This window comes from Amycolatopsis pithecellobii (genome assembly GCF_009707865.1).
GTDB classification, from domain to species: Bacteria; Actinomycetota; Actinomycetes; order Mycobacteriales; family Pseudonocardiaceae; genus Amycolatopsis_E; species Amycolatopsis_E pithecellobii.
Genome location: NZ_WMBA01000009.1, coordinates 1 through 57,061 on the forward strand (window position 1 = coordinate 1; position 57,061 = coordinate 57,061).

A 57,061-nucleotide genomic window follows, 5' to 3' on the forward strand; every position below is an offset into this window, starting at 1 on the left:
GCAGGGACATCTGCAGGACCGGAATTCCGCCGTAGGGGTACATGGTCTTCAACGGCACCCACGCCCCGTGGTCCAGACCTCGACTGACGTGCTGGTAGACCGGTTCGCTGTCGGGCATCGTGGCCGCGACCCGGGACGCCAGCCGGCTGGCATCCGGTGTTTCATATGTCATCTGGAAGTACCGTCGGGCGAAGCCCCCGAAGTCGTAGACCAACGGCGTGTTCGGCCCCGACGCCGACAGGCTGAGCGGGGCGGATTCCCAGTGCGCGCTGACGATCAGGATCGCTGTCGGTTTGGGCAGCGACTGCGACCAGCCGAACAGCTCGCTCATCCACAACGCGTCCTCGAACAGAGCCGGCGAGCCATGGCTGACGTAGAGCGCGGGCATCGGGCCATCCGCCGGCGTCCAGCGGCGCTGATCACGACTCTTAGGGGCCTGCTCGCGCATGAACAGGTCGTAGACATCCGCGGGATCGGCAGCGGCATTCATGGTTGACCTCACAAGGTAGGTGCGCTCCGCGGCGGGGATTACCAGCCGCGGAGCGCGACGATCGGCCTTACGTTCCGGAAGGAGACAGCTCGAAACGACTCAGAGGGTGATCACGATCTTGCCGCGAGCGCCGCCCGAGGCAAGCGTCGCGAGACCTTCGGCGGCTTGGTCGAGTTCGAGGACCTGGGCAACGCCGGCCAGCATGGAGCCGTCCGCGATCTTCGCCGCGATCGGGGCCGTGACCTCGCGGGTGGCGTGGGCCATCACCTTGTGGCCGACCAGGCCGAAGCTGTTGAGGGTGTCCTCGTCGGGTCCCATGGTGGTGAAGGTGACCACGCCGTTCTTCTTCACCGCGCCGAGGGGGATCTGCTCCGCGGTGTTACCGGCGAGGTTGACCAGGGCGTCGACGCCGTCGGCGTACTGCGCGAGCACCTGGTCGGTAACCGATCCGGCGTTGAAGTCGATGGTGGTCGTGGCGCCGAGGTCGCGCAGGCGCTCGGCGTCGGCAGCCGTGCCGGTGGCGACGACCTTGATCTGCTTGGCGGCCAGCAGCTGCACCACGTAGGACCCGACGCCACCCGACGCGCCGTTCACCAGGACCACGCTGCCGGCACCGACCTCGTCGCCGAGGGCGTCGACCGCAGCCGAGGCCGCGGCGGAGGCGAGCGGGATCGCCGCGGCGGTGACGAAGTCCAGGCCCTCGGGCAGGACCTCGACGCCGGCCGCGGGCAGCACGGCGTACTCGGCCACCGTGCCGGCCTGGATCGGCGGAGCCAGCAGGACGTGGCCGTAGACGTGGTCGCCGACCTCGACATGGTCGACTCCGGCGCCGACGCTCTCGACGACGCCGGCGGCATCGCGGCCCACGACGAGCGGGTACTCGTGCGGGATCATGCCGGACATGGCGCCGGCGGCCAGGATGTTGTCGATCGGGTTGAGCGCTGCTGCCTTGACGCGAATGAGGACGGCGCCCTCGCCGGCCACCGGGGCCGGGATGTCGCCGAGAGTGGGCTGGTCGCCGGCGTTGGGGACGTGCAATGCGCGCATAGTTGTTTTCTCCGGTTGTTGTGAGGTCGATCGGGCGGTGCGCTTCGTCCAGGCGACGAGTCGTCGCCACCTGGCATCATTCACGTGTGAAGCTTCACGCATGAACTAAAGGTAGCCCGGAACAGTTCATGACGCAAAGCGTTTTGGTTCACACGTGAAGGAGCTGGGGTAGCTTGGACGCATGGCGAGTGCAGAACCGAACTGGCTGAATCAGCAGGAGAAGGACGCGTGGACGGCCCTGACGAGCGTGCTGACCCGCCTGCAGCCCTCCCTCAACTCGCAGATCATGCGTGACTCGAACATCACGCACTTCGAGTACATCGTGATGTCCGGGCTCTCTGATGCCCCCGACCGCACGATGCGAATGAGTGATCTCGCCGCTGCCGCGGGCGCGGGGCTACCCCGGCTGTCCCAGGTCATCAGCCGGTTGGCGAAGCGAGGCTGGGTGACCCGCCACGCCGACCCCGGGGACGCCCGGTGCGTGCTGGCCACCCTGACCGAGGCGGGATGGGACAAAGTGGTGGCAACCGCGCCCGGACACGTCAACGAGGTGCGGCGCCTGGTGTTCGACCACCTCACCAAGGCGCAGGTCGCGCAGTTGGCCACGATCGGTCACCGGATCGCCGCCGCACACGACGGCAAATGATCCGCATGCAGGGGCGCGCCCGCGGCTCACTTTGAAATCTGAACAATATTTCGATCAAGGTCGGATGGCCGCGTTGCGCGCCTCCGGCCAGGCGACCGGTGTCGCGCGGCGCGATTCGTGCCGAGGCGGCGGCGGTGGTGGTCGCACCGCCAGGGTGCGGGAGCGTTCGGGATAGCTGTAGTTGCGCCACCCGAAGCAAATGTTCGACCGAGAAATAAAGCTTCGAAAGCGTATGGACATTTCGAGCGTCTCTTGGTTACGGTGGTCAGCACCATCACCCAGCGTCGAGGAGATGAGGGCGCTCGTGCACCCATTTCGGCTCATGGCGTACCAGGCCACGCCGCGGCGAGCCGGCCGCCCGTGGAGTTCGCCGAAGCACCTGGCGCTCGGGTGTCGGTCAGCACGCGCTCCGTGAATGCACAGGGACGACCCCCATCATCGTGCGCGGGAATCGTGTCGACGAAGCCGGCGACCGCCCGTTCAGCCCGATCCGTTGCAGGCCCTGGCCGCCGATGCCGAATTGTTCGAGCGGGGAACCTGGGTGCGCGCGGGGCCGGGCACCACACGGCCGTCTCCGGAGGATCCATCGCCTATCGAACATACGTGCGGAATGCTGATGCTCCAGTCCGGCGACCCAGTTACAGACAAAGGAGTAATCGTGAGACTCACCCTGCGCGCAGGCGCCGCCGCGAGTGCGGCGCTGCTGGCCGTCGCCGCCCTTGCCGGGTGCGGATCGAGTTCCCGGGATTCACCGGCCGCTGTCGGCTCGGATGGAAAGTGCACGAGTCCGGCGACGTTGAAGACGAACCTGGTGCCGCTCTACCCGTTGGTCAAAATCGGCAACGATGCGGGCATCTTCCAGAAGCACTGTCTGGTGGTTCAGGACACCCCGGCGCAGTCTCCGGTCGCGGCGATCCCGGCGATCGTGGGCGGGTCGCAGGACCTGACGCTGCTGCCGGCGGCCAACCTGATCAGCACGCTGAATCAGAAGGTTCCGCTCAAGATCGTCGCACCGGGCGCCAAGATTCCCGACGACGCGGACAGCTTGCCGCCGGCGAAGGTCGACGCGGCGGGTGTGTTCCTGCCGAAGGGCTCGACGATCAAGAGCCCGAAGGAGCTGGAGGGTAAATCGGTGGCGGTGCCGGGTCTGGGGACCTCGATCCAGTTCGGGGTGATGGCCGCGGTGGCCAACGCCGGCGGGGACCCGTCCAAGATCAAGTTTGTGCAGCTCGACTCGCAGACCGAGGTGCAGCAGCTGCGGGCCGGTAAGGTCGACGCCGCGGCCATCGCCACCCCGTTCTCGACTCAAGTCGAAAAAGACGGCTACACCCGAATCGCATCGCCGACCACGGCTCTCTACGGCGCCGGGCTCGCCCACACCCCCTGGGTGACCAGCCAGAAGGCACTGTCGGCCAAGCCCGACGCGTTCAAGCGTTTCCGCGAGGCGATCCTCGAGGTGCAGGCCTACTCGATGGCCCACCCGGACGAGTACTACCAGGCCATGGCCGACCAGTCCAAGATCCCGCTCGACGCGATCAAAGCGGGCCCCGGATTCTGGTTCGCCACTCAAATGGACGTCAACGCGCTGAAAGCCTTCGCGAACAAATTGAAGTCCCTCGGCATCGTCACGCAGGTTCCGGAGCTCGACAATGTCATTGCTACGTCCTAATACCGCTGCCGCGCGTCCGGGCGAGATGATTCGCGAACCGCGGAACATCACGCGCCGGATCGCGTCGGCGGTCCTCCCGATCGCGGGAATTCTGATCGCCTTCGTCGCCTGGCAGTGGCTCGCGACGGGGCCCTTGCAGCGCAGCGGCCTCCCTCGTGTTCCCGCGACTTTCGATGCCCTCGGCGGGATCCTCGGGCAGTCCGCATTCTGGAGCTCCGTCGGCGGCACGTTGCTGCAGGCGCTGGTTGGCTTCGCGCTTTCCGTCGCGATCGCGCTGCCGATCGGTCTCTACGTCGGCACGAGCTTGCTGGCGTACCACGCGACCAAGCTCGTGATCGAGATCCTCAAACCGATACCGGCGATCGTCATCCTCCCGCTCGCCGTGCTGCAATTGGGCACGACGGGAGCGCTGTCGATCTTCCTCGTCATGTTCTCGCTCATCCCGCTGCTGATCATCACGGTCGCGGCCGGTGCGCGGGACACCGACCCGGTCAGGCTGGACGCGGCCCGCTCGTACGGACTCGGCAGCATCGCGCGGACCTGGCGGATCGTGGTGCCGAGCGCCCTGCCGTTCGTCGCGACCGGCCTGCGGGTCAGTGCGGCCTTCGCCTTGATCATCGCCGTTCTCGCCGGCCTCTACGGCGGCGCTCCCGGTATGGGCCATGACCTCGATGTCTACCGGCAAGCCGGGGTGCTGGAGACGTCGTTCGCGTACGTCGTCGTCCTGGGTGTGCTCGGACTCGCGCTGAACATCCTGCTCACCGCGGGCGAGCGGAAAGTTCTCTTCTGGCACGAATCCGTCCGGAAGAACGTCGGCCGGAACGACGGTGCGGCGGGGGACACCAGCCGGTTTTCCGCGGAGCGGCGGCGACTGTGGGCGGTCCAGGACAGTGCCGGGCGATTCGTGCACCGCGTAACCGCCGTCCCGGTCGTACGAGTCGTCGGCCGGGCGCTGCGGCCACGCCGGATTCCGGTGTCCGAGCCGGCGTGGCGGTGGACGCTACGAGGTGTGCTGATCCTCGTGCCGGTCGCCCTCCTTGCGGTGTGGTGGGTCGAATCGGCGAGCTCGGAGAACCCGTTCTTCCCGCCGTTGTCGGATACGGTCAGCCGTTTCGGCGCCATTTGGTTGAACCCCGCCGCTTTCGACAACGCATTCCCGAGCCTGCGGAATCTCGTTGTCGGATTCGCCCTGGGATCGGCCGCCGGCGTTCTGGCGGGGGCCGTCATCGGTCAGGTCCGGTGGTTGTTCACCATGCTCAACCCGCCGATCTCCTTCTTCAGGGCAATTCCGAGCATCGCCTATCTCCCCATCCTCATCGCGGTCATCGGGTTCACCGCTCCGATGCGGATCACGGCGATCACCCTCGCGTCGTTCTTTCCCGTTCTGATCGCCGCGATCGACGGAGTCCGCAGCATCGACGAAACTGTCGTCGATGTGACCAGGAGCTATCGGATCCCCCGGTTGATCACGCTGTTCTCCGTCCGGCTTCCCGCGGCGACCCCGCGGATCTTCGCCGGCGCGGAGATCGGACTCGTGGCCGCACTCATCGTCATGGTCGCCTCCGAGCTCATCGGGACGTCCCAGGGCATCGGCGCTCAGGTGCTGCTCGCCCAGCAGACTTTCCAATTCTCGGACATGTGGGCCGGGATCGTTCTTCTCGCGGCGATCGGCATCCTGTCCAACCTCGTCTTCCGCTTCGTCCGGGGCCGGATCCTGGCCTGGTACGACGGCGCGCGAGCTGCCAGCAAGGCCCAGTGAACCCCGGCTCGCACATTCCATCGCACCTGAAATGAGGACTACGTGACCAACAGCATCGAGGAGCGAATCACATCGCCGGGTGATCTCGCCCCCATTGAATCGCGGCTCTCGATCAGGAGCCTGCACAAGTCCTATGGCGCCAAGCCGGTCATCGGCGACCTGTCGTTCGAGGTGGCACCAGGAGAGTTCGTCTGTGTCGTGGGCCCGTCGGGGGTCGGGAAGACGACACTGCTGAAATGTCTCTCCGGGCTCATCCCGCCGTCCGGTGGCGACGCGCTGCTCGACGGACGCCGTATCGACGGCCCGCCCCGTGAGATGGCGCTCGTGTTCCAGGACTACACGCGGTCGCTCATGCCCTGGCTGACAGTGGAGCGAAACGTCCTGCTTCCCCTGCGCGGTTCGGATCTGCCCCGTGCCGAGCGGCGCGAGCGTGTCGTGCGCGCGCTCGCCGAAGTCGGTCTGTCGGAGGCGGTTGCGAAGTACCCTTGGCAGCTCTCGGGCGGGATGCAGCAGCGCGTCGCCATCGCGCGCGCGATCGCGTATCAGCCGGAGATCATGCTCATGGACGAGCCCTTCGCGTCCCTCGACGCGCAGACCCGGTTCGACCTCGAGGATCTCCTGCTGCGTGTCCGTGACGACCTCGGTGTCACGATCCTGTTCGTCACGCACGACATCGACGAAGCCGTCTACCTGGCGGACCGGGTCATCGTCCTGGGGGAGTCCCCGTGCCGGGTCCTGGAGATCGTGGATGTCGACCTGCCCCGGCCGCGGGATCAGATCACGACGCGCTCGCTGCCCGCGTTCGCTTCACTCCGCACGCGCGTCCTGACGCTCATCCGGCACTGATCAGCCGCCCGATTTCGCAACGCCGCGCTCGTCCGGCCCCGCGACCGGCTTTGCCTCGTCCGCTTGAGTATCGGTGCTTTTCAGGTGATCGAGGAGGATGTCGGCGGTCTTCCGCAGATGCGCTCTGAGCAGACCGCTGGCCAGTGCGGCATCTCGTGCCAGCGCCGCATCTTTGATGGCGACGTGCTCAGCTGCGAAGTCGCGACGATCGCGGTCCAGGGTGACACCGCTCGACCAGCTCCAGTAGATCTGGTTGGCGTCGCGGAGCGCGGCGGCAATATCAATCAGCCGTCGAGAGGGGCAGCCCGAGATCAGCGCGACGTGGAATGCGGTGTGCTGCGCCGACCATTCGGGGCTGACGACCCGTGCGGTTTCGTCTTTCCAGACCGGAGTTCGTTCGAGTGCATAGTGACTGGCTACCACCCCTGTCTCCCACTCAAGGCCGGCACGGGCGACCGACTGCTCCAACGCGGCGCACTCGACCTCGCACCGGGCCACAGTCAGGTCGAGCAAGTCCTCGGCCGAGATGAACGGGACCCGGTAGCCGACTTGGGGTTCCGAGACCACCAAGCCGAGTTCGCCGAGCCGGGAAAGTGCCTCGCGGGTGACCCCCACACTCGCCGCGTAGCGATCGCTCAAGGACGAGAAGGCGAGTTTTGTCCCAGGCGGTAGGGCGCCGGAGAGGATATCGGCGCGCAAGCGGGCGAAGACCCCGGCAGCCCGGGTGCGCTCTGGCGGCATGGTCACGCCAAGCATTCTAGCGTATTCGAACGTGTCGGCCGCGACCCCGAGGTCCGTCCACAGTTCAACTCCGACTACTTCTTCAGATTACTGACACAATATTCGAAAACTATTCAGAGGAGTGTGCGAGTTGTCCGGAACGGCACATGAGGTGTCACGCGTCATCGCGGTGGAGGAGCACGTGTGGAGCCCTGAGCTTCGCGGGGCACTGCTCGAGCTCGGCGGTGATGACACCGTGGACGCCTTCAGTAACGACGCCACGACCAATCGCCTGCTCCTCGACGCCGGCGAGGAGCGGCTGGCCCGGATGGACGCCGCGGGCGTGGACTTCCAGGTGCTGTCCATAACCTCCCCGGGTACCCAGCAGCTGCCGGCGGCACAAGCGGTATCCGTTGCGCGGATCTCCAACGACTTCCTCGCCGACGCGGTACGGCGCCATCCCGGCCGATTCGCCGCGTTCGCCACGCTGCCCACGCCCGACCCCGCGGCAGCCGCCGACGAATTGCACCGGTGCGTCACCGAGCTCGGTTTCGTCGGAGCGATGCTGTTTCCGCGCACGGGCCCGGACTACCTCGACCACAAAAGTCATCGGCCGATCTTCGACGCCGCCGCGGAGCTCGACGTTCCCGTGTACATCCACCCCGGCGTCCCACCGGAGGCGGTGCGCGAAGCCCTGTACGGCGGCTTCGACTTCGCCACGAACCTGATGTTGTCCACGGGAGGATGGGGGTGGCACGCGGATGCGGGGTTGGCCGCGCTGCGGCTCATTCTCGCCGGCACCTTCGACCGGCATCCGGATCTCCAGATCATCCTCGGTCACTGGGGGGAGATGCTCGTGTCGTTCGCCGACCGGGCCGACGGGCTCTCGCGGGCCAGTGCCCATCTCGAACGCCGGATTCTCGACTACATCACGGGCAACGTCTATGCCACCGCCGGTGGGATTTTCAGCCACCGTATGCTGCGCCAGGTCCTCGATGTCGTGGGTCCTGATCGCATCATGTTCGCCGTGGACGACCCTTACACGGCCACGATCGGGAGCGAGAGCAAAGCCTCTCCCGGCTTCGCCCGCGCCTTCATCGAGACGGCACCCATCGGCGCGGAGGACAAGGCCAAGCTGGCGCATCGCAACGCCGAGCGGTTCCTCCTGAAGCGCGGCTAGCGACTGTTTCGAAAGTGGTTTGCGTAGCGGTGCGGGTAGCGGAACCTCAGTCCCGCCCGCCAGCCCGACCGCCACCCCTGGCGGACGCGCTTCGCGCGGCAGCGCTTCTGCACCACGTCGGCGCTGTCCTCGCGAGGAACCACCTGAGAATTCGGCAGCAGCGTGTCAGTTGACGGCCCACCGCAAGCGGCTCCGCCGCTTATGAAACACGACCTGGGCGTCACTATCCACAATGGACAATGGGTGCACGGTGGACATCGGCCGATGTCCACCGTGCACCCAAGATCAGATCCAGCCGCCGGTCGATCCGCCGTCGGCGAGCAACACCGAGCCGTTCACGGCTTCGCCGGCAGGGCCCAGTAGCTCGGCGATCAGGTGCGCGAGAGAGCCCGGGCTCAGCGGCTTTTGCCGGTACGTGGAACCGGCGATCGCGGCCTCGGCCTGCTCCACGGTCGACTGATTCTGCTCGGCCGTGGTCCGGATCAGCGTGGCCAGGCGTTCGGTCTTGGTCGGGCCCGGATTGACGCCGAACACCCGCGCCCCCTCCGGGCACCACTGCTGAGCCAGCCCACGGGTCAGGTGAACCAGCGCGGCACCAAGGCAGCCCATGGCATAGTCGGCGGTCGCGACGCTGGCGGATGCGCCGATGACATTGACCAGCGCGCCGCCCCGTGCCGCAAGCCCCGGCAAGCAGGTGCGGCAAACCCGGATATAGCCCAGCAATTTCGTCTCGATCGCGGCTGACCAGGCGTCGTCGGTCAGGGTCATGATGGAGCCGCCGGCCGAGGCGCTCGCGCAGTTGACGACCGCGTCGAGCGGCATCCGTTCGAGGATCCGGTCGTGGGTGCGGACGACGTCTGCGGAGTCACGGGTATCCACGCCGGCGAGCCACCTGCGATCGTCGACCTGCTTCACTTGCGGGCCTTCCCGGCCGCTGATGACGACCGTCCAGCCGCGCTGCCACAGTTCGTCGGCGACCGCCTGGCCGATTCCCCTTGTGCCGCCGACGATCCACGCGTTCCCGGCCTGCTCCGAGCTCACCTGGCGAGACCCAGCTGCCCGGCCCGCTGCTTGCGGTAGTCGGCGATATCGCAGAACCCCGGCTCGCCGGCGAACGCGGCGCGAGTGGTGGCCTCGATCTCTTCGTTCGAAAGGGTCAGGTCGAGCGGCTTCACCTGAGGCTGCTGCACGTGCCACGGCGTCTCGATGAAGACCTCGACGCCGTTGCCCTCCGGATCCGCGAAGTACACCGACCACGTGTTGCCGTGCGTCTTCGGCTCGATCTCGGTCACCCGCTCATCGGCCCGTAGCATCTCGTACAGGGCCCGGAGATCGTCAAGCGTGCCGGACGACACGTACGCGGTGTGGTCGATCGTGTTCGACTTCCCGACCGAATCCCGGCCGGGCACGAAGGCCAGCTGGTGATGACTGACGCCCTGGGAGATGAACACGACCTCCGGCGAGCCATCGGTCACTTCGAAACCAAGCACTTCGGTGTAGAACCGCACCATTTCGTCGAGATCGCGCACGAAGACAACGGTGTGCGACGGTGTGAGCCCCAGCTTCAATGACGGCGGCATTCTTCCTCCATGTGGTGTCCGGGAGCGATCACGTCGGCGGCATTCAACGCGTACCTCCGAGCTGATTCTGCTCCTGCTCCGCTCGGCGGGTTCTGATTTCGAGGACCTCGTTGATCGCGTGTGGATTAGTGATGGATCCGAGGCTCACCGATTCTTCCGGCGTCCTGCCCGCCAGCATTCGTTTGATCGGGACTTCGAGCCGTTTGCCGGTGAGTGTGCGGGGGAGGGCGTTGACGAACCAGATCTCGTCCGGGATGTGCCGGGGTGACAACTGGGTTTTGATCAGGGTGCGGATGGACTTTCGTAACGCGCTCTGGTCTGCCGTCGACGCGCTCGTGGCGATGATGAGCAGTAAGTGGCCGGTCGTGTCGTGGCCGCCTTCGAGGTGGACGATCACGCTGTCGGTGATGTCGGGGATCGGGTCGAGGACCCGGTAGAACTCGGCTGTGCCGAGTCGGATGCCGCCGCGGTTGAGTGTGGCGTCGGATCGTCCGGTGAGCTGGAAGGTGCCGCGGGAGGTGATGGTCAGCCAGTCTCCGTGGCGCCAGATGCCGGGGTAGGTGGCGAAGTAGGTTTCCCGGTAGAGCTTTTTGTCGCTCGTATCTCCCCACAAGAAGACCGGCATCGAGGGCATCGGTTTCGTGACGACGAGTTCGCCGGGTGTGTCCCGGACCGGTGTGCCGTTCTCGTCGAAGGAGTCGATGGCCACCCCGAGTTGGGCGCAGGCGATCTCGCCGGCGACGACGGGCAGTGCCAGGCAGGAGCCGATGAAGGAGGTGCACACATCGGTTCCGCCCGAGCCCGACCGGAGTTGCAGCGTGGTCGATACGTGCTCGTAGACCCACTGGAAGACGTCGGCGGTCAGCGTCGATCCGGTCGCGCTGATCACTCGCACCGCGGAGAGGTCGAACTTTTCGCCCGGCCGTATTCCGGCGGCCATCGATTTGCTGATCAGTGCGGCGCCGACGATGACGTTCGTTGCTTTCCAGCGCGCGATTTCCGCCCACCAGGTGTGGTCGTCGGGCCAGGTCGGGTCTCCGTCGAAGCAGACGAGCGTGGCCCCGCGGAGCAGGGTGGAGACGGCCAGGTTCCAGACGACCCAGCTGGTGGTGGCGTAGGCGAACATCACGTCGCCGGGCCCGACCTCGTGGTGCAGGGAAAGCGCTTTCTGGTGTTCGACCACGATGCGCCCGTGGCCGTGCACAATCGCTTTCGGCACTCCGGTCGTCCCGGAGGAGAACAAGATGAAAAGCGGATGGTCGGCATCGACCTGCTCGAAGCTGGGTTCTCCGCCCGGTTGGGCGGCCAGTAGCTCGTCCCACGCCAAGTGGCCGGGACGCCGGGCCGACCCGAGGTAGCCGATCACGACGATGTGGCGCACGGAGGGCAGCGCGTCGGCGAGGTGCCGCAGGTCGTCGCCGCGGTCGATATCCGTGCCCCGGAACCGGTATCCGTCGACTCCGACGAGCACCGCCGGCTCGATCTGACGCAGCCGGTCCAGTATCGCCTGAGGTCCGAACTCCGGCGCACACGAGCAGAAGACCGCACCCAGACTCGCGGCGGCGAGGAACAGGATCACGGCTTCCGGAATGTTCGGGACGACCGCTGCCACCCGGTCGCTGCGTTCGACGCCAAGGCCTGCCAGCGCGCGCTGAGCCCGGGCGACGGCGTCGCGGAGTTCCGCGTACGTCAGCGTGCTGTCCGGGCGGGTCTGGGACGACCCGCGCAAGGCGACGGCGTCGTCCTCGCCTTGCAGGGCGTTTTCCGCGTAGTTGAGCAACGCTCCGGTGAACCAGCGGGTGTCCGGCATCGGATCGTCCGATATGGACAGTTCGTAACCGCGAGAGTGCTTGACATCGAAATACTCCCACACCGACGCCCAGAACGTGCCCGGGTCGTCCACCGACCATCGCCAGAGCTCCTGGTAGTCGGCGAAGCGACGGCCCAGGCGCTGCTCCAGCCACGACCAGTACCGGCCGATGTGCGAGTTCGCCCGGACATCGGCGGGCGGCTGCCACAGCACCTGGCGGCCGCCGTCATCGGCCAGGTTCGTCACGTTGCCTCCGTCTCTGCCGGCACTTCCCTGGTGTACCACGTCGATCCGAATATGGGCAAGAAAGTTGAAAATCTTGACGAAGCTCGATCGCGGTGGCTACCGTGGCTCCATGTTCGCGGCAAGGGAACGGGCGGCACGGCCCACCTTCACGACGCCGGCGGAAGAACGCCGATACCGGAAACAGCGGTTGGCGGCGGCATTCCGGTTGTTCGGCCACTTCGGTTTCGACGAAGGCGTCGCCGGGCACATCACGGCCCGGGACCCGGAGTACACCGATCATTTCTGGGTCAATCCATTCGGGATGAGTTTCAAGCAGATCCGGGTCGGTGACCTGATTCTGGTGAACAGCCACGGTGAGGTGGTGGAAGGATCGTGGCCGGTCAACCGGGCGGCGTTCTGTATCCACTCCGCCGTGCACGACGCCCGTCCCGATGTGGTCGCCGCGGCCCACAGTCATTCGGTGTATGGCAAGACATTGTCGGCGCTCGGCGTCGAGCTGTTGCCGCTCACGCAGGATGCCTGCGCCTTCTATGAGGACCATGCGGTGTTCGCCGACTACACCGGAGTCGTCCTTGACACCGAAGAGGGACGCCGTATCGCGGAGGCGCTCGGGTCGCGTAAGGCGGTGATCCTGCGGAACCATGGGTTGCTCACGGTCGGCAGGACGGTGGACGAAGCGGCGTGGTGGTTCATCACGCTTGAGCGCAGCTGTCAGGTTCAGGTGCTGGCGATGGCCGCGGGCGGATATCGCCTGATCGAAGACAAGATGGCGCAAGTGACTTCGGAACAGGTGGGGAGCGAGAAAATGGGCTGGCGATCCTTCCAACCCTTATATGACTGGATTGTGTCGGTGCAGCCGGAGCTCCTCGATGAATAGCGGTCACGGCGACGGGCAACCCCGCACCCATTTCACGTCGATCCATGACTCGACCGCTGAGGACTGGTCGATCATCATGCGTCAGTTCGACATCACCCAAAGCCTGGTGGCGGACAACGTCCTGGCTCAGCTTCGCTTGCTGGCTCACGATGACGGTGGTTTTCCGGTGAATCGGCTGGAACACTCGCTGCAGACGGCAACGCGGGCCGAGCGTGACGGGCGGGACGAGGAATACATCCTGTGTGCTCTCTTGCACGATATCGGGGACAACCTCGCACCCCTGAATCATCCGGCCATCGCCGCGGGAATTCTCAAACCGTTCGTGTCGAAGGCCAACCACTGGATGGTCAGCCACCACGGTATTTTCCAGGGCTATTACTTCTGGCAGCACATCGGGCTCGATCCCCATCACCGCGAGCGGTTCCGGGATTCTCCGTACTTCGAGTACACCGAAGAGTTCTGCGCCAAGTACGACGATCCGTCTTTCGACGGCGACTACCGCAGCTCGCCGCTGGAGCATTTCGAGCCGCTGGTCCGATCGCTGCTCGCGCCGCTCCCTTCGCGAAATTCCCGACCATAGGAGCACGGTGGATTTCCAGCTCGATGACGACCAGCGTCTGGTCCGCGACGGTGCACGAAAACTCGCGCGCAGTTTCAGCGACGAGTACTGGGCCGAGTGTGACGACAAGCATCAGTTTCCCTGGGATTTCTACAATGCGTTCGCCCGAGGTGGCTGGCTGGGGATCGCGATCCCGGAAAAGTACGGCGGGGGCGGGCAGGGCATCTTCGAAGCGGCGTTGCTGCTGCAGGAGGTCGCCGCCTCCGGCGCCGGTATGAACGGGTGCTCGACGATGCACCTGACGATCTTCGGGCTCAACACGATCGTCAAACACGGCAGCGAGCAATTGCGCGAGGAAGTCCTGCCCGCCGCCGCGGACGGGTCGCTGCATGTTTGTTTCGGCGTCACCGAACCGGACGCGGGAACGGACACCACGCGAGTGTCCACTTTTGCCCGCCGCACCACGGGTGGCTACGTCATCAGCGGGCGGAAGGTGTGGATCACCAAGGCCGGTGACTCCCAGAAGATGGTGCTCATCGCCAGGACAACGCGGCGAGAGGAAGTCGCCAGGCCGACCGATGGCATGTCGTTGTTCCTGATCGACATCGATCCCGACCATGTTCAGCTGCAGGCGATTCCGAAGATGGGCCGTAACGCGGTCGCCTCCTACGAGGTTTTCATCGACGACTATTTCGTTCCGGAGTCGGCTCGTATCGGCGAGGAGGGCGAGGGTTTCCGGTATCTGCTCGACGGCCTGAATCCGGAGCGGATCCTGCTCGCCCACGAGGCGCTGGGAATCGGCCGGGCGGCGATCGAGCGAGCCGTCCGGTACGCGAAGGAGCGCGTCGTGTTCGATCGTCCGATCGGTCAGAACCAGGGCATCGCCTTCCCGCTGGCCGAGGCGGCCACCCGCCTGGACGCGGCCGAACTGATGGCCCGCAAAGCCGCCTGGTGTTACGACAACGGCCTCTCCTGTGGCCGCGAGGCCAACATGGCGAAGTGGTTGTGTGCCGACGCGGGGTTCGCGGCTGCCGACCGGGCGATCCAAACCCTCGGCGGCATGGGCTACGCCAAGGAATATCACGTCGAACGCTACTTCCGGGAAGCCCGCATCCTGCGGCTCGCCCCGGTCAGCCAGGAGATGGTGCTCAACTTCGTCTCCACCCACGTTCTCGGCCTGCCGAAGTCCTACTGAGTCGGCCTGCAATTTCGAAAATTCTTGTGTAATTCGACATCGATGGGTTAGTGTCCTTGTGGGCCGGTGGTTCTGGGCACCCGTGCCGGGGACAACGAAATGGAGAGCCATGCGTTTGGTCAATCTCAACAACCGGTTCGGAATCGCCGTCGAGGACGGGATTGTCGACGTGGCCGAGGCCAGCGGTGGCCGCTTCGGTCCCGACCCGCTCGGAGTCCTGTCGCAGTGGCACGAGTTCCGGGAATGGGCCGCCTCCGCCGAGCTCGGAGCGGGGAAGCCATGGACGGCGCAGGACCTGGGGTCTCCCGTGCCCAACCCCCGGCAGGTGTTCGCCATTGGCCTGAACTATCGCGCGCACGCGGCTGAAGCCGAAACCGCCGCGCCCGAGCTGCCGGCGGTGTTCACGAAGTTTCCCGCCTCCATCGCCGGGCCGGATATCACGGTGACTCTGCCGCCGGAGGGCAATGTGGACTGGGAAGTCGAACTGGTGGTCGTCATCGGCGCCGCGGCACGGCATGTCGCGCCCGAGGATGCGTGGAAGTACGTCGCCGGGTTCACGGTCGGCCAGGACATTTCAGAGCGCAAGCGGCAGTTGGTCGGCCCGGTCGCACAGTTCAGTCTCGGAAAATCGTACGAAGGTTTCTCGCCGATGGGGCCTTACCTGGTCACCCTCGACGAGGTGGCCGACCCGGCGGATCTGGCCTTGTCGTGCACCATCAACGGCGAGGAGGTCCAGTCGGGCCGCACCTCCCAGATGATCTTCGACGTGCCGGCTCTCATCGCGCATCTGTCATCGGTACTGACCCTGCATCCGGGCGACGTCATCTTCACCGGAACACCGTCGGGTGTCGGAATCGCGCGGAATCCGCCGCGCTTCATCGCGGCCGGCGACGTGCTGGAGAGCTCGGTCGAAGGGCTCGGCACCATCCGCCAGCGTTTCAAGCAGGCCTGATCGGGCGGACCGAAATCGCATCATCGATACCGGCAAAGGAGCAGGGAATCGTGACCTCGGAAGTCAGGGCGGCGCATGCCTCGGATGAACTGTCGGCGCGGTACCCCGGCAGGGACCTCACCGACGAGCAGAAGAATGCCGTCCGCGACGCGACGGCATCGATCGAGCAGCTTGTCGAGACCGAAGGACTGCTCACCTTCGCGGTCGGTGAAGCGCTCAGCTCGTTCGTGACCGGCATCCTCGAGTCGGTGGCCGAAATCGCCGGCGAGGAGGCGGCGATCGCCGCCGCGGTCCAGGTTGGGCATCGGTACGGGCGCGAGAATTACTCGAAGTATCTGCGCAACCGGGGGCTGACCTCCAGCCCGGAAGTGTTCTGTGCCTATCAGGACTACATGCACGCTGTTCGCGGACCCAGGCACGCGACCGCGCTGTGGGCGACCTACGGAGACGACTCGGTCACGGTCGAGCGTTCGGACTGCCTGTACTTCAGTGGCGAGCGCGGCACGCCGAACCGCATCGTCGCCGCGATGGAAGCGAGCATCGTCGAGGGCTACCAGCAGGTCGATCCCCAGCTGCGGATGGAGAATCCGCGCTGCCTGACCAAGGGAAATCCCGAGGGATGCCTTCACCTGTTCCGCTTCAGCCAGCCGGCGGAATGAGAGCCGATCGTGCCCGAAGCATTCATCGTCGACGCTGTCCGGAGCCCCGTCGGACGGCGTAACGGCATACTGTCCGAGGTCCACCCGGCGGACTTGTCGGGGTACGTCCTGCAGGCGCTGATCGAGCGCGTAGGTGTCGATCCGGGCGAGATCGACGACGTCGTGTGGGGCTGTGTCAACCAGTCGGGCGACCAGGCCGCGCAGATCGGCCGGTACGCCGTGCTCGCGGCCGGCTGGCCCGAATCGGTTCCCGGCACCACGGTCAACCGGGCGTGCGGTTCGAGCCAGCAAGCGATCGACTTCGCCGCCGGCATGGTCAAGGCCGGACTCTACGATCTCATTGTCGCCGGTGGTGTCGAGTCGATGTCACGGGTTCCCTTGGGCGCCAGTGCGCAGGGGGGACGGCCGTACGGTGACCGTGCCCGGCGCCGTTACGCCGAACAGCTGGCGGAGGCGGAATTCCCGGCCGGTGACTTCAACCAGGGGTTCGGGGCGGAGCTGATCGCGCGACGCTGGGGATTCGACCGCGCGCAGCTGGACGAGCTGGCGAGTGAGTCCCATGCGCGAATGGCCGCGGCCGTCGATACGGGGGCCTTCGACGGTCAGATCGTGCCGATCCCCGAGGCGCCCGGTGCTCTGGTCGACGAAGGACTGCGCCGCGGCACGTCACCGGACACGCTGAGCAAGCTCAGGCCGTCCTTCCGTGCCGACGGGGTGATCCATGCCGGCAACGCGTCGCAGATATCGGACGGCTCCGCGGCCGTGCTGATCGCGTCGGGGGAGAAGGCACGATCCCTGGGCCTGCGGCCGATCGCCCGCTACGTCGCAGGCGCCGTGGCCGGGTCGGATCCGGTCATGATGCTCACCGGACCCATCCCGGCAACGCGGAAGCTGCTGACGAGGGCCGGCGTTGCCCTCGACGAGATCGGCACGTTCGAGGTGAACGAAGCGTTCGCGCCCGTCCCGATGGCATGGATGGCCGAACTGGGCGTGGATGACAAACGGGTCAATCCGCAGGGCGGCGCGATCGCCATGGGGCATCCGCTTGGCGGGTCCGGTGCGATCCTGCTGACCAAGATGCTGCACCGCATGCGGGATCAGGGAATCCGGTATGGACTGCAGACGATGTGCGAGGGCGGTGGCACCGCCAACGCGACGCTCGTCGAATTGGCCGAGGGGGTGTTGTGAGCGATATCGATTCCCGGCCCGAGCCGGCCGGGCAGTACGACGTACTGATCGTCGGTGGCGGTGCCAGTGGCTTGCTGAGCGCGATCGAGCTGGGTCGCTGGGGCCTGCGCTGCCTGGTGATCGACGACAAGCAAGGTCCCGCCACTCATCCGCAGGCCAACGCCAATGCTTCGCGCACCATGGAGCACTACCGGCGCCTCGGCTTCGCCGCCGAGTTCCGCGAGACCGGGCTCCCGGCGGATTACCCGACCGACGTCACGTACTTCACCACGTTCGGCGGGTCCGAGATCGCCCGGTTCCGGCAACCGAGCCGAGCCGAGGCCGTGGCCATCGCCGACTCGCACGAAAGCCTTCGGTCCTGGCACACGCCCGAACTTCCGCATCGGGCCTCGCAGCTGTTCCTGGAGCCCATCCTCGCCGAGCACGCCCGAGCGCAGCGGTCGGTCGACGTCCGCTTCGATCGTCGCTGCGTGGACATCGAAGTCGTCGGCGAGCAGGTATCGGCGGTCGTCGAGGACACGAGGACCGGGGAACAGTCGAGGGTCCGCGGCAACTGGCTGCTCGGCTGTGACGGGCCACGCAGTATGGTCCGCCGACACCTGGGCGTTTCCCTGACCGGCAAGGCCGGTGTCGTGCGGGACTTTCTCGGTGGCCAGATGTACAGCATCTACCTTCGCGCGCCGCATTTCTGGCGCGACATCCAGCCCCATCGCACCTGGCAGCACTGGAGCCTCGCCGAGGGCCGGCGTTCCATCCTCACGGCCATCAATGGCATCGACACGTTCTCGGGGCATGTCCAGCTGGCGCCCGGTGAGGAAATCGAGCCCGAGGAGGCCCTCGCCAGGGTGACTCGTGCCTTCGGGCGGGACACCGAAGTCGAGCTGATCTCCGCCACCAAATGGACCGCCGGCAACCACCTCATCGCCGAGCGGTACCGGTCCGGACGGGTCATCCTTGTCGGCGACGCGGCGCACATCTTCACCCCGACCGGCGGCATGGGCTACAACACCGGCGTCGACGACGTGGCGAACCTGGCGTGGAAGCTCGCGGCCGTTCAGCAAGGCTGGGGCAGCCCCGGCCTGCTCGACACCTACGAGTCCGAGCGGCGCCCCATGGCGGAACGCACGATGCGGTTCTCCACCGAGGTGGCCGACAGCATCGGCGGCATGCCCGTCCCGGCGAACATCGACGATCCGGGTGCGGCCGGCGACCAGGCGCGCGCGGAGCTCCGGGAGAAACTGCTGGCCCACGCTCGGTTCGAATACGACATCCCGGGGATCCAGCTCGGCGTGCGGTACACCAATTCGCCGATCACCGTTCCCGACGGATCCCCGGACACGCCGGACGATCCGAACGTCTACCTCCCGACAGCCCGTCCGGGCGCTCGCCTTCCCCACTTCTGGCTCGCCGACGGCCACGCGCTGTTCGACCGCCTCGGAATCGGCTTCACCCTGCTCACGACGACCGGCGACGCTGACGTGGAGGCGTTCGCCGACGCTGCTCGACACGCCGGCATTCCGCTGGCGATCCTCGACCTCGGTCACGAGCCGGAGGCCAAGATCCTCGACGCGGCGGCTGTGCTGGTCCGGCCGGACCAGCACGTCGCCTGGCGCGGGGACCCCGCGGCCGTCGATGCGGCCGCTGTCCTGGCTGTGGCCACCGGCTGGTCGTCGCCCCACTCCACGAACTCGTGAACGGATGAACCTATGACCTCAGACTTCGCGGCCGCGGCAGACATGGCCGGCAAAATCGGGGTGGTCACGGGGGCGAGCCGGGGCATCGGCCGGACCACCACCGAGGTCCTGGTTCGCGGCGGCGCCACGGTCGTCGTGGTGGCTCGAACCGGTAGTGACCTCGATGCGCTGAAGGACGAGCTGGCGGACGCCAGGGGCGCCGTTGCGCCCCTGATAACCGACATCGGCTCCCGCGATGCGTTCGAGGACCTTGGCGCCCGGGTTGCGGCGCTCGTCGGTGACCGGCTCGACTTTCTCGTCAACAACGCGGGCGTCCTGCCCGCGGGCCCGATCGAGAGCTACAGCGCCGGCGACTGGGACGAGGCTCTCGGCATCAACGTGCGTGCGGTCGGAATGACCAGTGCCGCCCTGCTGCCGGCTCTTCGCCGCAGCCGGTCCGCCTCGATCGTGAACGTGTCGTCGATCCACGCCTTGATCGGGATGCCGGGCCGCTCGGTGTACGCCGCCGGCAAAGGCGGCGTGGCAGCACTGAGCAAGCAGCTGGCGATCGAACTGGCGGCGGACGGGGTGCGCGTCAACGCCGTCCTGCCGGGAGCCATCCGGACGTCCATGAACGAAGCCATCTTCGCGTCGGACGAGTTTCGCGCCCGAGTCGAGTCGGCGATTCCGTTGCGCCGCATCGGCGACCCGATCGACGTCGCACGGGCGATCTACTTTCTGTGCTCGGAGGCATCGAGCTATGTCACCGGACATGCGCTGGTCGTGGACGGCGGACACACCTCGGCGTAAGTGCGGGGTCAGATAAACAGCAGCTTCACCCATTGACAGGGCAGCGTGGCCCTGGAAAAGGAGCGCGAAATGCGTAAATTTCGCCGGTCACTCGTAGCCCTGATCCTGCTGGTCGCGGCCGGTCCGGTCGCCGCATGCGGGACCGCGGGCAGCGGCACACAGACCGGGGCAAAGGTGGCCAACGGTGCCCAGCAAGCTGCCGTCGACGACGCTGTCGCGACGGTCGCCGGCTACGAGAAGCCGCAGCCACCGATCGAGGTCCCGAAGCTGTCGAAACCCGCTCCGTCCAACGTGCGTCTCGCGGTGCTCACGTGCGTGGTTCCGGTATGCCGGTCGAGTACCGATCCCGCCGTGGCCGCCGCGCAAAAGCTCGGCTGGTCGGTTTATCAGACGCAAGTCCAGGTCACCCCGGCGTCCTACATCGCGGGCTGGAATGCCGTCCTGCAACAAAACCCGACGGCGATCGCCTACGTCGCGGAATTCCCCTCGGATGTGGTCGCCGGCCAGATAGCCGAAGCGCGCCGGCGGAATATCGAGCTGGTGGCGATGTCGTACAACGCACCGTCATTGGCCGCGTCCGGCGCCAGCTACGCCGTATCGGGCGCTCCCGAACTGACCCGCAGTGGCGAGTTGATGGGCAATGTGGTTGCCGCCGATGCGGGTGGTTCGACGAAGGCGCTCTTTGTCTGGGACCCGTCGCTGTCCAACACGCTCACTCCCGTCAAGAACGGGTTCACTTCGACCGCCACACCCGCCGGGGTCCAGATAGCTACGCTGGACGTAGCCATTACGGGCGTGGGTCAGGCGGTGCCGGGCCAGGTTCTCAGTTATCTGCAGCGGCATCCGGACGTCAAGTATGTGGTGATGTCCCTGGCCGATTTCAGTGCGGGCGTGCCACAGGCTCTTCGCTCGGTCGGCCTGGACAAAACGGTGAAGATCGTGAGCCGGGCACCTCAGGGTGGCGATCTGGCTCAGATCAAGTCGGGGGAGCAGTTCGCGGCCGTCGCCGAAGAGGTGGAGGCGTCGGGCTACCGTGCCGTCGACGCCATCGCCCGCCTTTCGCTGGGCGACAAGCCGGCGGACGTCGATCCCGTTGGCTGGCACCAGATCATGGTCAGCAGCAACATCACCCAGACCGCGGGACCGCAGCCGACCCCGGGTGTTCCGGACGCCTTTTATGCGGCGTGGGGCGTATCGTGAGCGCGCCGGCGGCGAGTCCGGGCGAGCGCATCCGGAAAGAATCCGTGCCATTCCTGCGCGTGCACCACTTGAGCAAGACCTTCGGTGGTCAGCGAGCTCTGGACGGGGCGTCACTGCGCCTCGAAGCCGGCGAAGTTCATGCTCTCCTGGGGCAGAACGGATGCGGTAAATCGACCCTCATCAAGATCCTGGCCGGCGTCTATACGCCGGATCCCGGGTTCCGGATCGATATCGAGGGAACCGAGCTGGACGGTTCTCTGCGCGCCATCGGACACGCCCACTTCAGGTTCGTTCACCAGGATCTCGGACTGATCGGTTCGATGAGCGCGGCCGAAAACCTCGAGATCAACGCTCGCCGGCCCCGGCTCTGGCTTTCCCAGCGGGCTTTACAAAGCCGGGCGAGCAACGTGCTCAGGGAACACGGGGTCGAGCTCGACGTGACCCGGCCCGTCCAAGAGCTCAGCCGCGCGCAGCAGAGCCTGATCGCGATCGTGCGGGCCATCGCGGATCTACCGCCCGGCAGGGGAATGCTGGTACTCGACGAGCCGACCGCTTCGCTTCCACCGGCGGAGGTCTCCCATCTGCTCGATGCGCTGAGGGCGTTGCGTGCCAAGGGGTTGGCCATCCTGTACGTGACGCACCGGATGGAAGAAGTGTTCGATATCTCGCAGCGCATCACGATCCTCCGCGACGGCCGCACCGTCATGGAGTCGCGCACGGACGAGACCGACGACGCGGGCGTCACGGCAGCAATCCTTGGCGCGCAAGAGCATGCCCGCCTCGTCGGCAAACCGGCGCAGGTAAGTCGACCGGACGACTCCGCCGCTGCCGTGCCCTCGAACGGCCCGCCCGCACTTTCCGTGGGAGGGTTGCGCGGCGGCCGGGTGAACGACGTCGGCTTCGATCTCGCACGAGGTGAGATCCTCGGGCTCACCGGCCTCGTGGGGTCCGGCTACGACGAGGCGCTGGCGTGCGTTTTCGGCATGACGTCCCGGCAGGCCGGAAGAGTCGAGGTGTACGGCGAGGCGCTGAAAGGCGATCACTGCCGGAATGCGGTGCAGGCCGGCGTCGGGTATGTCCCGAGCGATCGGGATCGCCTGGCGACGATACCCGATTGGACGCTTGCCGAGAATCTGACCCTGGCCCGGATTCCTACCCGGCGTCTGGCGCTGGACCGGCGGTTCGAGCGCCGGAGCACCCTCGAGTGGCTGCGCCGGCTCGAAGTGGTGCCCCTTGATCCGAAGCGGAAAATCGTCGAGCTGAGCGGCGGGAACCGCCAGCGAGTGGTGCTCGGCCGGTGGCTCCGCCGCGGCTGTCGCGTACTTCTGCTCGACGAGCCGACCATTGGTGTCGACGTGGCGGGCAAGGACCGGATCTACACGCTATTGCGCGATGCGGCCGATCGCGGCGTGGGCATCGTGGTTGCCTCGTCGGACCACACGGAGCTGCTGGAAATCTGCGACCGGATCGTCGTCTTCCGCGAGGGAAAGATCGCGACCACTCTCGATCCCGGCGCCGGGGTCACGCACGAGCAGCTGTTCCGTGAATGTTCGGGCCTGCCGGCCGACGGCGATCAGGCCGGCGATTCGAATCCTGGGCGGGGTTGAGAGTGAACAAATCCATGTCAGCAACGAAATCTGCCGGCGAGCGGCGTGACGCGAGCCCCGGCCCGGTTGACCCGGCCGGTGGCACCCCCGCGGCCGGAACACCCGTATTTCGGCGGATCGCAAGGTATACCCAAGTCGGCCGGCTCAGTGGTCTGTACCTATGGGTCGCGGTCATCGTCTTCTTCGCCATCGAAATTCCGGAAACGTTTCTGACCCAGACGACGGTGCAGGGAATCATCGGCAATCAGGCGGTCACCGTCATCGTGGCCACGGGCGCGCTGATCGCCCTCACGAGCGGATGCTTCGACCTGTCCGTGGGACAGAACCTCGGGATGTCAGCCGTTTTTCTCGGTTGGTTCAGTGTCAACGCGCACCTGAGCCCGGGAATCGCGATCGTGCTCACCCTGCTGATCGGCGCGGCCGTCGGTGCCGTGAACGCGATCCTGGTGGTGGTCATCGGAATAGACAGCTTCATCGTCACCCTGGGCATGAGTTCGGTGTTGTTCGCCATTACCCAGATCGTCTCCGATCAGCATTACATCGGGCCGCTGCCGAAAGCCCTGCAGGATTTCACCAATTGGCAGCAGTGGGGGTTGTCCGGATACGACTACTACGCCATCGCGTGCGCGATCATCTGCTGGATGGTGCTGGAGCACACCGCTGCCGGACGCCGGTCAGCGGCGACCGGTGCCAACAAAGCGGCTGCACGTCTCGTCGGCATTGCGACCGGCCGGCATCAGGCGATCGGCCTGATCGCGTGCGCCACTCTTGCCGGCTTCGCCGGGATCCTGGTCGCGGGCAAGGTCGGGACGATATCGCCGACCATCGGCCCGGAGTATCTGCTACCCGCGTACGCCGCGTGTTTCTTGAGCGCGACCCAGCTCAAGCCAGGGCGATTCAACGTCTGGGGCATGGTGCTGGCGCTGTTTCTCCTGGGAACCGGCGCGACAGGTCTGCAACTGCTCGGCGGACAAGGCTGGGTCGGGGACATGTTCACCGGGGTCGCACTGATCATCGCGGTCGGATTCGCGGTCGTCACCCAGCGGCGCAGGAAGTCGGCGTAAAGCGGACTCAGGTCGCGCGCGAGGCGACAAGAGCCGCGGTGTGCGCTGGTCACGACGAAGGGATCAGGCATGGGTCTGCTGGACGGGAAGACCGCACTGATCACCGGTGCCGGGCGCGGTCAGGGCCGCGCTCACGCGCTCGCGCTGGCGAGCGAGGGTGCCCGCATCGTTGCGGTCGACATTGGCGAGGGGGTCGAGAGCGTGCCGTATGCCCTGGCCACCGAACAAGATCTTGCCCGGACCGCGGAAGAGGTGGAGACGGCCGGCGGCTCGATCGTCACGGTACTGGCCGACGTCCGTGACCAAGCCTCGCTCGCCGCCGCGGTGGACGCCGGTCTGGCCCGGTTCGGGGCTATCGACATCTGCGTCGCGAACGCCGGCGTCTTCTCGGTGGCACCGATCTGGGAGATGAGCGAGCAGCAGTGGACGCAGATGATCGACATCAACCTGAGCGGAGTGTGGCGCACGGCCAAGGCGGTGCTGCCGCACATGATCGAGCGCCGCGGTGGATCACTCGTGCTGATCGCGTCGGTGAACGCGCTGGAGCCGGGCTCGGGCACCGGGCATTACACGTCGGCCAAGCACGGCATCCTCGGCCTGTGCCGGTCCATCGCGGTCGAGGTTGCTCCGTACGGGGTTCGCTGCAATGCGGTGTGCCCGGGGGCCGTGGACACCGGGATGCTGAACTGGCCCGAGATGTACAACTGGCTCAGCGGCAAGGAGAGCGGTGGGACCCACCTCGACCTGCGCAAGGCGGGGGCGCGCTATCACGCGCTCGCGCCGGCCGACGTGATGGCGCCCGGGGACATCTCCGGAGCGGTCCTGTTCCTCAGTTCGGATCTGGCTCGATCGGTGACCGGCATTGCACTGCCTGTCGACCGGGGACACCTATTGCTGCCGAAGACGAACGAGAACAGTGCGTCCTATGCCGACGGTCTGGCGTAGTCGAAGAAAAGTTCTGTTGTCGAAGATCTGTCAAAGACTTGAAATAAGGCGCGCGCCAGTCATATAGTCGGTGCCAGATAGCTGGCGAGAGGGAACACCTTGTCAAGCGAAAACAGCAGCTCCCAGCACGAACACGGCGCCGAGCCGCGTGTTCTTCCGCCGCTCGACGTACTTCTGGTCGTCGGCGGTAATCACAGCCATGATTACGATTTCGTCCGCCCGGAACTGATCCGGCTGGTCTGCGCGGGCCGTGACCTCCGAATTGACATCCGGTCCGATTTCTCGGATGTCGATGCCCTCCGTCGCACCCAGCGGCTCGTGTCGTATACGTGTGACGTGCGGCCGACGCCCGAGGAGGAGAGGGCGTTGCACGCCTTCGTCGACGGCGGTGGCCGCTGGCTGGCCCTGCACTCGACCAACGCCCTCTTCGACGTGGACCCTGTTCGGGTTGTGACAGGGCATGAACGATTCTTCGGCACCGTGGGATCGAAGTTCCTGAGTCATCCGCCCATCTGCGATTTCGGGGTACGAGTAGCGCGCAACTCAGTCGCTGAGCAATTGATGCACGGCGTCCCGGATTTCACGACTTCGGACGAGCTGTATCTGCTCGAGGAGGCTCCTGGTCTCGAAATCCTGCTCGAGGTGGACGCACCGGCCGTTGCCGGCGCTGCGGCGCCCGGGGCCCCCATCGCCTACCTGCACAACATCGGCTCAGGTCAGGTTCTCTACTGCAGCCTGGGACACGCCGGATCACCCACACATCCGCACGGGACCCACCGGTGTTCCTGGGTCGCTCCGGAATTCGGGCTGATCCTCGATCGCGCGAAGAATTGGCTCATCGAAGGCGTGCCCAGCGGAACGGAGCCGGCAGCTGCCGCGCGAAACACCACGGAAGCGAGTATTTGATGAAGCTGACAGTCGACAGGGACCGATGTGAAGGGTACGGATTCTGTGAGCAGGCCGCGCCTTCTCTCCTCCGTCTCGACGACGACGGTGAGGTCGAGCTGCTGACTGATCTGTTGCGCCCGTCGGATATTTCGAGCGCCGAAGCGGCGACGCGTGCTTGCCCGGTGGCGGCACTCCGAGTCGTGGAGCAATGAGCGACCACACAGCGCCGCGATCCGTCGTGATTGTCGGCGGCTCGGTAGCCGGGGCGACGGCAATCGACGCGCTTCGCCAGGCGGGTCATGAAGGTTCGATCACGGTGGTGACCGAGGAACGCTGGCCACCGTACGCCCGGCCACCGTTGTCGAAGGCCGTCCTCAAGGGAGTCGAAGCGCCGGAATCCGTGCTGCTGCCTCATTACGGCTCCGATGTGACCTTCCGCCAGGAAGCTCGTGCCATCGGCCTCGACATCGACCGCCGGGTCGTGCACCTTGCCGACGGCGACGAGATCCCGTATGACGCTGTCCTGCTCGCGACGGGAGAACGACCACGCCGGTTGAGCACGAACCCGGCCGAGATGGTCCTTCGAACGCTCGATGACGCGATCGCGCTGCGGGATCGGGTTCCCGCCGCCGGCTCGGTCCTGATCGTGGGTGGCGGCTTCCTGGGCATGGAGATCGCTTCCTCCGTCCGTGAGCTCGGCGCCGCTGTCACGGTCATCGACCAGGAGCCGCATCTGGAACGTCAGTTCGGCCCCGACCTCGCGCTCCGCATCCGCACCGCGGCCGGCGAACGTGGTGTCGAGCTCAGGTGTAGCCCTGGCGGGGTCGAACTGCTGGGCAGTGAGCAGATCACCGGCGTGCGAACCGCCCAGGGCACGGTATTTGAAGCCGATCTCGTCGTCAGCGCCGTGGGGTGCCTGCCGAATGTCGAGTGGCTCGAGGGAACCGGCCTGGCCACCGCGGCGGGAATTGCCGTGGACAGCCGATGCCTCGTCCGCCCGGATATCGCCGCCGCCGGAGACGTCGTCGCACGTGGTGATGCGCAAGGAAAATTGCGGCGAACACCGCACTGGGCGAACGCGCTGGATCAAGCGCGTGTCGCCGCGGCGGCGTTGGTCCGTGGGCCCGAGGCCCCGGCCTACCGGCCCCGTCCGTACTTCTGGACCGAACAGTTCGGGTTCGAAGTGAAGATCGCCGGCGAAATTGCCACCGGTGCGCGGTTGTCCGAAGTGGACGGTGGGCTGCTCGATCGGGAGGCCCTGCTTCAGTGGACGGTGAACGGCCGGGCGGTGGCCGCGGCGTCGATCAACCGGCGCATCGCCGTCCGCAAACTGCACCAGCTGGCCGGTGCCGGCCTGATCTAAGGGATGAGCGTGACCGTGGCTTCACTTGAGATCGATCTGTTCAGTGATGGGGCGTTGCTGGATCCGTGGCCGTTGTATCGGCGGATTCGGGATGCGGGGCCGGTGGTGTTTCTGAGTCGGCTCGGGGTGTGGGCGATGGGTCGGTATGGGCCGGTGCGGGCGGCGTTGCGTGATTGGGAGACGTATTCGTCGGCGCAGGGGATTGCGTTGAATCCGGTTGCGAATGGGACGACGGAGGGCCGGTTGCTGACGTCGGATCCGCCGGAGCACGACACGTTGCGTAGTGTGCTGGCTCATCGGTTGTTGCCGCGGCAGCTTCGGGATGTCGGGCAGACTGTGGCTCGGCGGGCGGAGGAGTTGGTCGAGGGTGTTGTCGCGGCGGGTGAGTTTGATGCGGTGTCGGATCTGGCGCAGGCGTTGCCGCTGGGCATCGTGTTGGATTTGATCGGGTTACCGCAGGACGGTCGTGACGAGATCCTGCGCTGGGCGGATGGGGCGTTTTCCGCGAGTGGGCCCGAAGGTCCCCGGACTGCACGGGGGCTTGCGTTGCTGGAGGAGCAGTTCCAGTATCTGATCACCCGGGCGACCAGGGACCAGCTCGCTCCCGGCAGTATGGGCTGGGCTATTTATCAGGCTGCTGATGAGGGCAGGATTGATGCGAAGTCCACCCTGCCGTTGATGTCGGCGTATTTGACTGCTGGTCTTGACACGACCGTGAATGCGATTGGCAACGCGGTTTACTATTTTGCCCACAATCCGGGGCAGTGGGATCTGGTGCGGCAGAATCCGGAAATCGTGGCTAATGCGTTCAATGAGGTTCTGCGTGTTGAGTCGCCGGTTCAGTTCTTCACGCGTGTGACGACGCGTGAGGTGGATGTTGAGGGTGTGCGGCTGCCGGAGGGTGCCAGGGTGATGATGATGTACGCGTCGGCTAATCGTGATGAGCGTCGGTGGGAGAATCCCGCGACGTTCGATGTCAGGCGTAACGCGGCTGAGCACATCGCGTTCGGTCATGGTGTGCATGGCTGCGCCGGACAGGCCCTGGCCCGCATCGAAGGACACGCGATTTTGCAGTCCCTCGCGAAACGTGTGGCCCGCTTCGAAGTCTCGGCACCGGAACGGCGGATCAACCAACTGATCCGCGGCTTCAAATCGTTGCCGACCGTCGTCCAGGCCGGCTGATACCAGGCGCATGCGGCCCTTCGGGAATGCCCGCGATATCTTCCCGGCCCAGGATCTGCGGGAATGATCCTGACAGCCGGCCCCCGGCACGGTCCGGCGGCGCGTTCGACGCGGTTGGCCTTCTCTGTCAGGTCGTCAGCCGGCGAAATGGGTCAGGCTCAGTGCGAGGAGTCTCTGCTGGGTGGTGGCGTCGTGGGATACCGGCGGAGTGCTTGATTCCTTGTCACGGTTGAAGTAGCGGCCGGTGACACCGGCCATGGCGGGGTCGGTCGCGATGCGTGTGGCGCTTTTCGCTCCTTCGGCAGGGGTGAGCAGGGTGCGGCGGATCAGGGTGCGCATGGGGCGTAGCAGTGGGGGCACGAGGTCGTCGATGATGTCGGTGGCAACGATGCCCGGGTGCAGAGCGTTGACCGTCACACCGTCGGCGGCGAGGTTGCGGGCGAGGGCGTAGCCGGCGGTGACGGTCATGAGCTTGGCGCGTGCGTAGGCCTCGAATGGCGCGAACCCAGAAGCGGGATTGAGTTCTGCGAGGTCATCGATGCCTGCCAGCTCGAGGGTCGCCGGACGAGGCCTCCCTGCGAGCTTGATCTGCCGGGTGTCGTTGAGGGTGTCGCTGGCGACGTTCACCACGCGGGCGTGGCCGCGTCGCAGCGGCACGTCCAGCAGGGTGGTGAGGCCGTAGGCGGCGAGGTAGTCGAGGGCGATGTGCATCTCGATGCCGTCGGCCGAGACGCGGTGTTCGGAGAAGTGCGCGCCGGCGTTGTTGATCAGGATGTGGATCCGGTCGTGATGGTCCCGGATGGTTTTCGCCGCGGTCACGACGTCCTTGCGCTGGGAGAGGTCCCCGAGGATGACGTCGAGCCGGTTTGCTGCCTGTGGGCCGATGCGTGCGCGCAGAGCGTCCGCACGAGCGGGATTGCGGGCGATGGTGACCACGTGCGCACCTGCGTGGATGAGGTCGGCGGCGATGATCTGGCCCATGCCGCCGGTCGCGCCGGTGACGACGGCGACTTTCCGCGTCAGGTCGGGGATAGCGGCGTTCACCGGACGATCCGCGGGTAGGCGTGGGAGTACTGCGGGGTTTCGGCCTCGTCGAGCAGGAACGCGGCGAGATCGGCGCGCCCGATGGAACTCCACAGCCGGATTGGCAGGTCGGTACCAGCCCGGTACTTCCCGATCGCGGCGTGGTCCGACAGCTTCGGCGGCCGCACAATCGTCCAAGTCAGGCCGGCCGCGGTGATGAGCGGCTCCATCGTTTCCTTGTCGTGCATTCGCTCGGCCACATTCGCCCACACCGCCAAGGAGTACAACGATTTGTCGTGCGTCTCCAGCACGCCGTGCGCGCTGACGGCTATCAGGCGCGCCACCCCGGCTGCTTTCATCGCTGTGACCGCCGAGCGGATGCCCTCGGTGCACACTGTCGTCGGTCCCTTGTCAGCTCCGCCCAGCGTGCTGATCACCACGCTGGTGCCCGGTAGGGCACGCGTCAGGGTCGAGACGTCGGTGACTTCGGGCCAGCTCACTTCGGTGAGCCCTTCCCTCGGTGCGAACGTTCCTGTCCGGCGGACCGGCGCGACCACGTGGTGCCCGCGTTGAAGCGCCGTGGACACCACATGACGTCCGGTGGCACCGGTCGCCCCCAGGACCGCCACGGTCATTTGTGATACGGAATGTCTCATAACCTGATGATGCGCACTCGCCGCGCTGCGAGTCAAGTTGTCTCATAGAATTGGTTCGTGGCCAGTGAGACAGACCCACGCTCCATGCGAAGTCGCGAAGCGATCTTGAACGCCGCCCGTGAGCTGCTGCTGGAGGGTGGCCCGACCGCGGTGACGCATGTGCACGTCGCCGACCGCGCGGGAGTGGGACGCGCGACCGTTTATCGCCACTGGCCCCAGGCCGAACCCCTCCTCGTCGAGGCAATGGCCACCGTCCCCATGCCGTTCCTCGACAAACCCACCACTCCCACCCGGGACTGGCTACGACGGGAACTGACCGCGATCGCCCGCCAACTCGAACTCGACGACGTACGTGCCGTGTCCACGACCCTGGCGAACACCGCGCTATGGGACGAGAACATGGACGCCCGCCGCGCGCAGTTCGCCGGCATCCTCGCCGACCGACTCGCCGCCGCCCTCGACGACGCCCAAGCGCGCGGTGAGATCACCCTCGCACTCACCAGCCGGGACGCCGCCGCCTTGGCCATCGGGCCGATGTACTACCGCAGCACCATCGAGCACGCTACGGCCGACTCCGCCCTCATCGAAGCCATCATCGCCGCCTTGGGTACCTGGTCCACCGACTAGAGAACCTCCCGGAACGGAGCGAATACCCCGGCCCGTCCGGTTGCCCGATCATGCGATCGGCGTATGCTGCGAGCATATATCAACAGTTGTGGATATCTGCTCGGAGGGATCTTGTCATGTCCGACGACCAGAGGATCTACATGCCGTCCCGGCCCCTCGAGGCCGGCAGTGCACGGTATGGCGTCCTCAGTGACTTCGCGCCCGGGAAGCGCACCCTCGAGGCTGGAACGCGCCTCGCTGAGCCGTTCTGCGCTCTGCCGGTCGACATCGTGCATGACAGGGACCTCGAAGTGACCTTGCGCGACGGCACTGTGACGCATGTGGATGTGTTTCGGCCAGCCGGAACCGAGAAGGTTCCGGTGATCGTGGCGTTCAGCCCCTACGGCAAAGGGCAGGGCACGTCACCGAGCGCGAAGGGCGTGTTCGATCTGGTCGGCCTCGATAACTCGAAGGTTTCTGGCCTGCACAAGTTCGAGGGGCCGGACCCGGCGTACTGGTGTGCGCAGGGTTACGCCATCTGCAACCCGGACATCCGGGGAGTGGTCGAGTCCGGAGGCGACAGTGTGCTCTGGGACCGGCAGGAGGGCCGCGATGCCTATGACCTGATCGAGTGGCTCGGCGTTCAGGACTGGTGCAGTGGCAAGGTCGCGATGAGCGGTACGTCCTACCTGGCTGCGTCGCAGTGGTTCACCGCAGCCGAGCAGCCGCCGCACCTCGCCGCGATCAACCCCTGGGAGGGGATGAGCGACACCTATCGCGACCTGGTCCTGCGTGGCGGGATACCGGACAGCGGGTTCGCCCGGCAGCTTCGCGACTTTTCCTTCTGGGGCCACGGCCGGAAGGAGGACATCATCGCCGAGGCGGATCGCTACCCGCTCATGAACGATCTCTGGGAGAACAAGATCCCACGGTACGAGGAGATCATCGTTCCGGCTTACGTGGTCGCCAGCTACTCGAACACGCTTCACACCCAGGGCACGTTCCGCGCGTGGCGGCGGATGTCCTCTCCGGACAAGTGGCTGCGCATCCACAACAGCCAGGAATGGCCGGACTATTACGACGAGGCCAACCGGGAAGACCTCCGCCGCTTCTTCGACCACTTCCTGAAAGGCGTGGACAACGGCTGGGAGGACACCCCTCGCGTCCGGTACTCCCTGCTGGATCTGGAAGGTGGCGACCAGGTCGCGCTCGGCGCGGACTCGTTCCCGCCGCGCGGGGTCGTCTCCACGAAGTACTACCTCGACGCCCGCACGCGCACGTTGGGCACGGAAGCCCCGGCCGAGGAGGCGAGCGCCCAGTACGTCGTCGGGTCGAACTCACCTGCCGTCTCGTTCCTGACCCGCTTCGAAGACAAGACCGTTCTCGTCGGCTATCCGAAGGCGCATCTGTGGGTGGAAGTCGACGGCGACGACGACATGGACCTGTTCGTCTTGGTGCAGAAGCTCGATGCCCACGGAACGCCGCTCGCGCAATTCACCGTGCCGAACCAGACCGCGAGGGTCCACGACGCGACGGAGTACGGCGGCTCGATCCTGCGCTACCGCGGGTCGGACGGCAGGCTCCGGGTGTCGATGCGTCACCTCGACGACACTCTCTCCACCGAAGAGGTGCCCGCTCACACCTTCGACCGGGTCGAGAAACTCTCCGCCGGCGAGGTGGTCGAGATCGAGATCGACCTGCTCCCCGTCGGGCTGGTTTTCTACCCTCGTGAGCAGCTCCGGTTCATCGTGAGTGGTCGCAGCTTGCTCGGCTCGATGATGCCCGGCATGCCCGAGTACACCTCGCCATACCAAGGCACCCACATCGTGCACACGGGCGGCGAACACGCCTCCTACCTGCAGCTGCCGGTTCAGAACTCCTGAGGAGCACCCACACGACGCACACCGGTTTCCGTGGAACTGAATCCAGGCGTACGGATGGTGGTTGCCGCACGTCTGCGCCGGGCCACTATATCAACAGATGTTGATATAGTGGCGATCGTAGACTGTCGAGGTGAAAACGCAACCCGAAGTTTCCGCGCCACGAACCCGGCGTGGCCGCAGGCCAGGGCAGAACACGACCCGGCAGGCTGTGCTCGACGCTGCGCGCCGGCGCTTCGCAGCGGACGGGTTCAAAGCGACGACCATCCGCGCGATCGCCGAGGACGCCGACGTCGACGCCGCGCTGGTCATGCAGTTCTTCCGCTCCAAGGACGAATTGTTCGGCGCGGTGATGTCGATCTCGCCGGATGCGCTTTCCCGGATCGCGAACGCGTTCGGTGGACCTGTCGAGTCGATCGGCGAAAGGCTTGTCCGGGAGTACCTCGCCGTCTGGGAGGGCGACCAGTCTGACGCCGACGCGTTGCGTGCGATGCTTCGCGGGGCGATCGCGAACGAGAAGGCGAAATCCCTGCTCCGGGACTTCATCGAAGCGCGCCTGTCCGAGAACCTCCGCCAGACCGCTTCGGATAGTCACGACGCCGCGGTCCGTGTCGCCCTCGCGGCTTCCATGTTGATCGGTGTCACCGTCGGTCGGCAGCTCGTCCAGGTTGCGGTACTCGCCGACGAGGAGGCCGAGGCGATCGTGCGGCACGTCGGCCCGGCGCTGCAGGCGATCCTCGCGCCGACGCCGGCGACAGGTCACGAAGACCGGTCCTGACCGCCGGACCCGTCCGGCGTTGTGGGGTGCCTTTCGGTGATGACGAGCCGGCACCACCGGAAGATCCCTGACGATCACCGCCGACGCGAACGGGGCCTCGGCGGTCAGTTGATGAAGCCCTTGGCGGCCATCCAGCCCCTGGCCACCTGACCGGCGTCCTTCCCGTCGACGTCGACCTGCTTGCAGAGTTCGATCATCTGCTCGTTGTCGAGCGCCTTCGCGACCGGCTCGAGCACCCCGCGCACCGCGGGGTGTGCGTCCAGGAACTCTTTCTTCATCGTGACTGCAGCGTTGTACTGCGGGAAGAACCGCTTGTCGTCGTGCAGGACGCGCAGGTTCAGGCCCTTGATGCGGCCGTCGGTCGTGAAGATCTCGCCGAAGTTGCACGTACCGCTCGCGACCGCGGCGTAGACCGCGCCGGTGCCGAACGTCTTGATGTCCGTGGCCGGGAACCCGTACGTCTTCTGCACTCCCGGCATCCCGTCCTGGCGGCTCGCGAACTCCGTCTCCACACAGAAGATCCCCTGCTCGGGGTGCTGCTTCAGGAAGTCCGTCAAGTTCGAATCGGACCGGAGGTTGTGCTGCGCGGCGTACGCCTCGGTGGTCGCGAAGGCGTAGGTGTCGTTCACCGGCGAGTAGTCCAGCCACGTGATGCCGAACTTCTGCTCGTCGGCGGACTTCGCCGCGTCGAACTGCGCCTTCTCGTCGGGGATGGGATCCGTTCTGCCCTGATAGGAGATCCACGCGGTGCCGGTGTACTCCCAGTAGGCGTCGATCTGGCCGTTGATCAGCGCCTGCCGCGCGGAGTTCGACCCGCTGATGTGGGTCAGGTCGGTGATGTCGGCCCCGGCGGCGGACAACGCCAGCTCCGCGATGTAACCCAGGATGGTGTTCTCGGTGTAGTCCTTCGACCCCACCGCGATGTGCACGCCTCCCAGGCCCGGCACTGGCCGGATCGAACCGGGCTTCACCTGGTACGGCAGCGATGCGTTGACATCCAGGCCGCACGCGGTGAGCGAGGTCGTCAGCAGCGCGGCACCGAGGACCGCTTTCAGCCGGTGCTTCACGACAGCCCCCTGGGTCCGAAGACTCGTTCCATGATCGCGCCGATCCAGTCGATCAGGAGCGCGAGGCCGACCGCCAGGATCGCACTGGTGACCAGCACCGGAACCCGGTTGAGCTTGTAACCGGTGTCGATCAGCTCACCGAGACCGCCGCCGTTGACGAAGAACGCCAGCGTCGCCGTGCCGACGGCCAGCACCAGCGAGGTGCGCAGACCGGCCAGGATCAATGGCACCGCGAGCGGCAGCTCGATCCGGAACAGCACCGCACGCCCGGACATACCGATCCCGCGGCCGGCGTCGATCAGCGCCGGGTCGACCGAGTTGATGCCGACGATCGTGTTCCGCAGCACCGGCAGCAGCGAGTAGAACGTGATCGGCAGCACCGCGCACCGGAAGCTCCCAGCCGGTCGACAGGAAGAACAGCACGATCACACCGAGAGCGGGCGCGGCTTGCCCGATGTTGGCGATCGTCAGGAACACCGGCGCGACCGGCCGGGCCCAGGACCGGGTGAGCACGGCGCCCAGCGGCACCGCGGCACACACCACGATCACCGCCACGGTGAGCGTGATCAGCAGGTGCTGCCAGGTCGCGCTCAGCAGCCGGGCCGCATTCAGGTTCTGCGCCTCGATCGCATCGTTGTTCCTGGTCAGCGCCCAGATGACGACTGCGGCGACGACCACCACGACCACTGCGGGCTGCAGCAGCAGCCGGGTTCGTTCCGCTCGTCGTGAGCCGGATTCGGTGGTGAAACCTTTCTCGACGGTCGTGGTCACGCCGGACCCCCGTCGTCGCAGTGCTCCTCACGCAACCGCTGAATGGTGCTCATGACCGTGTCCAGCTCGATCATGCCCGCGTACTCGCCGCGGGAACCGGTGACCGGCACGCCGCCGCCCTCGACCAGCATCGCCTCGAGCGCGTCCTGCAGCGTCGACTGCAGGCTGACGAAGTCGCCGATCGGCTTGCCCGCGGTCTCCAGCGAGGTGGCGGCACCGAGGTCGCGGATGTGCACCCAGCGGACCGGCCGGCGACGGCGGTCGAGCACCAGCCCGTAGGTCCGGCGCTGGTCGGTCAGCTTCCGCCGCAGGTCGGCGACCGAGTCGTCGAACGTCGCGGTGGTCGCGTCCTGCTTGAGCTCGACGTCGCGCACCCGCAGCAGCGTGAGTTGCTTGAGCGATGCGCCCGCGCCGACGAACCCGGCGACCGTGTCGTCGGCCGGGTTGGCGAGGATCGCGTCCGGGGTGTCGTACTGGAGGATCTTCGACTGGTTGCCGAGCACCGCGATCTTGTCGCCGAGCTTCACGGCCTCGTCGAAGTCATGGGTCACGAACACGATGGTCTTGCCGAGCTCGGACTGTAGCCGCAACAGCTCGTCCTGCAAATTGCCGCGGGTGATCGGGTCGACGGCGCCGAACGGCTCGTCCATCAGCAGCACGGGCGGGTCCGCGGCAAGCGCACGGGCCACGCCGACGCGCTGCTGCTGACCGCCGGAGAGCTGGCGCGGGAACCGGTCGCGGAACAGCGCCGGGTCGAGCCCGACCAGGTCGAGCATCTCGTCGACGCGATCGGTGATCTTCTTCTTGTGCCAGCCGAGCAGCCCGGGTACGACCGCGACGTTCTGCGCGACGGTGAAGTGCGGGAAGAGACCGACCTGCTGGATCGCGTAGCCGACCTTGCGGCGCAGGCGGTCCGGGTTCAGGCTCAGGGTGTCCTCGCCGCCGTTCGTGATGCGCCCCGAGGTGGGCTCGATCAGCCGGTTGATCATGCGCATCGTCGTGGTCTTGCCGCAGCCGGACGGGCCGACCAATATCACGATCTTGCCGGCCGGGATCGTCATCGTGACGTCGTCGACCGCGGGCTGGCGGGTACCGGGATAGCGCTTGGTGACGTGCTCGAGCTGGATCTCGACGCCGGAGACGGCGCCGGATTCAGCCTGGGTGGGCGATTCGATGGGCGATTCGATGGTTTCAGACACGGATACCCCTGGGAACGGAGAGTCGGGCGATCAGGACGTAGATGCCGTCGAGGATCAGCGCGAGGACGACCACGCCGATCGTGCCGGTGAGGGCCTGGTTCATGGAGTTGGTGCTGCCGGCGTTGGTGAGACCGGAGAACACCTCGGACCCGAGGCCTGGGCCCTTGGCGTAGGCGGCGATCACCGCGATACCCATCAGCATCTGGGTGGCGACGCGCATGCCGGCGAGGATCGCGGGCCAGGCCAGGCGCAGCTCGACGCGCGTGAGCACGCCGAATCGGCTCATCCCGATCCCCTTGGCGGCGTCCGCGACGGCTGGATCGACCCCGGCAAGCCCGACGATCGTGTTCCGCACGATAGGCAGGAGCGCGTAAAGCACCAGCGGGATCACGCTCGGCGCGACGCCGAGGCCGACGACCGGGATCAGCAACCCGATCAGCGCGAACGACGGAATGGTGAGGATCGTGCTGGCCAGCGCCGTGGCCAGGGTCGATCCGATGGGGCTGCGGTAGACCGCGACGCCGATCAGCACACCGATGACGGCGGCGATGATCGTGCACTGCACCACGGCACTCACGTGGAGCCAGGCCTGCAGCCCCAGCCTGCTCCAGCGTTCGTCCACGTACTCGAAGAGGTTCATCCTGGGCGGCCGCCTCCTCCCGTTCCTGTCGGTCGTTGGGCCGGATAGCCCGTCCGCCGTTGCCAAAAAAACCTGAAAGTCTCAACTACCGGGCACGGTCCAACCGTCCTTTTTGGACCCGCTCGAATGCCGGCTGAACTGCGTAAATATCCATTCGCCAGCTTTTGGCGGATGTCCCGATCCGGTTCCCCGCTCCGCGTTGGGGGTTCCGAACAGTAGTTCGATACCGACTGGGCAGACGCGCCATGTCGGCCGGCCGGCGTGAGAGGAATATCACTCCGCCGTGGGCAACGGACAAAAAGTAGACCAAGCGTCTCCGCGGTGTCAAGACTCGGTGCCGGTGTCAAACGTGTGGGCCTGCTCAAGGGGTCCGATGGAGCCGGCGGAGCTTCCGTGCGGTTGTGCAATGTGGCTTGATTCAGGTCCGGCAGCGAGCCCGCATATGCATACCGGTGGGCCTCGAGACCGGGTTCGGTGCCGTCGCGCACTTCAACTTGCCTCGCGTATCCGCACACCCGTCGTTCTCAGCCGTGCAGCCTCCGGCCCTTGCGCAAAGTCTTGCGGGACCGTACTTTGACCCCCGCGACCATCTTGGTCTAAAAATTTCCCAATGACCACTTGCGGTGCTGCCGGCGGAATCAACTGCCGCGGTCGTCGCGACATAGCGATTGGAACATCATGGTGAACCGTTGGGTGACGTTCGACTGCTACGGCACGCTGGTCGACTGGCTGTCGGGCATGCGCACCGCGCTGGATGCGGTCGGGGTCAACGAAGACGATCGTGAGGAACTGCTCGCGGTCTACCAGGTCCAGGAGATGGTGGTCAAGGCACGTGGCTGGCAGACCTATCGAGAGATCCTGGAGGTAGGACTCAACCAGGCGTCGAAGATCACCGGTGTCCACCTCGGTCCGAACGACGCGGCCACGGTCGCCGAGGCGTGGGGCGACTGGCCCGTGTTCCCTGACGTACCTGACGCGATGCAGGCTCTTCGCGACAACGGCTGGAAGCCTGTCATCCTCACCGATGGGGACGACGAGTTCTGGGAGCGCACCAAGCTTGAGCTCACCTTCGACTTCGACAAGGTGATCACTTCGAACGGTGCCGGTGGTTTCAAGCCGGACCTTGCGCCCTACCACCGGTTCCGTAAGGAGATCGACGGTTCGGACATCTGGGTACACGCGGCCAACAGCTGGATTCACGACATGCTGCCGACGGCGCGCCTCGGCATTCCCAGCGTTTGGCTGGACCGCGATCAGACCGGCCACCCCGATGGCCTCGCCGACCGCCACATCTACGACGCGACGTCGCTGCCGGCGGCGCTGGCCGATCTCATGGAGGCCGGTCCGAAGGCGAAGCGGTAATCGCCTTCCCCGGCACCGCCACGTGTGGGCCGGGATTTTTACCCGTCCCGGCCCACACCATCGGACTCCCAGAAAGGCACGACGTGCAGAACGCAGACAACGACTGCCCGGATGCGTTGCAACGCCTGTCCCGATTCGGAACTGCTGCCGTTTCGGACGCGCTGACCGAGCTCGGCCTTCCCGATCACATGGTCTCCGAAGGCATTCCGCCGATCGGTCCCACTCATGCCTGCGCAGGGGTTGCGAGGACCGCGCAGTTCGGCCCCGACGAGAGCGGCGAGCGGGACTTCGGCCCCCTCGCGCGGTTCGTGGACTCCACCCGAACCGGCGATGTCCTGATTCTGGCTGGACTGGCAGACAGACCCGGCGCTCTGTGGGGTGACTTGTGCGCTGCCGCCGCGGAAAACAGAGGAGCGTCCGGGGTGGTGCTCGACGGCGCCGCTCGCGACCTGGCTGAGCTGCGCGACGGCGACCTTCCCGTGTTCGCACGGGGAGGCTTCTCTCAGGATGCTCTGATCTCGAGCAATATCGTGGAGGTCGACGGCGAGGTGACGATCGGCGGACTCCCGATCCGCGCCGGTCAGGTGGTCGTCGCCGACGCGGATGGCATCATCGCATTCGATGGCGATCTGACAAACCGGGTCCTCGAGCTCTGCACAGGCTCACTTGAGCAAGAAGAAGTCCTGCGCGGGCTGTTGAGCGAGGGACTGTCTCTGCACGAAGCGATGTCACGCGTGGGCACGATGTGACTTCCCATCACGAGCAATCACGTGAGGCGGAGGCGTCCGTTCACGGTCGCACCTATCTCGTCTGCGGCGCATCCAGCGGATTGGGTCGAGCCGTGGCAGACGAGATCTTGGCACGGGGCGGCCGTGTGTGGGCTGTCGCGCGCCGGCCTGCGCTGGCCGACAACGACAGCAGCAAGATCACCAGGACCCGAGCGGACCTGACCACCGCCGCCGGCGTTGAGTCCGTGGCGCAGCAGATCGTCGATGCCGGCCAGATGCTCGACGGCGTTCTGATCAACGGCCCGGGACCCAGACCCGGCGAGCTGTTCGGCCTGACCGGCAGCGATTGGCACGAAGCGCTCGAATCGCTGCTGATCCAACCACTGCACCTCATCAGCCTACTTGCCGATCGGCTGGCGCCGGGCTCCTCAATCGTGTTCGTGACGTCGTCGACGGTCCGCGAGCCGATCCCACGCCTGGATGCCTCCAATGTGCTTCGTCCCGCGGTTGCGGCCGCAGTCAACGTCTTGTCGAAGGCTCTCGCACCCCGCGTTCGCGTCAACTCCATTGCGCCTGGACGCATCGCGACATCCCGGCTTGTGGAGGTCGAGCATGCCCAGGCGGCCGGCGCACACGCCTCGGTCGCCGACGTGCGGGCCGGCATCGTGAAGGACATCCCGCTGGGCCGGTACGGCACCTCCGCGGAGTTCGCGGCCGCCGCCGTTTTCCTCCTGTCGCCCGAATCGGCATACATCACGGGCGCCGCCCTCCAGGTCGACGGCGGCCTCGTCCGCGGAGCCTGAAATCCCGTCCCACCAGAAAGGTTCGCGATGTCAACCAAGGAGCGGAAGCCAGGAGATTCCCGACCCGGGTCGCCGGGTCCGAGCAGGCCGGTGGTCGTATCCGGTCGCGGCGAGTTCACGGTGAAGGTGTTCGCTGACGTGCCTCCGGAGCACGACATCGAACTGCGTTCGGGCAGTCTGGCGACCCCGGAGGATGTCCGGGCCTCGACGCAAGGCGCCGACGCTGTCGTCGTCGACTACGAGTTCCTGAGTGCCGACCACATCGCGGCGATGTCGGACTCGGTCAAGATCATCGGATACTCGGGAACAGGACTCGACGTGGTCGATCTGGAAGCGGCTCGCGCGCGCAACATCGCCGTGCTGTATTTGCCGGGCTTCGCGACGGAGGAGGTCGCCGAACATACCGTCGCTCTCATGCTGGCCGGCGTACGCCGGCTGCGTAGGGCGGACCAGGTGGCACGAACCGGGTGGGGTGAGTGGCGATCCGCAGGCCCACTGAGAACCCTGAACGGAGCCACGGTCGGCCTGATTGGCCTCGGCCGCATCGGATCGGGCGTGCTGCGACGGGTTCGCGCGTTCGGCGCGGAGGTGGTGGCGTATGACCCGGATGCGACAGAGCTACCCGAAGGGTGCCGCCGAGCAGGCTCGCTCGATGAACTGCTGCGAGCCGCAGATGTCATCTCCCTCCAAGTTCCCCTGACGGAGCAGACACGAGGACTTCTTGGAGAGCGTGAGTTCCAGCTCATGAAGCCGGACAGCCTTCTTGTGAACGCGTCGCGCGGCGGTGTGATCGATGAACGCGCTTTGGTGGACGCCCTGGAACGGGGAGACATCTCCGGTGCCTGCCTCGACGTCGTGGAGCAGGAGCCCCTGGATCCAGCGGCGCCTATCACACGTGCTCCGAACACTCTGCTCACCCCCCACGTCGCGTGGTACTCGCCGGCGGCCGAGCGACGGTCCAGGGACCACACCCTCAATGGTGTCGCTGCGTTCGTGCGGGGTGAACCGGTACGGTTCGGTGTTTTGGCCTGAGCCCTGAGTCTTTGCCCATCTCCGAGCCTGGCCGGCCGCACCACAGCGAGCCAGAGGTGATGCCGAATAACATGGCGGGCATGAGCGAGCCACCCGTCGCGACTTCGTATGACGGATTCACCCCGATTGGGCCCCGCCGAGCGTTCGAAGGGGCTGTCGAGCAGATCGCTGACAGGATCCGCGTCGGCGATCTGGGTAAGGGCGATCGACTCCCGAGCGAGCGGGATCTCGCGGGCCAGATGCGCATCAGCCGCCCCACCTTGAGAGAAGCTGTGCGGGTGCTGACCAAGGCCGGCGTGGTCGAGGTGCGTCCAGGACCAGCGGGCGGAATCTTCGTGCTCACCGACTACGTCCCCATCGAATTCATCCGTGCCGAGCAGAACATCAGGCTGGCGGAGATGGGGGCAGACCTCGAAGCGCGACGAGTGTTGGAGCCGAGTGTGGCGAAGTTCGCGGCCCGCACCGCGATCGACTGGGACTTCGACCGCATGCAGGAGACGATCCATGCCGAGGAAGCCTTGTTGTTGAAGGGCGGCGCTCTCGAACGTGAAGATCGGCTCCTCCAGCTGGACACCCAATTTCATCTCAGGATGGCTCACGCCACGGGTAACGCGAGCATCGTCACCCTGATGCGCGGACTTCTCAAGCGCTTGGGGATCGGACAAGACCTTGCGCTACGAATGCCGGCAGCCGCCGAATGGACGATCGAAGCTCACAAGCGAACCCTGGCGGCCATCCGCGCGCGTGATGACTCATTGATCGACGCGGTCGTCGACGAGAGTCTCCGCAAAATGGAGGACGCCTGGGAAGAGGCCACCGCGCGGAAGCTCCGCCGGCCCATGGGCCCCCTCGAGCAGGCCCGCACACTCGACATCACCGGCACCGAGTCTTGACACCGCGCAGACGCCGAACCCCTGCACGGGACCCCCAGAGCTGGCGCGTCAGCCAGGCTTGGGGTATCCGTTGCGCTCGGAAATCGTTGCGGCGGCCGCGATAACGGCCGGAGCGATGTCCATCATGGTGCCCGCGTTGATGCGGAAGATCGGTCCCGAGACCGTCAACGCGGCAACGACGTCTCCGTCGAGATCTCGAATGGGTGCGGCGACCGACACGAGCCCCACCTCGAGCTCCTCGATCGTGTAGCCGTAGCCCTCGCGGGTCACGGTGCTGACCTGGGCCTCGAGTGCTTCACGGTCGACCAAGGTGTGTTCGGTGTATCGCGTGAGGGGTTTGGCCATCAGCGAGTCGCGCTCGGTGGCCGGCATGGCGGCGAGAAAGACCTTGCCCGCGGCTGTCGCATGCACAGGAGATCGTTGTCCGGCCCAGTTCATCGTCGTCACAGCAGCACTCCCGATTACCTGATCGACGGTGAGTACTTCCTGGCCGTCGCGGATCACGATGTTCACAGTCTCGCCGACGCGCTCCGCAAGCTCCTGGCAAGTAGCCCGGCTTACGATGGCGATGTCGTGGCGGCGCGTGACTCCGGCAGCGAGCTGCACGACGCCGTAGCCGAGCTGGTATTGCCCGCGGTCGGCGACCTGCTCGACCAGTCCGCGCGCTTCCAACGTGGCGATCAGACGAAAGACGGTGGACTTGTGGACATCGAGCTGTGCCGCGATGTCGCTCACCCCGGAAGTGCCGTCGCGAGCCAGAACCTGCAGGATGGAGACGGCGCGCTGGACTGATTGCACAGCGTTGCTGCGCACCTCGCTGTTGTTGCTCATGGCGAGACAGTAGGGCCCGCGCGGCTCCTGCCAGGCGTGGAGGGCACCTACGAGCGCTGGGCCAGTCGCGTGTCGTGAGGCGCCTTGCTCAGCACCTCGGGGCCGGCGTCAGTGATGAGTACCTGTTCCTCGAGTTTCATTCCCTCAGCGTCGCCAACCTCTCCGACGTAAGCCTCGATGCAGAAGACCATGCCGGGTTGCACCGTTACCCCGGTGTCGTGGTTGTCGAAGACGATGGTCGGGAACTCGTCGCTGAGGCCGGCGGAGTGAGCGATGAACGGGTAGCGCTGGGCGTGGTACTTGGCTGGGAACTTCTTGCACAGGCTGCGGCCCAGGTCGGCAGTGTCGGCGCCGGGGCGCAGCTCGTCCAGGATGTTCTGGAGGAACTCCTCGGCGTCGCCATAGAGCCGTCGCTGGCGCTCGGTGGATCGCACGTCACCGGTGAGGTAGGCGCGAGAGACATCGGCCAGGTATCCGGATGGACCCACCAGGTCGGTGTCGAAGGAGACCACGTCGCCAGGGCCGATGCGCCGCGCCGTCGCCTCCTGGAACCAGGGATTGGTCCGAGGGCCGGACGAGAGAAGGCGACACTCGACGTACTCGGCGCCGTTGATGAAGGCGTGCGCCGAGAAGAGCGACCACGCCTCGAGCTCGGTCATGCCGGGACGGAGGTTTTCGTAGAGGTGAGCCACCGCGGCGTCGCACACAGCCAGCGAGCGTCGGATCAGCTCGATCTCTTCCGCGGACTTGATCGAGCGCGCGGACTCGAGTGAGAACTGAGCCGGCTGCACCGAAAGCCCCGCTGCCTGGAGTGCGAGGAAACCGTAGGCATCTGTCCGGTCGATCCCGATGCGGTCGTCCTCGATTCCCAGGGATCGCAGCGTAGCGATCAGCTCGCCGACGAATTCAGCCGCGCGTCGAGCGCTGCGCGTTCCGACGTCGAAGACCGACCAGCTTGGTGCGCTGCGCAACTCGTGCAACCGGCGCGGGTCCTCCGCCGTGCGTACCGACGGGTACTCCCACAGGACCGGCGATCCGTCCGCCGGGACGAGCAGGAACCGGTCCATGCCATGAAGGGTCCACGCGCGCATCACGGCCGTGCCGGTGAGGTAGCGGATGTTGTCGGCGTCGAAGAGCAAGGCGGCGGGCAGGTCGTGCTCCTTCATCGCGGCCTGCGTTCGCCTCAGCCCGTAGGCCGCGACGCGCTGTACGAGCGCCTCAGATGTCTGGGTCGGATCAACAGCGGCCTGGACCGATTCGATCATGGAACCTCCTTCGTGAGTGTTCCCCACAATCCCGCAGCGTGCCGCAGAGCGCAACTAAATTATTATGCGAGACAATTCGATGGCTTGGGGGCCTGGCCACCGCCTGACCCGGACCGGGCTGGCCGGTCATCGTTCGCGGCGGTGGCCCCGCTCCGGTTGCGGCGGTCCTGGCTGCGCTGGGGTTGGGTCGGTGGCGGCCCGGACTCCGGTTGATCGGCGAATGCCACCGACCGAAATCGTATCGACCTGATCACTGTCCGTTGGAAACCACAGACGGACACTACTCAATTGGCCCAGCCCTATCGCGCAGCTTGTTCAGCACCGTGGTGTGGTCGATGCCCAGGTGGTCGCCGTGCTGTCGAGGTACGCGGTGGCACCGACCGGCGCGGACCGAATGCGGCGACCAGTACGCAAGCCGCGGCGAGCGTGGGCTTGGCGTCGATCCAAGCCGATGCCGGCGCGCGCACTGCCTGGGTGTCGGGTCATGGTCGGCGGGGCCCATGGGTGCCGATGAGCGGCCAGCCCGCCATCGGGATGTCGTCGAAGCCGACGACGGTGAGGTCTTCCGGCACGCGCAAACCTCGCTCACGGGCAGCAGAGAGGATCCCGAGGGCGATCACGTCGTTGCCGCCGACGATCGCGGTCGGTGGGTCCGCGCGGTCGAGCAGTTCGCCGGCGACCGCCCTGCCGGTGTCGTGACCAAAGGTCGTGCGTAGTTTCTCGTCTCGACGCACATGGACGCCGCGCCTGCGCAGGGCGTCTCCGAGCGCCTTGGCTCGCTCCCGGCCGGTCGAGGTGGAGACGGGCCCCTGGACCATGGCCACCCGTTGATGTCCGAGCTCGGCGAGCAACTCGGCGATTTTGCGGGCACCTGAGGCGTTGTCCACCGAGCATGAGGGCGACTCGGGGTGGTCGAGTATCCGGTTGGTGAGGACGTGCGGGATGCCCCGCGCGGTCAGATCACGGGGGAGAGCGGAGGTGCGCAGGGTCGTGATGCTCGGAGTCTGTGATGACCACAGTGCGCAGGTCGTGGTCGGCGAGGTGGCGGCGCAGCGGTTCGACCAGCTCAGGATAGTAGGGGTTGGTCAGCTCCTCGGAAACAACTGCGATGCGTCGGCTGCGCGTCGTGGACAGCGAGCGCGCCGAGTCGCTCGGGATATAGGTCAGCTGTTCGGCCGCCCATCGCACTTTCTGCCGTGTGTGTGGCGAGGTTCCGGGCATGTTGCGCAGAGCCCGCGAAACTGTCGGCTGGGAGACTCCCGCGAGTTTCGCGACGTCGAAGCTGGTCACTCTTTTCACCACGGGTATCGCGCTCCTTGGTCGCCGAAGTCTCAATTGACAAGTATACGTATGCGATTGAGTGTCTGAGGCTCGAGCGAAGGAGCCCAACAATGGTGAACTATCTGAAGACGTCGTCGGCGAAGCAGCAGGACAGCGCTCGCGAGCAGGCCGTGTGCGAGACCGTTCTCGGCGTCATCGCCGATGTCCGCGCTCGTGGCGATGTCGCGGTCCGCGAGTACTCCGAAAAGTTCGACAGGTGGTCGCCCGAGCGGTTCCTTCTCTCCGACGAGCAGATCGCGAAGATCGTCGCGACTGTGCTTCTCAGCCCAGGCGACCGGGCCCTCCAACGCCGCGAAAAGCTCTTCAGAAGCTGCGCTGAGCTGGTACGAGGACACCGGCGGGAACACCAGCTCATCGCGCGTATGCTCGACCATTTCGGCCATCTCCAACCGCAGCAGGGTGCGCTGCATAACCGTGTCCGCGAGGTTCCTGGTATCGCTGTTCGACCAGCCGTTCGGCACCCGCGTCGACCGAATCTTCTCCAGCAGTTCCCCGCGACGCAGAGGCCCTGACGACAGGGCTACCAAAACGTCGGGAATCCACTCTCCATTCAAGAGGTTGCGCAGATCCCACAACCGCTGTAGAGACCTTTCGTCCCCCATTTTCATATCGCACTCCTGGCCGCTCGGTGCGCGCCTCCCCAAGCGCGACTAGGCTTTCTTGAAAATACGAGCCAAACTCCGACACCGTCAGGACCATTCACCGTATGCCGATCTCCGCAGGTCGTGTAGCGCGTTTCTGCCTTTTCAACTTCCTCGGCGGAGTCCATTTAGACGGGGAGGGTGGTCCACACGCCGGGCCGTCCTGGGGCACGCAAAGACGCCTGGTCAACTAGCACGTAACGGTTCGGCTATGCCTGGCGCCATTTCGAGCAGGGGTGGGGAGCCTGGGGCATCTCCCGCCAAACCGACATCGGATCCGGCACGCGAAGCGGCAATGACGCCGTTTAAACCAGGTGGGTGACAGCGACGGCCAGAATCAGCACCTCGCCGACGACCACGACGAACAACAGGCGTTTACGGAGCCATGCCATGACCGCCGGTGTCTGCCGTTGTGCGCGAAGTATCGGCCCAAGCGCAATCACGAGCACGGCAAGGTGGATCACGGCCGCACATGCCCACCAAGGTCCGTAACGCCAGGCAAATCCTGCTGCCAATCCGAGCGAGCCGGCAAACATGATCAGAGTGGATCGGGCTATGGTTCGCGCAACCCCGTGTTGCCCGGAAGGCGTGCCGGCGCCGGCCGCACGGTCTGCTTCGATGTCCGGCACAGACCACCACGCTGTGCGCCCCGTGGAGTAGACCCCCAAGCTCACGAAAATCAACCAGACGCTTGCCGGGAGGGTCGACGGGAGTGCTCCAGCGGCAAGTAAACAGGGCAGCGTTCCCGTGGCGGTCCCAAAAACTGCCGCGCCGAAGAAGCCTCGGTGTTTGAATCCCCGATGTCGAGGCGGCGGCCCCCAGTTGTATGACCAATGCGCTCCAGCGGTGAGAAGAGCCGCCGCTGCTGGTAGCCAACGACCAGTAATTGCCGTGACGGCGCCCGCCAGGGCCAGTCCAGTGACGCCCTCGATGATGACCCACTGCCACAGACGCACGGGGCCGACTCGCACCGCCGCGCCCACTAGGGCGGTCTTGTCGTTGTCGTTCCGGTCACCGTCGAGGTCGATCACTGTGTTGAGCGCGAGCCCGGCCACGAGAAGCAGCGCATTCGCGATGGCAGTCGCGATAACTGGCGCCGCAGCCAAATCGCGCAATTGGGGTGCCGCGTACGCGGCACCCCATACGGAGTAACAGAGATACGCAACAATCAGCGGACCCTGGAGGCGATGAACGGCAGCGATGTCGCGTCTGCGATAGGTCACTTGACCGCTCACCGGAGCCTCCTCGCCTCATTCAGGTTCCATAGAAAACGATTCCGCAGGTCGCGGCGGCACGGCAGTCGAAGTGCACCGCAAGTTCAGTGGCGACCTCTCCGGCGAGTGTTCACAGTTACTTGACTTTCGGCTAAGGTATTGCCCAACTTAGTGGACCGGTCAACCAACAAGGGACTGCCTGTGGTGACCGAGTCTGTAAGGGGTGCCTGTGGCGGACGAGGAGCTCGACCAGACATCAGCGTCGATTGTGTCGTATCGCCTCAGTAGGTTGATTGCGCTCGACGAAGAGCGACGCGGGCCTGACAAGCAGCCACGCAATCAGGTTGAGTTCGCCCGACACCTGGAGAAGCAGCTCAAGAGGTACACGAAGCAACATGTCAACGCGGTCGTCAACTATTGGAAACGACCTGGTGAGCGGAACCCTCGGATCAGTTTCGAGCTCGTCGATGAGGCTGGCGCTTTTGGAATGTCCCGATTGAGGTCTTTAGCAGGCGCTACAAATGGGACGATGCCGAAATGGGTCGTCGGCTCGATTTGAATCGTGCGTTGAGGCGTGAACAGAGTCGGAATATCATCTGCCGTCGCGTCGATTTCATTGTGCGTTGCCTTGCCGGCAAGGTCCGCGCCGATGGAACGCCCTACACCGTCACAGGCCTTGCCGATTACGTCTCGGCGAAGACTGCGGCCAAATACGGCGGAGCTGACGTTGAGAATCTGCTCAACGAGTCGTCCGACGTGGGTTGGCTTCCGGCTTTTGATCTGTTGGAAGCCGTTGTGGAGTGGGCCGACGTGCCGGTCGAATGGCTCGATCTCGACTATCCATGGTCGGACAACGACATCTGGGAGAGGCTCGAGCTTCGTGAACTGCTCCGTGATGGAGAACTGCGACTCTTCGCTGCGCGACAGGGCGATGACATCAGCCGCCGCGGCCTGATACAGGGTCTCCGCAACATCCAGGACTTTCGCGCGCATCTGCAGTCGACGCAACCCCCGTCGTCGCGGACTATGCAAAGTTCACCGGGCGATGGAGGGCGGGGGAGATGACTGGTAGGGAGAGTGGCCACGCTAGCCGGAATCGACCGGTCTCTGTCGATGGGCTTTTCAAGCTACTCGAGATACGCCGCGACTATCGCCGCGTCGCCTTTATTGAGGCTGAGATCGGCCAACGGGCGACCTGCGGACTACTCCTGTCAGACAAAAGATTGCCTGTCGACTACATCCTCTACAACCTCACCGCGCCCCTGGAGCTTCAAATAGAAGTTTGGTTGCATGAGTGGACACGTTTGTGGTACGACGACAAGGGAATCAACAAAGCCGCAATTGACGGCAACAGGGATATCTTGCGGCGGCATCTGGGTGATCTCGCGCCCACTGTGGCGCCGGCCAAGAGCGATTACAAGAAGCCAGCAGAGGCACGCGCGGAGTCGCTCGCGACTTTCCTGCACAACGAGATCAGTAGTCCTCACGCCATGCTCAGCAGAGTTGGTGACAACGACCCGCTCGCAGTTCTGTTTGGCGTAGGGCGTCGTCGGCGGCGGCGGTAACGTGTACGAATTGTTGGTGCTGCTTCTGATGATCGGCGCCGTCGGCGGTGCTATCGCTCGCGGCGTCCGGTCGGCAGACTCCGGCTTCGGCTTCTTCCTGTCGATCTTCGTTGCCGGCGGTCTCGGTGCTATCTTCTCCACGCGCACTACCGTCAATTTGATCTCGCGCACAGGTTTAGAGCCATTTCCTCAGAGCACCTACTTGCTCGGTTGCCTTCTTGGGGATGCTGCCGCGTTCTTCGTGGCATCATTGCTGTCTGCCTCCACTGCGACAGACAAGGGCACAGTACGTTCGAGGACGCTGCGGCGCTCCTTGGCATTGCCTTGCTGCGCCGCGGCCCAATACGTGTTACTACGCAGCCTCAACCCAATACCGAACGTTGAGATTCTGACTGCCTACAGCCGGGATTGGCGTCTAGCTGTGTTTCAGATCGTCTTCACCGGGTTCATCGCAGGATGCGCCATCGAATTTCTCATGATCTCGCGGCGGTACAGACGGCGTACGTCAACGTCGCTCGCTGTTCGGATCAGCCTTCTGTTCGAAGAGATAGGCGGGGCGCTTGCTCTCGTGTGGTGGGCATGGTGCACCGCTCTTGCCTTGCTGGATCTCGCTGGTTTCAACACTTTTCTCGACAATCTCACCATCACCCAGCTCTTCTCGGCAGGCATCTTCACATCAATGTGTATCGGTGCGATCGGCATCCAATGGCAGCGCCCCATTGTCAACAGCGCGTTTCAGATATGGAGATGGTATTTCGTCCGCAAGGTCGCACCTCTCCACGAAATGGTCAAGGCGGCTGGCGAACCATGCATCCTTACTCGCCCGCATTTACATTTGGACCCAATCGAGGCCGAGGGCGATATTGAAGAGAATATGCTGCCGCGCAGGGCAAGCATCGACCGCAACATCTCGTGGCGATGGAAGCGGATGAAACTCGAAATCAGTGAAATTCAACTACGGTTGACGAACCTTGTTCATCCGAACATTGGCGACATGGCGCGGCGCGAAGCGCATCAACGAAAACTGTCGCCTCAAAGCGTTCCGACGAGGCGCATTTCAACTTCTCAAATCTCCAACGGGAATTTGGTGAGGTGTCACGGGCTCCGACGGCGTCCAACCCGACCTCGCCGCCCTCGTTCCGCATGCCCTCGCTGGGAGAGCGTTGAACCGGCACCACTAGTGGACCCGCCCATCAACCCAAGGACTGCTTGACTCCCGAACCCCCAGGAAGCGAGGCACATTGTGCGCACGAACCTTCAACGCCACCGTACTGCTCGCTTGCCGCAAGGGGTCACATCATGAATCGCACTGAGCTGCAGCTGATGTTCAGAACGCTCCCGTTCCTGGACGCACACGCTGACGAGGCCTCAGGCTTGGTGCAAGTACGAGCGAGTCCTGAACAAAGATTTCTTATCTGGCACCCGCGCTGGATTGAAGCCGTTTTCGGCAATGATCAGAGATTCCGCCACCCTGGCAGTCGTTCCTTCCGGCCGCTACTCGGCCAGCGTTCCTTGCTGTGGCAAGAAGATTCACGGCATGCCGCTTACCGTCGCGTACTGGGTGCTCCGCTGCGAGGGCGCCAACTGGAGAGTTATCGCGGCATCATCGCTGATGCAACCAACGCGGCGATCGACGCCTTGCCCGTCGGAACTGAATTCTCCGTGGCGGATTGGACCCGTGAACTAACGCTGCGGATCATGGCAACGATCACCCTTGGCCGCGCTGACGCCGACATCGTCGGGCCGTACGGCCAGTGGATCCAGCACGCCCTCGGCTCACGGACACGCATGCTGATCCACCGCTCGCTGCGTGGAGGGCTGCCCACGCCGGATGCGCGGCTCGAGGAACTCCTGATTCACCGGGCGCGGTCGATCGCAACGGAGAACGAAGACGCCCTCTCCACCCATCTGCTGGGAAGCGCCGAGTTCGCTGACCTGGATGACGGCGAACTGAAGGATCAACTGGTCTCACTCCTGTTCGCCGGCCACGAAACCTCTGCATCTGCTCTGGCGTGGACGCTGTATTGGCTACATCGCTACGGCACCATTCGGGAACGCGTGCAGGACGACCTGGACCGTACCAACGACGACGGCTTCACTGCCGGCGAAATGCCATTCCTCCAGGCCGTCATATCCGAATCACTACGCCTCACACCTCCAGTCCCCGAGGCCGGAAAGAGGATGCTGACGACAGCGTGCACCCTCGGCGGACGCCGTTTTGCCCCTCGCGCCATGCTCACTCCGAATATCTATGCGGCGCACCGCAGGCATGCGTCGTTTCCCCATGCGCGGACCTTCGATCCGGATCGCTTCTACGATCCCGTTCGTCGAGCGGTCCGGCGTCTGCCGTCTCATCAATTTTTCCCTTTTGGCGGCGGAAAACGATACTGCCTCGGGAGTCAACTCGCCATGACGGAAGTTCGGATGATCACCGTGGCATTACTGCGGCGGTGCAGTTTCCGGGTCGTCAATCCCCGGGCCGGCCGCGCACACCTACGTGGCCATACCGTGGCGCCCTCACCACGGCTGCGGATGAAGGTAGTCGTCAACCGACACTGAACGTCAGGATTTACTCGCGAGCTACACGCCGAGCGGGAATGAGCGGCCGAGTGACGCCTGCATCCCGACGGTCGGCTTCGTCTGGAGGTCCTTGAACCACGCCGGATCGTGGTCAGCGCCGCCCTTCGAGGCGACGACGAAGTCCTCACCGAAGGCGCTGTAGATCAGGCGGGTGCGACTTGGCTTAGCCACGGCCATCACGCCGCTCCTGTCCGCATTAGCCGAGCTTCTCGGCCAGGGCCACCATGATGCCCTCGGGGCCGCGGACGTAGCAGAGCCGGTAGCCGCCCTCGTACTGCACCACCTCGCCCAGGAGGTCGGCACCTTGCGCGCGCAGCCGGCCCAGGACGGCCTCCACGTCGTCGACGGCGAACATGATGCGGCGGAGGCCGGGGGTGTTGATCGGAGCGTTCGGCTCAGCGGCGGGCGCCGCAGGCGAGTGGAACTTCATCAGCTCCAGCCGCCCGTGGCCGTCCGGGGTCCGCACCACCGCCAGCTCGCACCGGACGTCTTCGAGCCCGACGAGGCGGTCCACGTCCGGCCCCCCGACCTGCGCCTCCCCTTCGAGCTCCAGGCCGAGGTCGAGGAAGAACGCGACAGCAGCTCCGAGATCCTCGACAACGACCCCGACGTTGTCCATCCGCTGGATGGTCATGATGCCCTCCCACACCTCGCGGTCCCTCGTGGCCGCTCGTGCTCTGGGACGGAGCCGATGCCACGTTCTCGACGTCGGCACCCTAGCCGGAGCACCTGCGGCGTCACGGGTTGAAGTACGGGTCCTTCGCCATCCGGGCGTAGGCCGTGAGTGAAGCCGCCGACGAGTTGATCTGCCAGTGCCGTTCTTTGTCGACGTCGAACCACACGACGGCCTTGATCAGCGGGAAATCGCTCTTCAAGGTGGGCACGACGTCGTCGATCCACTGTGCCTTGTCGCCGCCCACCTCGTCGGACGCCATCTCGCCGATGATGACCGGCTTGCCCACAACGGCGAGTTTCGCGTAGATCCCCGCGAAGACCTCGCGAAAACTCTGCCACTCGAAATCCTCGTCGGACGTTCCCCAGTTGTAGCCGTCGATCCCCGTCCAGTCGACGTATTCGTCGCCCGGGTAGTAGGCCATCGCCGGCGGGGCGTCCGGGCTGTCGGTGTTGTTCGGGCACCAGGTCCAGACCACGTTCGTCGCACCGCGTGCCACGAAGATGTCGTGGATGTGGCGGTAGGCGGCGACGTACTTGTCCGGCACGTGCCCGCCCCAGCCTTCCGCCTCGTTCATTTCCGCGGCGAAATCGAGGAAGAACTTCTGCCCCAATGCTTTCGCACCCTCCGCCCGCGCCTCGATCGTCTGGTCGAGTTTCCCGTTGATGATGTCGTCGAAGGACACGTCGAACGGTTCCCAGTTGATCAACGGCGTGCGCCCGTCAGCAAAATCCGCCAGCGTGACCGGGTCTGCGGCCCAGTCGTCCGACCAGCCGTGATACGTCAGGTGGATCGCGGGCTTCCGGCCGTCCCGCGCGTCAGTCTCCTCCACTGTGCCGGCGCCGTAGTAGTGCCCGAGCAGCGCGCCGTGCGCCGGAAGCAGGATGTTGCGCTCCTGCGCGGAAGTCGGGACACCGGGCAGGGCGGACGGACGATCCGGGGCACCGCCGACCGAACAAGCGACGGTGGATGACAACAGCAACGCGACGATTCCCGCGACACCGCAGATTTTGCTCATCCTGCGCAGCTCCTCCGGACCGCTCTGACTGGCACAAAAGAGGCGCAGTACTTCACTTGGGGCATTGCGGATTCTATCTCGGCGCGCCGTACCCACCCGGGAACGAGGTGTGTGCGGACGCGGGAAACTGCCCGGACACCCGCTCTTCGCCCGAAAAGCGCTCAACCGGCGAGCTCAGCCACGCGTTACTCGTGGTCGGTGACGGCCGCCATGAAGGACGCGACGCGGGGACCGGGCGGGTCTGAGGAGCAACGGTGCCTGTAGATCCCCAGGGGCGGGACGAGGCGCACGCGCCGGGATCGGCGCCCACCTCGATCAGGACATTGAGCAGGGTCCCGCCGTCGGCCCGTGAAGGACCCGGTTCCGGTTGCCCGAACGCGGATGTGATCGGGGTCGTACCTCGGCGTATCGTCCTCGCGAGCGGGCAACCGCAAAGCGGCGGGAGCCAGGTCGGCGAGCGCCATGACCGGGCGGGACGCCAGCGGGTGCTCCTTCGAAATCGCGACCAGCAAAGGCTCGGACCAGGCACGCATGCCCCGGATTCCGTCCGGGGTGACGGCGCCGTGCACGGGTGCCAGGTCCACGGGTGCGCTTAAGACGGGGCCAGCTTGGATCAGTGCCGGGACGTCGGAGCAGACGGAGGTGCTGAGTATGAGGATCCGCCGCCCGCAGTGGACTGAGGCCGATATCGGCGACCAGACAGGCCGCACGGCCGTCATCACCGGAGCCAACAGCGGAATCGGTTACGCGGTCAGCCGCATGCTCGCTCGTCACGGTGCCACGGTTGTCCTCGCCTGTCGGGATGGCAGCAAGGCTGCTGAAGCCGCGGCCCGCCTCCACACCTACGCACCGCAGTCCTCGATCCACACCGTTTCCCTGGACCTGGCCTCGACACGTTCCATCCGCACGGCCGCCACGCGATTGAAGGCCGAGTACCCGCGCATTGACCTGCTCATCCACAACGCCGGCTGTATGCGGCTTCAGCACGAACTGACTGAAGATGGCTTCGAGCGGACTCTGGCGACCAACTGTCTCGGCCCCTTTCTGCTCACTCATCTGATGCTTGATCACATCAGCAACGTTCCAGGTTCGCGGGTCGTCACCGTCACCAGCAGCGCGCACCGCTTTGTCACCATCGATTTCGATGATCTCCATGGCCACAACGGCTATCATCCGCTACGTGCTTATGCTCGGTCGAAGCTCGCAATTCTGCTAACCGCCTATCAATTACAACGCCGCTTGTGGGCCGCCGGCGCACCCACACTGGCGGTCGCTGCCCACCCCGGCAACTGCCGCACCGCCTTCGGCGACGAGCTGCACCCCCTCATCAGGGGCATCGCAAGTCCCCGCCTGGGCTGGCTTGGCTTGTTCCAGGCCGCGGACCTGGGCGCCCTCGCCGTCCTGCGCGCGGCCCTCGATCCCACGGCCTGCGGCGGCGACTACTACGGTCCTGCTGGTCTCATGCAGTTCATCGGCCACCCCGAGCGTTTACGTTCTTCTGCCGCGTCCTATGACCTCCACGCACAGCACCGACTGTGGGAAGAGGCCGAGCGTTTGACGGGCGCACGCTACCCCCGTATCAAGGCGTGACTGCGTGCCGCCAGAAGGCAAGCGCCGTCCGCGAGCCGCGCAAATAACCGCCGCTGGCAGCCGCGACCTCCGATCTGTCCGCTGCGGTGGAATCGCTCTACAATCGCTGGGTGATCTTGCCACTACGGCAATCGGGCGAACCTGACGGAGGTGTTCCCACCGTGGCGTCACCTGCTGCACCGGGCCGGAGCGGCTTGGACGCTAGCGTGATCGCGCGGGCCAACCACGTATGGCTGACAGGACTGCGCGATCAACCAGAAGTCGCCGTGGACTTCGCCGACAACGTCGCTCTGGTGGCTCCGCATATACCTCACCTGATCCGCACCCAGCGCCACATGCTCGGCCGCATGGTTCGCTACCTCGTCGGGCAAGGTATTCGCCAGTTCCTCGACCTCGGTTCTGGACTTCCTACGGGAAATCACGTGCATCAGGTCGCGCAGGCTGTGGACCCGAACTGCCGCGTCGTCTATGTCGACAACGAGCCAGGACTGGCCAAAGATGGTCAAAAACTAGTCGCCGGCAACGATCGCGTGGGTTATCTGTGTCTCGATATACGCCGCGTTGACAGCGTGCTGGGCGATCGCGAGACCCATCGCCTCATCGACTTCGATCAGCCGGTCGCCGTGCTGCTGATCGCGACCCTGCTCCACATCCCTGACGAGGACGACCCGAACCAATTGGTCTCCCGCTACGTCAACGCTGTCCCATCGGGCAGTTACCTCGGCATCTCGCATTTCGACGACAGCCCCGCAATCCAAGCCGGCTACACCATGTTCGAGCGAATGCGACTGGGCGAAAGGCCGCAACCCTACCTACGAGGACCCGATCGCCAGAAAGCGCTCTTCGAGGGCCTCGACCTGATTGAGCCCGGAATTGTGCCGCTTCCCTTGTGGCGGCCGAACCCCGACGACGTCACCGATCGCAATCCTGATCGCGCTCATGCTTACGCGGGACTCGGCCGCAAACGATGACCGTCGGAAGCCGCCAGCGCGCGTCAGGAAGAATACCCATCCCGACGGGGAGATCTTCCGCTCCTTCCCTTGTGCGGGCACGATAAACGCCGGCCAGATCCTCGCCGAATGGGGCGATGCCCGTGAGGTCTTCGACCGCCCGGACGCGATTGCCGCACTGGCCGGGACCACCCCAGTCACCAAGGCATCCGGCAAACACCGCAGCGTGTCCTTTCGCTGGGCCTGCAACAAACGCCTCCGCGTCGCGATCACGACCTTCGCCGCGAACTCCCGCTTCTCCAGCCCCTGGGCCGCAGACATCTACAACCGCGCCCGCGCCAGCGGAAGGACCACCCCCACGCCACTCGTATCCTGGCGCGAGCCTGGGTTCGGATCATGTGGCGCTGCTGGCAGAGCGGCACACCCTACAGGCCCGCCCTGCACGGCGGCGCCAACACAACCCCAATCAGCAGGTCGCCGCCTGATTCTGAGCTAGACGTCGACACAAGGGGTGTCATCGGACACGCACCGCCGCCCACGACCCCAGCCCGACGGCGGCCACCAGCACCGCGAACGCGCCCAGCGTCGCCGCGTCCGGGTGCACGATCGACTGCGCCCGAAGCGCCTGCCAGGTGACCAGCGCGGTCAGCCCCGCGTACCCGGCCGCGCCGACCAGGACGAGCCGCGTGCGGACGACGCCGTCGCGCAGCCGGGCGAAGCGCGGGGCCAGCGCCGTCAGCGCGAGGGCCAGCAACGGCAGCAGCTGCAGCGCGTGCATCCCGACGAAGTGCGGGATGCGCAGGTCGCCGGCGACCGTGCTCCAGCCGAGGATCGGCAGGCCGGGACCGCCGTCGGCGAGCCCGACGGTGTGCGCGCCGACCATGTCCCGGGTGCCGCCCATCTCCCACTGCGCGAGCTGCTGCGCGGTCGGGCTCGTCATCAGTGTGCCCAGCGAGAGCCCCGCCAGCGACAGGACGGCGCCGGCGCGCACGGCCCAGAAGCTCGCCCGGTCCTCGATCTTCGTGAACATCACCAGCACGGTCAGCACCAGCGTCGCGCCGAACAGGCCGATGACCATCTTGGCCATGACGTCGTAGATCGCGGCGTCCGCCCGCGTCGCGTTGTTGAAGTGGCTGGCGCGCCCGCGCGCCGCCTGAAACACGAGCAGGACGTACTCGGCGGCGAAGACGAGCACCAGGAAGTTGGTCAGCCAGCTCGCCGTGCGCCGGAACCTCGGCAGCAGCGAGACGAGCCAGCTCCAGGTGGCGAAGTAAAGCGCGCCGGAGACGGCGAACTTGAACGGCTTCGCCCAGATCGGGGCGCCGGCCAGGGTCCGCTGGTCGACGAGCAGCGCCGCGACGCACAGCACCGCCACTACCCCCAGGGTGGCGGCCGCCAGCGCGGACGGCCGGTGCCACCCGCGCGTTCTGCTCCCGACGTCGGCAAGGATGGTCATGGTTCCTCTCCTAATAGATAGTCATACTCTCCGTTATGAGAAGTTAAACTATCCATACTGAGAATTCTTTCAGGGTTGTTCCCGAGGTCGACCCTGGGATCGGAGCGGATGCGCATGCGGATGGCCGAACTGAGCGCCGAGTCGGGAGTGCCGGTGGCGACCGTCAAGTACTACCTGCGCGAAGGCCTGCTCCCGCCCGGCGAGCGCACGAGCCCCAACCAGGCCCGGTACTCCGCGTCGCACGTCCAGCGGCTCCGGCTGGTCAAAGCGCTCACCGAGGTCGGTGGGCTGTCGCTCGCGTCGGTCGGCGCGGTCCTCGAGGCCGTCGACGGCGACGCCACCCC

At 65.7% G+C, this 57,061-nt stretch carries 59 protein-coding genes and 1 pseudogene (1 of these 60 cut by a window edge); 39 read left to right on the forward strand and 21 right to left on the reverse strand.

Annotated features, from left to right (window positions below):
• Positions 1-490 (reverse strand): dioxygenase family protein (locus GKO32_RS08390; RefSeq protein ID WP_166459435.1); only part of this gene is annotated, 490 nt, incomplete at its 3' end.
• A gap of 99 nt (positions 491-589) precedes the next feature.
• On the reverse strand, positions 590-1,639 hold the full coding sequence (locus GKO32_RS08395; RefSeq protein WP_246243350.1) for an NADP-dependent oxidoreductase: 1,050 nt from the start codon (positions 1,637-1,639) through the stop codon (positions 590-592).
• A 79-nt stretch (positions 1,640-1,718) separates the two neighbouring features.
• Between GKO32_RS08395 and GKO32_RS08400 the strand changes: the two genes are divergently transcribed.
• The 4 genes from GKO32_RS08400 (at position 1,719) to GKO32_RS08415 (ending at position 6,457) form a co-directional block, all read left to right on the forward strand.
• Entirely contained in the window at positions 1,719-2,183 is a 465-nt protein-coding gene (locus tag GKO32_RS08400) for a MarR family winged helix-turn-helix transcriptional regulator (RefSeq protein WP_154756238.1), read from the forward strand.
• Positions 2,184-2,676: 493 nt separating this feature from the next.
• Positions 2,677-3,852, forward strand: coding sequence for an ABC transporter substrate-binding protein (locus tag GKO32_RS08405; RefSeq protein ID WP_166459436.1), 1,176 nt, complete (start codon positions 2,677-2,679; stop codon positions 3,850-3,852).
• Between the two features lie 25 nt (positions 3,853-3,877).
• On the forward strand, positions 3,878-5,611 hold the full coding sequence (locus GKO32_RS08410) for an ABC transporter permease (protein WP_208024320.1): 1,734 nt from the start codon (positions 3,878-3,880) through the stop codon (positions 5,609-5,611).
• A 42-nt stretch (positions 5,612-5,653) separates the two neighbouring features.
• Positions 5,654-6,457, forward strand: coding sequence for an ABC transporter ATP-binding protein (locus tag GKO32_RS08415; RefSeq protein ID WP_312867673.1), 804 nt, complete (start codon positions 5,654-5,656; stop codon positions 6,455-6,457).
• On the opposite strand, the gene GKO32_RS08420 is transcribed toward GKO32_RS08415, so the two are convergent.
• Positions 6,458-7,198, reverse strand: coding sequence for a GntR family transcriptional regulator (locus GKO32_RS08420; protein ID WP_246243359.1), 741 nt, complete (start codon positions 7,196-7,198; stop codon positions 6,458-6,460).
• 130 nt (positions 7,199-7,328) lie between these two features.
• On the opposite strand from GKO32_RS08420, the gene GKO32_RS08425 reads away from it, so the two are divergent.
• Entirely contained in the window at positions 7,329-8,357 is a 1,029-nt protein-coding gene (locus tag GKO32_RS08425; RefSeq protein WP_154756242.1) for an amidohydrolase family protein, read from the forward strand.
• Positions 8,358-8,642: 285 nt separating this feature from the next.
• On the opposite strand, the gene GKO32_RS08430 is transcribed toward GKO32_RS08425, so the two are convergent.
• Genes GKO32_RS08430 through GKO32_RS08440 form a run of 3 tightly spaced genes read right to left on the reverse strand, consistent with a single transcriptional unit; the run spans position 8,643 to position 11,993 of the window.
• Complete coding sequence (locus tag GKO32_RS08430; RefSeq protein ID WP_166459437.1) at positions 8,643-9,398, reverse strand: SDR family NAD(P)-dependent oxidoreductase; 756 nt, start codon at positions 9,396-9,398, stop codon at positions 8,643-8,645.
• On the reverse strand, positions 9,395-9,937 hold the full coding sequence (locus GKO32_RS08435; RefSeq protein WP_154756244.1) for a VOC family protein: 543 nt from the start codon (positions 9,935-9,937) through the stop codon (positions 9,395-9,397). The genes GKO32_RS08430 and GKO32_RS08435 overlap by 4 nt, the downstream gene beginning before the upstream one ends.
• Positions 9,938-9,980: 43 nt before the next feature.
• Positions 9,981-11,993: an acetoacetate--CoA ligase gene (locus GKO32_RS08440; RefSeq protein WP_208024322.1), complete on the reverse strand. Its 2,013-nt coding sequence runs from the start codon at positions 11,991-11,993 to the stop codon at positions 9,981-9,983.
• A gap of 73 nt (positions 11,994-12,066) precedes the next feature.
• On the opposite strand from GKO32_RS08440, the gene GKO32_RS08445 reads away from it, so the two are divergent.
• The 16 genes from GKO32_RS08445 (at position 12,067) to GKO32_RS08525 (ending at position 28,155) form a co-directional block, all read left to right on the forward strand.
• Positions 12,067-12,870 (forward strand): class II aldolase/adducin family protein, encoded by an 804-nt coding sequence (locus tag GKO32_RS08445; protein WP_312867674.1) that lies wholly within the window; start codon positions 12,067-12,069, stop codon positions 12,868-12,870.
• A complete protein-coding gene (locus tag GKO32_RS08450) occupies positions 12,863-13,450 on the forward strand; it encodes an HD domain-containing protein (RefSeq protein WP_154756245.1) in 588 nt (195 codons plus the stop codon). Before GKO32_RS08445 ends, GKO32_RS08450 begins: the two co-directional genes overlap by 8 nt.
• Before the next feature lie 7 nt (positions 13,451-13,457).
• The gene (locus GKO32_RS08455; protein ID WP_312867675.1) at positions 13,458-14,624 is read left to right on the forward strand and encodes an acyl-CoA dehydrogenase family protein; all 1,167 of its coding nucleotides are present in this window, start codon (positions 13,458-13,460) and stop codon (positions 14,622-14,624) included.
• A gap of 109 nt (positions 14,625-14,733) precedes the next feature.
• On the forward strand, positions 14,734-15,576 hold the full coding sequence (locus tag GKO32_RS08460) for a fumarylacetoacetate hydrolase family protein (protein ID WP_154756246.1): 843 nt from the start codon (positions 14,734-14,736) through the stop codon (positions 15,574-15,576).
• Positions 15,577-15,626: 50 nt separating this feature from the next.
• Positions 15,627-16,235: a hypothetical protein gene (locus GKO32_RS08465; protein ID WP_154756247.1), complete on the forward strand. Its 609-nt coding sequence runs from the start codon at positions 15,627-15,629 to the stop codon at positions 16,233-16,235.
• A gap of 9 nt (positions 16,236-16,244) precedes the next feature.
• Entirely contained in the window at positions 16,245-17,423 is a 1,179-nt protein-coding gene (locus GKO32_RS08470; RefSeq protein ID WP_312867676.1) for a thiolase family protein, read from the forward strand.
• Positions 17,420-19,117 carry an FAD-dependent monooxygenase gene (locus GKO32_RS08475; protein WP_154756248.1) on the forward strand — a complete coding sequence of 566 codons (1,698 nt, stop codon included), beginning with the start codon at positions 17,420-17,422 and terminating at the stop codon, positions 19,115-19,117. Before GKO32_RS08470 ends, GKO32_RS08475 begins: the two co-directional genes overlap by 4 nt.
• Positions 19,118-19,129: 12 nt before the next feature.
• Complete coding sequence (locus GKO32_RS08480) at positions 19,130-19,906, forward strand: SDR family NAD(P)-dependent oxidoreductase (protein ID WP_154756249.1); 777 nt, start codon at positions 19,130-19,132, stop codon at positions 19,904-19,906.
• 69 nt (positions 19,907-19,975) lie between these two features.
• Complete coding sequence (locus GKO32_RS08485; protein ID WP_154756250.1) at positions 19,976-21,106, forward strand: sugar ABC transporter substrate-binding protein; 1,131 nt, start codon at positions 19,976-19,978, stop codon at positions 21,104-21,106.
• On the forward strand, positions 21,103-22,713 hold the full coding sequence (locus GKO32_RS08495; RefSeq protein ID WP_166459438.1) for a sugar ABC transporter ATP-binding protein: 1,611 nt from the start codon (positions 21,103-21,105) through the stop codon (positions 22,711-22,713). The genes GKO32_RS08485 and GKO32_RS08495 overlap by 4 nt, the downstream gene beginning before the upstream one ends.
• Positions 22,714-22,727: 14 nt before the next feature.
• The gene (locus tag GKO32_RS08500; protein ID WP_166459439.1) at positions 22,728-23,777 is read left to right on the forward strand and encodes an ABC transporter permease; all 1,050 of its coding nucleotides are present in this window, start codon (positions 22,728-22,730) and stop codon (positions 23,775-23,777) included.
• Between the two features lie 69 nt (positions 23,778-23,846).
• Positions 23,847-24,722 carry a mycofactocin-coupled SDR family oxidoreductase gene (locus tag GKO32_RS08505; protein WP_154756253.1) on the forward strand — a complete coding sequence of 292 codons (876 nt, stop codon included), beginning with the start codon at positions 23,847-23,849 and terminating at the stop codon, positions 24,720-24,722.
• A gap of 234 nt (positions 24,723-24,956) precedes the next feature.
• Entirely contained in the window at positions 24,957-25,628 is a 672-nt protein-coding gene (locus tag GKO32_RS08510; protein ID WP_246243366.1) for a ThuA domain-containing protein, read from the forward strand.
• Positions 25,628-25,822, forward strand: a complete 195-nt coding sequence (locus tag GKO32_RS08515; protein WP_154756255.1) for a ferredoxin — start codon at positions 25,628-25,630, stop codon at positions 25,820-25,822. Before GKO32_RS08510 ends, GKO32_RS08515 begins: the two co-directional genes overlap by 1 nt.
• Entirely contained in the window at positions 25,819-26,973 is a 1,155-nt protein-coding gene (locus tag GKO32_RS08520) for an NAD(P)/FAD-dependent oxidoreductase (RefSeq protein WP_154756256.1), read from the forward strand. The genes GKO32_RS08515 and GKO32_RS08520 overlap by 4 nt, the downstream gene beginning before the upstream one ends.
• Positions 26,974-26,976: 3 nt before the next feature.
• Positions 26,977-28,155, forward strand: coding sequence for a cytochrome P450 (locus tag GKO32_RS08525; protein ID WP_154756257.1), 1,179 nt, complete (start codon positions 26,977-26,979; stop codon positions 28,153-28,155).
• Between the two features lie 135 nt (positions 28,156-28,290).
• Here the strand turns inward: GKO32_RS08525 and GKO32_RS08530 are convergent, their stop codons facing one another.
• Complete coding sequence (locus GKO32_RS08530; protein ID WP_154756258.1) at positions 28,291-29,199, reverse strand: SDR family NAD(P)-dependent oxidoreductase; 909 nt, start codon at positions 29,197-29,199, stop codon at positions 28,291-28,293.
• Entirely contained in the window at positions 29,196-29,813 is a 618-nt protein-coding gene (locus GKO32_RS08535; protein WP_166459441.1) for an NAD(P)-dependent oxidoreductase, read from the reverse strand. The genes GKO32_RS08530 and GKO32_RS08535 overlap by 4 nt, the downstream gene beginning before the upstream one ends.
• A gap of 105 nt (positions 29,814-29,918) precedes the next feature.
• Between GKO32_RS08535 and GKO32_RS08540 the strand changes: the two genes are divergently transcribed.
• From GKO32_RS08540 to GKO32_RS08550, 3 genes are all read left to right on the forward strand, one after another.
• On the forward strand, positions 29,919-30,461 hold the full coding sequence (locus GKO32_RS08540; RefSeq protein ID WP_154756260.1) for a TetR/AcrR family transcriptional regulator: 543 nt from the start codon (positions 29,919-29,921) through the stop codon (positions 30,459-30,461).
• Positions 30,462-30,577: 116 nt separating this feature from the next.
• On the forward strand, positions 30,578-32,323 hold the full coding sequence (locus GKO32_RS08545) for a CocE/NonD family hydrolase (RefSeq protein ID WP_154756261.1): 1,746 nt from the start codon (positions 30,578-30,580) through the stop codon (positions 32,321-32,323).
• A 130-nt stretch (positions 32,324-32,453) separates the two neighbouring features.
• Entirely contained in the window at positions 32,454-33,098 is a 645-nt protein-coding gene (locus GKO32_RS08550) for a TetR/AcrR family transcriptional regulator (protein WP_208024323.1), read from the forward strand.
• 104 nt (positions 33,099-33,202) lie between these two features.
• Here GKO32_RS08550 and GKO32_RS08555 read toward each other — a convergent pair whose 3' ends face one another.
• The 4 genes and pseudogenes from GKO32_RS08555 to GKO32_RS08570 form a co-directional block, all read right to left on the reverse strand.
• Positions 33,203-34,165, reverse strand: a complete 963-nt coding sequence (locus tag GKO32_RS08555; protein WP_312867677.1) for a glycine betaine ABC transporter substrate-binding protein — start codon at positions 34,163-34,165, stop codon at positions 33,203-33,205.
• Positions 34,162-34,936: pseudogene (locus GKO32_RS08560) on the reverse strand (ABC transporter permease). The gene GKO32_RS08555 and the pseudogene GKO32_RS08560 overlap by 4 nt, the downstream one beginning before the upstream one ends.
• On the reverse strand, positions 34,933-36,135 hold the full coding sequence (locus GKO32_RS08565; protein ID WP_312867678.1) for an ATP-binding cassette domain-containing protein: 1,203 nt from the start codon (positions 36,133-36,135) through the stop codon (positions 34,933-34,935). Before GKO32_RS08565 ends, GKO32_RS08560 begins: the two are co-directional and overlap by 4 nt.
• Entirely contained in the window at positions 36,128-36,775 is a 648-nt protein-coding gene (locus tag GKO32_RS08570; protein ID WP_154756262.1) for an ABC transporter permease, read from the reverse strand. Before GKO32_RS08570 ends, GKO32_RS08565 begins: the two co-directional genes overlap by 8 nt.
• 678 nt (positions 36,776-37,453) lie before the next feature.
• Here GKO32_RS08570 and GKO32_RS37940 point away from each other — a divergent pair.
• The 5 genes from GKO32_RS37940 (at position 37,454) to GKO32_RS08590 (ending at position 41,593) form a co-directional block, all read left to right on the forward strand.
• Positions 37,454-38,137, forward strand: a complete 684-nt coding sequence (locus GKO32_RS37940) for an HAD family hydrolase (protein WP_208024324.1) — start codon at positions 37,454-37,456, stop codon at positions 38,135-38,137.
• 83 nt (positions 38,138-38,220) lie between these two features.
• Positions 38,221-38,886: an RraA family protein gene (locus GKO32_RS08575; RefSeq protein ID WP_166459443.1), complete on the forward strand. Its 666-nt coding sequence runs from the start codon at positions 38,221-38,223 to the stop codon at positions 38,884-38,886.
• Positions 38,883-39,668, forward strand: coding sequence for an SDR family oxidoreductase (locus GKO32_RS08580; RefSeq protein WP_312867679.1), 786 nt, complete (start codon positions 38,883-38,885; stop codon positions 39,666-39,668). The genes GKO32_RS08575 and GKO32_RS08580 overlap by 4 nt, the downstream gene beginning before the upstream one ends.
• Before the next feature lie 90 nt (positions 39,669-39,758).
• Positions 39,759-40,700, forward strand: coding sequence for a C-terminal binding protein (locus tag GKO32_RS08585; RefSeq protein WP_166459445.1), 942 nt, complete (start codon positions 39,759-39,761; stop codon positions 40,698-40,700).
• A gap of 71 nt (positions 40,701-40,771) precedes the next feature.
• Complete coding sequence (locus GKO32_RS08590; protein ID WP_208024325.1) at positions 40,772-41,593, forward strand: FadR/GntR family transcriptional regulator; 822 nt, start codon at positions 40,772-40,774, stop codon at positions 41,591-41,593.
• Between the two features lie 48 nt (positions 41,594-41,641).
• Here the strand turns inward: GKO32_RS08590 and GKO32_RS08595 are convergent, their stop codons facing one another.
• The 4 genes from GKO32_RS08595 to GKO32_RS08610 all read right to left on the reverse strand — a co-directional run bounded on the left by GKO32_RS08595 (position 41,642) and on the right by GKO32_RS08610 (position 44,991).
• Entirely contained in the window at positions 41,642-42,424 is a 783-nt protein-coding gene (locus GKO32_RS08595; protein ID WP_154756266.1) for an IclR family transcriptional regulator, read from the reverse strand.
• Positions 42,425-42,471: 47 nt separating this feature from the next.
• Positions 42,472-43,689 carry a M24 family metallopeptidase gene (locus GKO32_RS08600; protein WP_154756267.1) on the reverse strand — a complete coding sequence of 406 codons (1,218 nt, stop codon included), beginning with the start codon at positions 43,687-43,689 and terminating at the stop codon, positions 42,472-42,474.
• 482 nt (positions 43,690-44,171) lie between these two features.
• Positions 44,172-44,762, reverse strand: a complete 591-nt coding sequence (locus tag GKO32_RS08605) for a substrate-binding domain-containing protein (RefSeq protein ID WP_312867709.1) — start codon at positions 44,760-44,762, stop codon at positions 44,172-44,174.
• Complete coding sequence (locus tag GKO32_RS08610; protein WP_208024326.1) at positions 44,650-44,991, reverse strand: LacI family DNA-binding transcriptional regulator; 342 nt, start codon at positions 44,989-44,991, stop codon at positions 44,650-44,652. The genes GKO32_RS08605 and GKO32_RS08610 overlap by 113 nt, the downstream gene beginning before the upstream one ends.
• 89 nt (positions 44,992-45,080) lie before the next feature.
• On the opposite strand from GKO32_RS08610, the gene GKO32_RS40820 reads away from it, so the two are divergent.
• Positions 45,081-45,542, forward strand: coding sequence for a histidinol dehydrogenase (locus GKO32_RS40820; RefSeq protein ID WP_154756270.1), 462 nt, complete (start codon positions 45,081-45,083; stop codon positions 45,540-45,542).
• Between the two features lie 434 nt (positions 45,543-45,976).
• Here GKO32_RS40820 and GKO32_RS08620 read toward each other — a convergent pair whose 3' ends face one another.
• Positions 45,977-46,906: a UbiA family prenyltransferase gene (locus tag GKO32_RS08620; RefSeq protein WP_154756271.1), complete on the reverse strand. Its 930-nt coding sequence runs from the start codon at positions 46,904-46,906 to the stop codon at positions 45,977-45,979.
• Between the two features lie 208 nt (positions 46,907-47,114).
• Here GKO32_RS08620 and GKO32_RS08625 point away from each other — a divergent pair, with 208 nt between their 5' ends.
• From GKO32_RS08625 to GKO32_RS08645, 5 genes are all read left to right on the forward strand, one after another.
• Entirely contained in the window at positions 47,115-47,444 is a 330-nt protein-coding gene (locus tag GKO32_RS08625; RefSeq protein WP_154756272.1) for a hypothetical protein, read from the forward strand.
• Positions 47,423-47,950: a hypothetical protein gene (locus GKO32_RS08630; protein WP_154756273.1), complete on the forward strand. Its 528-nt coding sequence runs from the start codon at positions 47,423-47,425 to the stop codon at positions 47,948-47,950. Before GKO32_RS08625 ends, GKO32_RS08630 begins: the two co-directional genes overlap by 22 nt.
• Entirely contained in the window at positions 47,947-48,450 is a 504-nt protein-coding gene (locus GKO32_RS08635) for a hypothetical protein (protein WP_154756274.1), read from the forward strand. The genes GKO32_RS08630 and GKO32_RS08635 overlap by 4 nt, the downstream gene beginning before the upstream one ends.
• A gap of 1 nt (position 48,451) precedes the next feature.
• The gene (locus GKO32_RS08640) at positions 48,452-49,663 is read left to right on the forward strand and encodes a hypothetical protein (RefSeq protein ID WP_154756275.1); all 1,212 of its coding nucleotides are present in this window, start codon (positions 48,452-48,454) and stop codon (positions 49,661-49,663) included.
• Positions 49,664-49,749: 86 nt separating this feature from the next.
• On the forward strand, positions 49,750-51,009 hold the full coding sequence (locus GKO32_RS08645; RefSeq protein WP_154756276.1) for a cytochrome P450: 1,260 nt from the start codon (positions 49,750-49,752) through the stop codon (positions 51,007-51,009).
• 21 nt (positions 51,010-51,030) lie between these two features.
• Here GKO32_RS08645 and GKO32_RS08650 read toward each other — a convergent pair whose 3' ends face one another.
• From GKO32_RS08650 to GKO32_RS08660, 3 genes are all read right to left on the reverse strand, one after another.
• Entirely contained in the window at positions 51,031-51,201 is a 171-nt protein-coding gene (locus GKO32_RS08650; RefSeq protein ID WP_312867680.1) for a nitroreductase/quinone reductase family protein, read from the reverse strand.
• A 25-nt stretch (positions 51,202-51,226) separates the two neighbouring features.
• Positions 51,227-51,664: a VOC family protein gene (locus GKO32_RS08655; protein ID WP_154756278.1), complete on the reverse strand. Its 438-nt coding sequence runs from the start codon at positions 51,662-51,664 to the stop codon at positions 51,227-51,229.
• 103 nt (positions 51,665-51,767) lie between these two features.
• Positions 51,768-52,721 carry a glycoside hydrolase family 26 protein gene (locus GKO32_RS08660; protein ID WP_154756279.1) on the reverse strand — a complete coding sequence of 318 codons (954 nt, stop codon included), beginning with the start codon at positions 52,719-52,721 and terminating at the stop codon, positions 51,768-51,770.
• 651 nt (positions 52,722-53,372) lie between these two features.
• Between GKO32_RS08660 and GKO32_RS08665 the strand changes: the two genes are divergently transcribed.
• The 3 genes from GKO32_RS08665 (at position 53,373) to GKO32_RS08675 (ending at position 55,757) form a co-directional block, all read left to right on the forward strand.
• Positions 53,373-54,311 (forward strand): oxidoreductase, encoded by a 939-nt coding sequence (locus tag GKO32_RS08665; protein ID WP_154756280.1) that lies wholly within the window; start codon positions 53,373-53,375, stop codon positions 54,309-54,311.
• 206 nt (positions 54,312-54,517) lie between these two features.
• Positions 54,518-55,282: an SAM-dependent methyltransferase gene (locus GKO32_RS08670; RefSeq protein WP_166459448.1), complete on the forward strand. Its 765-nt coding sequence runs from the start codon at positions 54,518-54,520 to the stop codon at positions 55,280-55,282.
• Positions 55,251-55,757 carry a transposase gene (locus tag GKO32_RS08675; protein ID WP_208024327.1) on the forward strand — a complete coding sequence of 169 codons (507 nt, stop codon included), beginning with the start codon at positions 55,251-55,253 and terminating at the stop codon, positions 55,755-55,757. The genes GKO32_RS08670 and GKO32_RS08675 overlap by 32 nt, the downstream gene beginning before the upstream one ends.
• A gap of 18 nt (positions 55,758-55,775) precedes the next feature.
• On the opposite strand, the gene GKO32_RS08680 is transcribed toward GKO32_RS08675, so the two are convergent.
• The gene (locus tag GKO32_RS08680) at positions 55,776-56,717 is read right to left on the reverse strand and encodes a hypothetical protein (protein WP_154756282.1); all 942 of its coding nucleotides are present in this window, start codon (positions 56,715-56,717) and stop codon (positions 55,776-55,778) included.
• A 114-nt stretch (positions 56,718-56,831) separates the two neighbouring features.
• On the opposite strand from GKO32_RS08680, the gene GKO32_RS08685 reads away from it, so the two are divergent.
• Positions 56,832-57,061: the 5' portion of a MerR family transcriptional regulator gene (locus GKO32_RS08685; RefSeq protein ID WP_154756283.1), read on the forward strand. Its footprint extends 409 nt past the window's final position; 230 of the gene's 639 nt are visible here — the first part of the coding sequence; the start codon lies at positions 56,832-56,834; its stop codon lies beyond the right edge, outside the window.

Bases quoted from the DNA above. Each gene is read 5' to 3' on its own strand.
- GKO32_RS08395 (WP_246243350.1), bottom strand. From the start codon at position 1,639: ATGCGTGAAGCTTCACACGTGAATGATGCCAGGTGGCGACGACTCGTC.
- GKO32_RS08400 (WP_154756238.1), top strand. From the start codon at position 1,719: ATGGCGAGTGCAGAACCGAACTGGCTGAATCAGCAGGAGAAGGACGCG.
- GKO32_RS08410 (WP_208024320.1), top strand. From the start codon at position 3,878: ATGATTCGCGAACCGCGGAACATCACGCGCCGGATCGCGTCGGCGGTC.
- GKO32_RS08420 (WP_246243359.1), bottom strand. From the start codon at position 7,198: ATGCCGCCAGAGCGCACCCGGGCTGCCGGGGTCTTCGCCCGCTTGCGC.
- GKO32_RS08435 (WP_154756244.1), bottom strand. From the start codon at position 9,937: ATGCCGCCGTCATTGAAGCTGGGGCTCACACCGTCGCACACCGTTGTC.
- GKO32_RS08450 (WP_154756245.1), top strand. From the start codon at position 12,863: ATGAATAGCGGTCACGGCGACGGGCAACCCCGCACCCATTTCACGTCG.
- GKO32_RS08460 (WP_154756246.1), top strand. From the start codon at position 14,734: ATGCGTTTGGTCAATCTCAACAACCGGTTCGGAATCGCCGTCGAGGAC.
- GKO32_RS08480 (WP_154756249.1), top strand. From the start codon at position 19,130: ATGACCTCAGACTTCGCGGCCGCGGCAGACATGGCCGGCAAAATCGGG.
- GKO32_RS08485 (WP_154756250.1), top strand. From the start codon at position 19,976: ATGCGTAAATTTCGCCGGTCACTCGTAGCCCTGATCCTGCTGGTCGCG.
- GKO32_RS08500 (WP_166459439.1), top strand. From the start codon at position 22,728: ATGTCAGCAACGAAATCTGCCGGCGAGCGGCGTGACGCGAGCCCCGGC.
- GKO32_RS08505 (WP_154756253.1), top strand. From the start codon at position 23,847: ATGGGTCTGCTGGACGGGAAGACCGCACTGATCACCGGTGCCGGGCGC.
- GKO32_RS08515 (WP_154756255.1), top strand. From the start codon at position 25,628: ATGAAGCTGACAGTCGACAGGGACCGATGTGAAGGGTACGGATTCTGT.
- GKO32_RS08520 (WP_154756256.1), top strand. From the start codon at position 25,819: ATGAGCGACCACACAGCGCCGCGATCCGTCGTGATTGTCGGCGGCTCG.
- GKO32_RS08525 (WP_154756257.1), top strand. From the start codon at position 26,977: ATGAGCGTGACCGTGGCTTCACTTGAGATCGATCTGTTCAGTGATGGG.
- GKO32_RS08535 (WP_166459441.1), bottom strand. From the start codon at position 29,813: ATGACCGTGGCGGTCCTGGGGGCGACCGGTGCCACCGGACGTCATGTG.
- GKO32_RS08540 (WP_154756260.1), top strand. From the start codon at position 29,919: ATGCGAAGTCGCGAAGCGATCTTGAACGCCGCCCGTGAGCTGCTGCTG.
- GKO32_RS08545 (WP_154756261.1), top strand. From the start codon at position 30,578: ATGTCCGACGACCAGAGGATCTACATGCCGTCCCGGCCCCTCGAGGCC.
- GKO32_RS08570 (WP_154756262.1), bottom strand. From the start codon at position 36,775: ATGAACCTCTTCGAGTACGTGGACGAACGCTGGAGCAGGCTGGGGCTG.
- GKO32_RS37940 (WP_208024324.1), top strand. From the start codon at position 37,454: ATGGTGAACCGTTGGGTGACGTTCGACTGCTACGGCACGCTGGTCGAC.
- GKO32_RS08590 (WP_208024325.1), top strand. From the start codon at position 40,772: ATGGCGGGCATGAGCGAGCCACCCGTCGCGACTTCGTATGACGGATTC.
- GKO32_RS08595 (WP_154756266.1), bottom strand. From the start codon at position 42,424: ATGAGCAACAACAGCGAGGTGCGCAGCAACGCTGTGCAATCAGTCCAG.
- GKO32_RS08600 (WP_154756267.1), bottom strand. From the start codon at position 43,689: ATGATCGAATCGGTCCAGGCCGCTGTTGATCCGACCCAGACATCTGAG.
- GKO32_RS40820 (WP_154756270.1), top strand. From the start codon at position 45,081: ATGGTGAACTATCTGAAGACGTCGTCGGCGAAGCAGCAGGACAGCGCT.
- GKO32_RS08630 (WP_154756273.1), top strand. From the start codon at position 47,423: ATGGGTCGTCGGCTCGATTTGAATCGTGCGTTGAGGCGTGAACAGAGT.
- GKO32_RS08635 (WP_154756274.1), top strand. From the start codon at position 47,947: ATGACTGGTAGGGAGAGTGGCCACGCTAGCCGGAATCGACCGGTCTCT.
- GKO32_RS08645 (WP_154756276.1), top strand. From the start codon at position 49,750: ATGAATCGCACTGAGCTGCAGCTGATGTTCAGAACGCTCCCGTTCCTG.
- GKO32_RS08655 (WP_154756278.1), bottom strand. From the start codon at position 51,664: ATGACCATCCAGCGGATGGACAACGTCGGGGTCGTTGTCGAGGATCTC.
- GKO32_RS08660 (WP_154756279.1), bottom strand. From the start codon at position 52,721: ATGAGCAAAATCTGCGGTGTCGCGGGAATCGTCGCGTTGCTGTTGTCA.
- GKO32_RS08665 (WP_154756280.1), top strand. From the start codon at position 53,373: ATGAGGATCCGCCGCCCGCAGTGGACTGAGGCCGATATCGGCGACCAG.
- GKO32_RS08675 (WP_208024327.1), top strand. From the start codon at position 55,251: ATGCTTACGCGGGACTCGGCCGCAAACGATGACCGTCGGAAGCCGCCA.
- GKO32_RS08680 (WP_154756282.1), bottom strand. From the start codon at position 56,717: ATGACCATCCTTGCCGACGTCGGGAGCAGAACGCGCGGGTGGCACCGG.